The sequence below is a fragment of the Bacteroides sp. genome, assembly GCF_030151085.1.
GTDB lineage: Bacteria > Bacteroidota > Bacteroidia > Bacteroidales > Bacteroidaceae > Bacteroides.
On record NZ_JASLER010000086.1, the window covers coordinates 1 to 57,671 of the forward strand.

46 protein-coding genes and 2 pseudogenes (1 of these 48 running past the window's edge) are annotated in these 57,671 nt (G+C 43.2%); 20 read left to right on the forward strand and 28 right to left on the reverse strand.

Translation table 11 applies throughout. The features are described from left to right. From Q1W14_RS18225 to Q1W14_RS18235, 3 genes are all read left to right on the forward strand, one after another. On the forward strand, window positions 1–541 hold a 541-nt coding region (locus tag Q1W14_RS18225; protein ID WP_300704039.1), incomplete at its 5' end, for an inorganic phosphate transporter. 103 nt (window positions 542–644) lie between these two features. Beyond that, window positions 645–2,309, forward strand: a complete 1,665-nt coding sequence (locus tag Q1W14_RS18230; RefSeq protein ID WP_300704042.1) for a putative transporter — start codon at window positions 645–647, stop codon at window positions 2,307–2,309. Between the two features lie 59 nt (window positions 2,310–2,368). After that, window positions 2,369–4,357, forward strand: coding sequence for a fructose-1,6-bisphosphatase (locus Q1W14_RS18235; RefSeq protein WP_300704044.1), 1,989 nt, complete (start codon window positions 2,369–2,371; stop codon window positions 4,355–4,357). 177 nt (window positions 4,358–4,534) lie between these two features. On the opposite strand, the pseudogene Q1W14_RS18240 reads toward Q1W14_RS18235, so the two are convergent. The 7 genes and pseudogenes from Q1W14_RS18240 to Q1W14_RS18270 all read right to left on the reverse strand — a co-directional run. Beyond that, window positions 4,535–5,698: pseudogene (locus Q1W14_RS18240) on the reverse strand (hypothetical protein); the annotation flags it as partial. A 24-nt stretch (window positions 5,699–5,722) separates the two neighbouring features. Continuing rightward, window positions 5,723–7,267 (reverse strand): annotated as a pseudogene (locus tag Q1W14_RS18245) (sulfatase); the annotation flags it as partial. A 36-nt stretch (window positions 7,268–7,303) separates the two neighbouring features. Further along, window positions 7,304–8,962, reverse strand: a complete 1,659-nt coding sequence (locus Q1W14_RS18250; RefSeq protein WP_300704048.1) for a long-chain fatty acid--CoA ligase — start codon at window positions 8,960–8,962, stop codon at window positions 7,304–7,306. Between the two features lie 95 nt (window positions 8,963–9,057). After that, on the reverse strand, window positions 9,058–11,460 hold the full coding sequence (locus Q1W14_RS18255; protein WP_300704051.1) for a TonB-dependent receptor: 2,403 nt from the start codon (window positions 11,458–11,460) through the stop codon (window positions 9,058–9,060). Window positions 11,461–11,486: 26 nt separating this feature from the next. Continuing rightward, window positions 11,487–12,563, reverse strand: a complete 1,077-nt coding sequence (locus Q1W14_RS18260; protein ID WP_300704053.1) for a GDP-L-fucose synthase — start codon at window positions 12,561–12,563, stop codon at window positions 11,487–11,489. An 18-nt stretch (window positions 12,564–12,581) separates the two neighbouring features. After that, window positions 12,582–13,658 carry a GDP-mannose 4,6-dehydratase gene (gmd, locus tag Q1W14_RS18265; protein WP_300704055.1) on the reverse strand — a complete coding sequence of 359 codons (1,077 nt, stop codon included), beginning with the start codon at window positions 13,656–13,658 and terminating at the stop codon, window positions 12,582–12,584. A 79-nt stretch (window positions 13,659–13,737) separates the two neighbouring features. Then, window positions 13,738–14,919, reverse strand: a complete 1,182-nt coding sequence (locus Q1W14_RS18270) for a dicarboxylate/amino acid:cation symporter (RefSeq protein WP_300704058.1) — start codon at window positions 14,917–14,919, stop codon at window positions 13,738–13,740. Window positions 14,920–15,046: 127 nt separating this feature from the next. On the opposite strand from Q1W14_RS18270, the gene gnd reads away from it, so the two are divergent. The 3 genes from gnd to pgl are packed head-to-tail and all read left to right on the forward strand — an operon-like array spanning window position 15,047 to window position 18,752. Continuing rightward, window positions 15,047–16,522 carry a decarboxylating NADP(+)-dependent phosphogluconate dehydrogenase gene (gnd, locus tag Q1W14_RS18275; protein WP_300704060.1) on the forward strand — a complete coding sequence of 492 codons (1,476 nt, stop codon included), beginning with the start codon at window positions 15,047–15,049 and terminating at the stop codon, window positions 16,520–16,522. A 20-nt stretch (window positions 16,523–16,542) separates the two neighbouring features. Continuing rightward, the gene (gene zwf / locus Q1W14_RS18280; protein WP_300704063.1) at window positions 16,543–18,039 is read left to right on the forward strand and encodes a glucose-6-phosphate dehydrogenase; all 1,497 of its coding nucleotides are present in this window, start codon (window positions 16,543–16,545) and stop codon (window positions 18,037–18,039) included. After that, the gene (pgl, locus tag Q1W14_RS18285) at window positions 18,036–18,752 is read left to right on the forward strand and encodes a 6-phosphogluconolactonase (RefSeq protein WP_300704067.1); all 717 of its coding nucleotides are present in this window, start codon (window positions 18,036–18,038) and stop codon (window positions 18,750–18,752) included. Before zwf ends, pgl begins: the two co-directional genes overlap by 4 nt. Here pgl and Q1W14_RS18290 read toward each other — a convergent pair. The 6 genes from Q1W14_RS18290 to Q1W14_RS18315 form a co-directional block, all read right to left on the reverse strand. Next, complete coding sequence (locus Q1W14_RS18290) at window positions 18,745–19,788, reverse strand: DUF2776 family protein (protein WP_300704070.1); 1,044 nt, start codon at window positions 19,786–19,788, stop codon at window positions 18,745–18,747. The two genes, pgl and Q1W14_RS18290, sit on opposite strands and share 8 nt — an antisense overlap. A 95-nt stretch (window positions 19,789–19,883) precedes the next feature. Then, window positions 19,884–20,528, reverse strand: coding sequence for a pyridoxamine 5'-phosphate oxidase (gene pdxH / locus Q1W14_RS18295; protein WP_300704072.1), 645 nt, complete (start codon window positions 20,526–20,528; stop codon window positions 19,884–19,886). A gap of 12 nt (window positions 20,529–20,540) precedes the next feature. Then, window positions 20,541–21,239 (reverse strand): SOS response-associated peptidase, encoded by a 699-nt coding sequence (locus Q1W14_RS18300; RefSeq protein WP_300704074.1) that lies wholly within the window; start codon window positions 21,237–21,239, stop codon window positions 20,541–20,543. Window positions 21,240–21,241: 2 nt separating this feature from the next. Continuing rightward, complete coding sequence (locus tag Q1W14_RS18305) at window positions 21,242–22,483, reverse strand: Y-family DNA polymerase (protein ID WP_300704076.1); 1,242 nt, start codon at window positions 22,481–22,483, stop codon at window positions 21,242–21,244. An 11-nt stretch (window positions 22,484–22,494) separates the two neighbouring features. Continuing rightward, entirely contained in the window at window positions 22,495–22,935 is a 441-nt protein-coding gene (gene umuD, locus Q1W14_RS18310) for a translesion error-prone DNA polymerase V autoproteolytic subunit (protein ID WP_300704078.1), read from the reverse strand. 87 nt (window positions 22,936–23,022) lie between these two features. After that, a complete protein-coding gene (locus tag Q1W14_RS18315) occupies window positions 23,023–23,520 on the reverse strand; it encodes a hypothetical protein (protein WP_300704079.1) in 498 nt (165 codons plus the stop codon). Window positions 23,521–23,719: 199 nt separating this feature from the next. Between Q1W14_RS18315 and Q1W14_RS18320 the strand changes: the two genes are divergently transcribed. Then, entirely contained in the window at window positions 23,720–24,523 is an 804-nt protein-coding gene (locus Q1W14_RS18320; protein WP_300704081.1) for an RNA methyltransferase, read from the forward strand. A gap of 418 nt (window positions 24,524–24,941) precedes the next feature. Here Q1W14_RS18320 and Q1W14_RS18325 read toward each other — a convergent pair whose 3' ends face one another. From Q1W14_RS18325 to Q1W14_RS18350, 6 genes are all read right to left on the reverse strand, one after another. Continuing rightward, complete coding sequence (locus Q1W14_RS18325) at window positions 24,942–25,643, reverse strand: LytTR family DNA-binding domain-containing protein (protein WP_300704083.1); 702 nt, start codon at window positions 25,641–25,643, stop codon at window positions 24,942–24,944. An 11-nt stretch (window positions 25,644–25,654) separates the two neighbouring features. After that, complete coding sequence (locus tag Q1W14_RS18330) at window positions 25,655–26,719, reverse strand: histidine kinase (protein ID WP_300704085.1); 1,065 nt, start codon at window positions 26,717–26,719, stop codon at window positions 25,655–25,657. A gap of 92 nt (window positions 26,720–26,811) precedes the next feature. After that, window positions 26,812–28,032: an ABC transporter permease gene (locus tag Q1W14_RS18335; RefSeq protein ID WP_300704087.1), complete on the reverse strand. Its 1,221-nt coding sequence runs from the start codon at window positions 28,030–28,032 to the stop codon at window positions 26,812–26,814. Beyond that, window positions 28,032–28,778: an ABC transporter ATP-binding protein gene (locus tag Q1W14_RS18340; protein ID WP_300704089.1), complete on the reverse strand. Its 747-nt coding sequence runs from the start codon at window positions 28,776–28,778 to the stop codon at window positions 28,032–28,034. The genes Q1W14_RS18335 and Q1W14_RS18340 overlap by 1 nt, the downstream gene beginning before the upstream one ends. Before the next feature lie 4 nt (window positions 28,779–28,782). Further along, window positions 28,783–30,006 (reverse strand): efflux RND transporter periplasmic adaptor subunit, encoded by a 1,224-nt coding sequence (locus Q1W14_RS18345; protein ID WP_300704091.1) that lies wholly within the window; start codon window positions 30,004–30,006, stop codon window positions 28,783–28,785. Between the two features lie 11 nt (window positions 30,007–30,017). Beyond that, window positions 30,018–31,403: a TolC family protein gene (locus Q1W14_RS18350; protein WP_300704150.1), complete on the reverse strand. Its 1,386-nt coding sequence runs from the start codon at window positions 31,401–31,403 to the stop codon at window positions 30,018–30,020. Between the two features lie 242 nt (window positions 31,404–31,645). Here Q1W14_RS18350 and Q1W14_RS18355 point away from each other — a divergent pair, with 242 nt between their 5' ends. From Q1W14_RS18355 to cydB, 3 genes are read left to right on the forward strand one after another with little or no spacing between them, the layout of a single operon-like run. Next, window positions 31,646–31,864 carry a DUF4492 domain-containing protein gene (locus Q1W14_RS18355; protein ID WP_300704093.1) on the forward strand — a complete coding sequence of 73 codons (219 nt, stop codon included), beginning with the start codon at window positions 31,646–31,648 and terminating at the stop codon, window positions 31,862–31,864. Between the two features lie 45 nt (window positions 31,865–31,909). Next, window positions 31,910–33,475 (forward strand): cytochrome ubiquinol oxidase subunit I, encoded by a 1,566-nt coding sequence (locus Q1W14_RS18360; RefSeq protein WP_300704095.1) that lies wholly within the window; start codon window positions 31,910–31,912, stop codon window positions 33,473–33,475. Between the two features lie 40 nt (window positions 33,476–33,515). Further along, window positions 33,516–34,664 (forward strand): cytochrome d ubiquinol oxidase subunit II, encoded by a 1,149-nt coding sequence (gene cydB, locus Q1W14_RS18365; protein ID WP_300704097.1) that lies wholly within the window; start codon window positions 33,516–33,518, stop codon window positions 34,662–34,664. A gap of 42 nt (window positions 34,665–34,706) precedes the next feature. On the opposite strand, the gene mtgA is transcribed toward cydB, so the two are convergent. From mtgA to potA, 8 genes are all read right to left on the reverse strand, one after another. Beyond that, on the reverse strand, window positions 34,707–35,441 hold the full coding sequence (mtgA, locus tag Q1W14_RS18370; protein WP_300704099.1) for a monofunctional biosynthetic peptidoglycan transglycosylase: 735 nt from the start codon (window positions 35,439–35,441) through the stop codon (window positions 34,707–34,709). Window positions 35,442–35,579: 138 nt separating this feature from the next. After that, a complete protein-coding gene (locus tag Q1W14_RS18375; protein ID WP_300704101.1) occupies window positions 35,580–36,254 on the reverse strand; it encodes an OmpA family protein in 675 nt (224 codons plus the stop codon). 96 nt (window positions 36,255–36,350) lie between these two features. Beyond that, window positions 36,351–37,679 carry an MATE family efflux transporter gene (locus Q1W14_RS18380; RefSeq protein ID WP_300704103.1) on the reverse strand — a complete coding sequence of 443 codons (1,329 nt, stop codon included), beginning with the start codon at window positions 37,677–37,679 and terminating at the stop codon, window positions 36,351–36,353. A gap of 27 nt (window positions 37,680–37,706) precedes the next feature. Further along, entirely contained in the window at window positions 37,707–38,867 is a 1,161-nt protein-coding gene (nagA, locus tag Q1W14_RS18385; protein ID WP_300704105.1) for an N-acetylglucosamine-6-phosphate deacetylase, read from the reverse strand. A 29-nt stretch (window positions 38,868–38,896) separates the two neighbouring features. Further along, window positions 38,897–40,225, reverse strand: a complete 1,329-nt coding sequence (locus Q1W14_RS18390; protein WP_300704107.1) for an ABC transporter substrate-binding protein — start codon at window positions 40,223–40,225, stop codon at window positions 38,897–38,899. A gap of 141 nt (window positions 40,226–40,366) precedes the next feature. Further along, window positions 40,367–41,158, reverse strand: coding sequence for an ABC transporter permease (locus Q1W14_RS18395; protein WP_300704109.1), 792 nt, complete (start codon window positions 41,156–41,158; stop codon window positions 40,367–40,369). Next, window positions 41,155–41,955 (reverse strand): ABC transporter permease, encoded by an 801-nt coding sequence (locus tag Q1W14_RS18400; RefSeq protein ID WP_300704152.1) that lies wholly within the window; start codon window positions 41,953–41,955, stop codon window positions 41,155–41,157. Before Q1W14_RS18400 ends, Q1W14_RS18395 begins: the two co-directional genes overlap by 4 nt. Window positions 41,956–41,979: 24 nt before the next feature. Next, window positions 41,980–43,377: a polyamine ABC transporter ATP-binding protein gene (gene potA, locus Q1W14_RS18405; RefSeq protein WP_300704111.1), complete on the reverse strand. Its 1,398-nt coding sequence runs from the start codon at window positions 43,375–43,377 to the stop codon at window positions 41,980–41,982. A gap of 215 nt (window positions 43,378–43,592) precedes the next feature. Between potA and Q1W14_RS18410 the strand changes: the two genes are divergently transcribed. The 6 genes from Q1W14_RS18410 (at window position 43,593) to Q1W14_RS18435 (ending at window position 49,661) form a co-directional block, all read left to right on the forward strand. After that, window positions 43,593–44,594: a tyrosine-type recombinase/integrase gene (locus Q1W14_RS18410; RefSeq protein ID WP_300704112.1), complete on the forward strand. Its 1,002-nt coding sequence runs from the start codon at window positions 43,593–43,595 to the stop codon at window positions 44,592–44,594. A 411-nt stretch (window positions 44,595–45,005) separates the two neighbouring features. Beyond that, complete coding sequence (locus Q1W14_RS18415) at window positions 45,006–45,200, forward strand: hypothetical protein (protein WP_300704114.1); 195 nt, start codon at window positions 45,006–45,008, stop codon at window positions 45,198–45,200. 28 nt (window positions 45,201–45,228) lie between these two features. Further along, entirely contained in the window at window positions 45,229–46,695 is a 1,467-nt protein-coding gene (locus tag Q1W14_RS18420) for a leucine-rich repeat protein (protein ID WP_300704117.1), read from the forward strand. A 189-nt stretch (window positions 46,696–46,884) separates the two neighbouring features. Beyond that, on the forward strand, window positions 46,885–47,346 hold the full coding sequence (locus Q1W14_RS18425) for an HU family DNA-binding protein (RefSeq protein ID WP_300704119.1): 462 nt from the start codon (window positions 46,885–46,887) through the stop codon (window positions 47,344–47,346). Window positions 47,347–47,605: 259 nt separating this feature from the next. Then, on the forward strand, window positions 47,606–48,517 hold the full coding sequence (locus Q1W14_RS18430) for an Rpn family recombination-promoting nuclease/putative transposase (protein WP_300704154.1): 912 nt from the start codon (window positions 47,606–47,608) through the stop codon (window positions 48,515–48,517). A gap of 379 nt (window positions 48,518–48,896) precedes the next feature. Then, window positions 48,897–49,661 (forward strand): SDR family oxidoreductase, encoded by a 765-nt coding sequence (locus tag Q1W14_RS18435; protein WP_300704121.1) that lies wholly within the window; start codon window positions 48,897–48,899, stop codon window positions 49,659–49,661. Window positions 49,662–49,763: 102 nt separating this feature from the next. On the opposite strand, the gene Q1W14_RS18440 is transcribed toward Q1W14_RS18435, so the two are convergent. Beyond that, complete coding sequence (locus Q1W14_RS18440; protein ID WP_300704123.1) at window positions 49,764–50,765, reverse strand: winged helix-turn-helix domain-containing protein; 1,002 nt, start codon at window positions 50,763–50,765, stop codon at window positions 49,764–49,766. Between the two features lie 173 nt (window positions 50,766–50,938). Between Q1W14_RS18440 and Q1W14_RS18445 the strand changes: the two genes are divergently transcribed. From Q1W14_RS18445 to Q1W14_RS18460, 4 genes are all read left to right on the forward strand, one after another. Then, window positions 50,939–52,159 (forward strand): peroxiredoxin, encoded by a 1,221-nt coding sequence (locus tag Q1W14_RS18445; RefSeq protein WP_300704124.1) that lies wholly within the window; start codon window positions 50,939–50,941, stop codon window positions 52,157–52,159. A 113-nt stretch (window positions 52,160–52,272) separates the two neighbouring features. Continuing rightward, window positions 52,273–54,501: an alpha-galactosidase gene (locus tag Q1W14_RS18450; RefSeq protein ID WP_300704126.1), complete on the forward strand. Its 2,229-nt coding sequence runs from the start codon at window positions 52,273–52,275 to the stop codon at window positions 54,499–54,501. 154 nt (window positions 54,502–54,655) lie between these two features. Further along, on the forward strand, window positions 54,656–56,140 hold the full coding sequence (locus Q1W14_RS18455) for a DUF3943 domain-containing protein (protein ID WP_300704128.1): 1,485 nt from the start codon (window positions 54,656–54,658) through the stop codon (window positions 56,138–56,140). 419 nt (window positions 56,141–56,559) lie between these two features. Continuing rightward, window positions 56,560–57,671 carry the 5' portion of an MFS transporter gene (locus Q1W14_RS18460; protein WP_300704130.1) on the forward strand. 82 nt of this gene lie beyond the right edge of the window, so only the first 1,112 of its 1,194 coding nucleotides appear in the window; its start codon is at window positions 56,560–56,562; its stop codon lies beyond the right edge, outside the window.

The window sequence follows — 57,671 nt, forward strand, 5'->3', positions numbered from 1 at the left end:
CTCAAAGAAAGCACATCCTCATACTGCCGAAGTTTGGTTCAAGAAGTTACAGCTTGTTTCTTCAGCACTGTTCAGTGTAGGTCATGGTTTGAATGACTCGCAGAAGGTGATGGGTATTATTGCCGCTGCCATGATAGCAGGACACTCCGAAGGCTTGGGTATGGGAATTAATAGTATCAACGATTTGCCCGATTGGGTGGCTTTCTCTTGCTTTACGGCTATTTCATTGGGTACAATGTCCGGCGGATGGAAGATTGTGAAGACTATGGGAACCAAGATTACCAAGGTTACTCCTCTGGAAGGAGTGATTGCGGAAACTGCCGGTGCATTTACCTTGTTCCTGACAGAGTATCTGAAAATTCCGGTAAGTACTACGCACACCATTACGGGAGCTATCATCGGAGTAGGGGCAACGAAACGTCTTTCGGCAGTCCGTTGGGGAGTGACTAAAAGCTTGATGACTGCCTGGGTGCTGACCATTCCGGTAAGTGGATTGTTGGCGGCGGGAGTGTACATCATTGTTTCCTTTTTCTTGGGTTAAGCCTCTATTCTCACACTCATAAGAGGAAACAAGCTTCCTGTTAACTCGCTTAATCGGAATTTTGCATTATCTTTGCAGCCTGAAACTGTAAATTGAATACACTTTGGATTGGCTGTATAGTTTGTTTGTTGAACACTCCGCTTTGCAGGCGGTTGTAGTACTTTCGTTGATTTCCGCCATCGGCTTGGGTCTGGGTAAAATTCATATTTGTGGAATATCCTTAGGCGTGACGTTCGTGTTTTTTGCCGGTATCATTGCCGGACATTTCGGATTGTCCATTGATCCGCAGATGCTGAATTATGCCGAAAGCTTCGGACTGGTGATTTTTGTATATGCATTGGGCTTACAGGTAGGTCCGGGTTTTTTCAGCTCTTTCCGTAGTGGCGGTGTCCGGCTGAATATGCTTGCTGTGGGAGTGGTGCTGATAGGCACGCTGATGACAGTACTCGGCAGCTATGGGTTAGGGATTTCCCTGCCCGATATGGTAGGCATACTGTGTGGAGCTACCACCAATACCCCGGCCCTCGGTGCGGCACAGCAGACATTAAAGCAGATGGGAATGGAATCCAATACCCCTGCTTTGGGCTGTGCGGTGGCCTATCCGTTGGGAGTGGTCGGCGTAATTCTTGCGATACTTGCCATTCGCAAAGTACTGACTCGCAAAGAAGATCTGGAACTGAAGGAAAAAGATAATATAAACAAACCTTATATCGCTGCATTTCAGGTGCACAATCCTGCCATCTTTAATAAGAGTATCAAAGAAATAGGCGGATTGAACTATCCTAAATTTGTCATTTCCCGTTTGTGGCGGGATGGAAAAGTAACGATTCCTACTTCTGAAAAGATTATCAAAGAGGGAGACCGTCTTTTGGTTATCACTCCGGAGAAATACGCACCTGCATTGACAGTGCTTTTCGGCGAGCAGGAGCATACCGACTGGAATAAGGAAGATATAGACTGGAACGCCATAGACAGCCAGTTGATTTCACAACGTATTGTGGTGACCCGTCCCGAACTGAACGGTAAGAAACTGGGTGCCCTTCATCTTCGTAATCATTATGGTATCAATATCAGTCGGGTATATCGTAGCGGCGTGCAACTGCTGGCTACGGCGGAACTGAGATTACAGTTAGGAGACCGTCTTACGGTAATAGGTGAGGCGGCTGCCATACAGAATGTAGCAAAGGTATTGGGTAACGCCATCAAGAGCTTGAAAGAACCTAACTTGGTTGCCGTATTTATAGGCATCATCGTAGGACTAGCATTGGGTGCCATCCCTATAACGATACCGGGTATCAGCGCTCCCGTAAGATTAGGTTTGGCGGGAGGTCCCATCATCGTAGGAATCCTTATCGGCACTTTCGGACCCAGAATGCACATGGTGACCTATACTACCCGCAGTGCCAACTTGATGCTTCGCGCCTTAGGTTTGTCCCTCTACCTGGCTTGCCTGGGATTGGATGCCGGCGCACATTTCTTTGATACGGTATTCCGTCCCGAAGGATTGTTATGGATAGGCGCAGGCTTTGCCCTGACAGTGGTTCCGGTACTGATAATGGGAATCGTAGCCTTTAAATGGATGAAGGTAGATTTCGGAACAACGGCAGGCATGCTGTGTGGAAGCATGGCAAACCCGATGGCATTGAATTATGCCAACGATACCATTCCGGGCGATAATCCGTCAGTGGCATACGCTACGGTTTATCCGTTGTGCATGTTCTTGCGTGTAATTATAGCCCAAGTCCTGCTCATGTTCTTATTAGGCTAGGGTATCTGGAAAGAAGTAATTTCAATCGTAAATTGTAAATCGTTCAATCGTAAATAAATATGGGTAATATAACACCGGAAAGTATAACTAATGACTTGCGTTACTTGCAATTATTGTCACGCAGTTTTCCTACGATAGCCGATGCTAGTACGGAAATTATTAATCTGGAAGCGATTCTGAATCTGCCCAAGGGTACGGAGCACTTTCTGACGGATATTCATGGTGAATATGAAGCTTTCCAACATGTTTTAAAGAACGCATCGGGTGCTGTAAAACGTAAGGTGAACGAAATCTTCGGTCATACCTTGCGCGAGAGTGAGAAGAAGGAAATCTGTACGCTGATCTATTATCCCGAAGAAAAACTGCAATTGATTAAGGAGCAGGAAACCGATTTGGATGACTGGTACCTGATTACCTTGAATCAGTTGGTGAAGGTTTGCCAGAACGTATCTTCCAAATATACCCGTTCCAAAGTACGCAAAGCGCTTCCGGCAGAGTTCTCGTATATCATTCAAGAGTTGTTGCATGAATCCACGATAGAGCCTAACAAGCATGCTTATATCAATGTAATTATCAGTACCATCATTACTACCAAGCGGGCGGATGATTTCATTGTTGCTATGTGTAACCTTATCCAACGCTTGACCATCGACTCGCTGCATATTGTAGGAGATATTTACGACCGTGGTCCGGGTGCCCACATCATCATGGATACGCTTTGCGACTATCATAATTTTGATATCCAATGGGGAAACCATGACATCCTCTGGATGGGAGCTGCATCGGGCAATGATGCCTGCATTGCCAACGTAATTCGTATGTCCATGCGTTATGCCAATCTGGCAACACTGGAAGATGGCTATGGCATCAATCTCTTGCCACTGGCTACTTTTGCCATGGATACTTATACAGACGATCCTTGCACCATCTTTGCACCGAAAATGAACTTTGCCGATGCCGAATACAACGAAAAAACGTTGCGTTTGATTACACAAATGCATAAGGCGATCACGATTATTCAGCTTAAACTGGAGGCGGAGATTATCAGTCGTCGACCCGAATTCGGTCTGGAGAACCGGAAGTTGTTGCATAAGATTGATTTGGAGCGTGGTGTGTTTGTGTATGAAGGAAAAGAATATGAACTACGTGATACCAACTTTCCTACGATCGATCCGGCAGATCCGTATCGTTTGTCGGATGAAGAACGTGAACTGATGACCCGCATTCATACCTCTTTCATGAATAGCGAGAAGATGAAGAAACACATGCGTTGTCTGTTCACATACGGTGGCATGTATCTGGTTTGTAATAGTAACCTGCTTTATCATGCTTCGGTACCGTTGAATGAAGATGGAAGCTTTAAGCACGTACGTATCGGCAAGAAAGAATATTGGGGACATAAGCTCTTGCAGAAAACAGATCAATTGATCCGTACCGCTTATTTCGATGAAGACGGATCGGAAGAGAAACAGTTTGCTTTGGATTATGTTTGGTATATGTGGTGCGGACCGGATGCACCTTCATTCGATAAAGACAAAATGGCTACATTTGAGCGTTATTTTGTTGCTGATAAGTCACTGCATAAAGAAACTAAAGGATACTATTACTCCCTGCGCAACGAGGCGGAAGTTTGTGAACGTATCTTGGCTGAATTCGGTGTGGAACCGGGGCCTCATTCCCATATTATTAACGGTCATGTACCTGTGAAGATCATCAAGGGTGAGAAGCCCATCAAAGCCGATGGTAAATTGTTGGTGATTGATGGAGGATTCTCCAAAGCTTATCAACCCGAAACTGGAATTGCGGGCTACACACTGGTATATCATTCCCACGGCTTGCAATTGGTGCAACATGAACCTTTCCAAAGTAGCCAGAAGGCTATTGAAGAAGGACAGGATATTAAATCCACCACCTTTGTTATCGAGTTCAATTCCCAACGAATGATGGTGAAAGATACGGATAAAGGGGCGGTACTTGTTACCCAGATAGAAGACCTTAAGAAGTTGCTGGTGGCTTATAGAACAGGGTTTATCAAGGAAAAACAATAAACAAGGAAAACACCGCACGTTATGAAGTAAAACACCTGCGGTTTTGAAGTATAAGGCCTCCTATTATTAACCAAAACCCCTGGCATTTCAGTAGCAAATGCCAGGGGTTTTGATTGTAAATGCCAGCTGATTCAGTTATCAATGCCAGCCATTTTAAATAGCAAAATAATCTACGCTTTAGTATTTGAATAAAACCACTCCTCCTTCAATAATCACTCCTTTATCGTATGTGGCTCCTTTGGTATAATAGCGACTTCCGCCATAACCTCCTGTAACGAAAACGCCTAAGTTTTCATTCAATCTATATTCCAGATTCACACGAGCTTGGAGGGCATAAAGACGGGCAGGAATGCCATAGTCTTTGTTTTTGAAAGTTTCTATGTGCTGATAGCCCAAATCACCACTAATAAATAACTGTTTGTAGAGTGGTAGTTCAATACCTGCACGGTAGAAGAGTGCTGCAGAGAACTTATCGCCAAAATCAAGGTAATGAGTACCGCCTCCAAGAATTGTGTAGAACATATTATTCTTAAAACGGGCACCTACATTCAATTTAGTAGCGTTTCCACCGAAAACCATCATCTGCACTTTGGTATTGGGGTTGGCATTGACTAATCCTAATTGGAATCCATCCAGACTTTCTTTGTAATAATTGAATAAACCTATCTGAAGACCTTTGGCACGAATAGCTATATTGGCAGGGGATAGTTGCACGCCTCGGGCTGTACCACCTACCACATTGCCCAAACCGGAAATTTGAATACCGGTCATATCTTCGGCTGTGATACTGCCAAGACCCGCAAGTTGTACACCTCTTAAATCTTTTCCGACTACACTCAATAATCCGGAAGAAGTAAGACCTTTAAAGTTGCCACCGGAGATATTGCCAAGTCCTGCAAAATGTACACCGATGGAGTTGTCCCCGCTGATGTTCAGTAAGCCGCCTAAGATAAGTCCCTGCGTATTATTCCCACTGATATTAGCTAAGCCTGAGAATATTGCGCCTTGAGAATTATTTCCGGTAATACCTACCAATCCTGATACAGACAGACCTGTGAGATTATTTCCGTTGATATTGCTGATGCCTGCTACTTGCACGCCACGCATACTTCCACCTACTACATTGGAGATTCCGGCCATCTGTACACCATTTACATCTCTGCCTACGACGGAGCCAAGAATATTTATCCCCAAACCATCCAGACGGTTCATGGAAGAGAATACTCCCAGATTGAAAAGGGTACTTCCCACGGTATCAGTCTTCTGTGTGGAAATGTTTTTCCATAACGAAAGATTGACTCCTGCCGGACCGTGATCGGTTCGGGAGGTACGTTGCCGTTTAGAGGTAACGGTAGGTGTTAATTCTTCGTCCGGCCAAGGTGCAGGCTTGCTGGTAGCACGTAAGATGGGACGTTGGGCATCTACGGAGCGGAGGTAATCACCCAGTTTCTGTGAAAGTGCTTGGACGATTTCCGGCTTCTCTTGAGCCATATCATGTTTTTCGCTGATGTCGGCGGGAATATTGAAAAGCTCGCGTTTGCCGTTGCCGAAGTAATAAATCAGTTTCCAGTTGCCGGAGCGAATGGAGCAGGTAGCTCCGATTCCGGGACCGGAGGGACCCCAACTATTGGGATAATGCCAGTAGATATCACGGTTCTTCATTTCGCTCTTACCGGTAAGCAGAGGCATGAAGCTGATGCCGTCCCGTTGCTGTACGGTTTCATAGTTTTCTACACCTGCCATATCGAGAATGGTGGGGAAGAAATCTTCGATCATCAGATAATGGTCGCATGTTGTCTGAGGTTTTACAACTCCAGGCCAGCGGACAATCATGGGTTCACGCACTCCACCTTCGTAAGCGGAACCTTTCCCACTGTTGAGCGGATAGTTCTGTGTATGCAGTTGACCTACACGGGTGTGGGCTGCAAGACCACCATTGTCCGACATAAAAATGAGGATCGTATTGTCCGTCATATTATTCTCGTCCAGATAGTCCATAATGTCTCCCAAACTTTTGTCCATACCTTCGATAAGCGTGGCATAAGCAGCTTCTACCGGTGGCAGACCTTTGTCCAGATACTTCTGATAGAAACGCATATCAGGCTGTATGGGCGTATGGATGGCATAATGTGCCATATAGAGGAAAAAGGGTTTGTCTATCTTCTGTGCATCGTCCAGTGCTTTCTTGGCCTCAATGGTGAGGGCTTCGCTCAAGAAAGTATCTGTACCGTGATATTGTTCGAGCCCGGGGACAGCGGCCAACGGACTTTTACCATCGGGTTTATTGCCGAAGTTCTCTTTGCCATAGTAACTGGCAGGTGAGCCGGCAGCATGACCGGCAATATTCACTTCAAATCCCATTTTCAAAGGATCGGCTCCCGGAGTGTCTTCAGCACCGAAATGTGCTTTCCCGCAGTGGATGGTATGATAGTTATGGTCTTTGAGTAATTGTGCCAGGGAGGTTACTTGAGTAGTCCGTTCTATGCCGGGCTCCTGGCAGATACCGTTGACGTTCCATTCCGGATAAATAAGGATGGAGTCCGGTTCTTCGTGCGTGGTGTTTTTGCGGAGCGTCCAACTGGTTACACGATGCCGTGCCGCATTCATACCCGTAAAAAGGCTGACACGTGTAGGAGAACTGATACTACAGGCGTAAGCTTGTGTAAACATCTTGCCTTGTGTAGCCATACGCTCCATATTGGGGGTATGATAAGTATCATTGTACCGGGTACGTTGTGTCCAGAAAGGTAAAGAGGTATCTTGCCAGCCCATATCGTCCACCAAGAACAAAATAATATTGGGATGTTTTTCTGTTGTCGGCATGGCATTGCCTGACGGCACGCCACTAACTTCTCCTGCCACTCCACATATCGGGAACAAGGCAGCAGACAATAATAATCCGTTTTTCATTTAGATAATTCTTTAGAAAGGGTTAGTTCGTTATTTTTATCCTTTAGCTTCTTGATACAAGAAACGTTTGATGGACTTCTTAGGTGTCTTCTCAAATTCTTCGGGATAGATTTTCATCTTGTATATTTGGCTGTAAGCGGGAAGTTCGGTGTTCAAGGAAACACGATTCTCTTCCATCAGGCGCTCAATGTCGTCATTGTTCAATCCGTTGGCAAAAGCTTCGTCAAAATCGGGATAAACAAGACCGACCAGTTTCTCGTTTTGTTGCACAATGATGCTTTCGGCAACGTATGGCATGTTGTTCAACTTATCTTCTATTTCTTCGGGATAGATATTTTGTCCGCTTGGTCCGAGAAGCATGTTCTTGCTGCGTCCTTTGATGGTTACGTTACCTTCGGCATCCATCAAAGCAAGGTCGCCGGTATAAAGCCAACCGTCTTTGTCGAGTACCTGACTGGTTGCTTCTTCATTTTTATAATAGCCTAACATAACATTAGGTCCGCGACAAACAATTTCTCCCGGGATGTTTTCAGGATCAGAAGAGAGTATCTTCACTTCCATACGAGGTACAGCTTTTCCACAAGAACCTGGTTTGAAACGTGACCAGTCTTCGTAACAGATGATAGGACCGCATTCGGTCATGCCATAACCTACGGTATATGGGAACTCAATCATGCGTAGGAATTGCTCTACTTCCTGATTGAAAGCTGCACCGCCAACAACAACTTCGGCAAAGTTTCCACCAAAAGCATTCATGACTTGCTCGCGTACGGTAGCCCGTATCTTGTCATTAATGATAGGCACTTTAAGAAGGAGCTTCATGGTAGGCGTTTCCAGTTTGGGGAGTACATTTTTCTTGATGATCTTCTCGATGATAAGAGGTACGGAAATCACCAGTTTGGGTTTTACCTCGGCAAATGCCTGGAAGATAATCTTCGGGCTGGGCATACGTGTAAGGTAGTAGATGTGGCAACCTGCGGAGAATTCATACAGGAATTCGAAGGCTAATCCGTACATGTGTGCCATAGGAAGTATAGAGACCATTTTATCGCCAGCATTCAGCGTCAGTACTTCGAAGGCAAAGGCGGTGTTCGACCAAAGGCTGCGGTAGGGCAGCATCACTCCTTTAGAGTAACTGGTGGTACCGGAAGTATAATTGATAACAGCCAATTCGTCGGGCTGATCCTTATGATAAGAAATATGTTCTTTGCGGAAGTTCTTGGGATATTTCTTTCCGAACATCTCATTGAGGTGATCGCGCGCATAGTCCAATTTCTCGGTACGCGACACAATGATAGAGAAGTCAGTCATCAGCATGATACCTTCCAATAACGGCATGGCGTTTTCGTTGAGGTTTTCCCAAACCATGTCGCCTACAAACAGAAGCTTGGCCTCGGAATGGTTTACGATATTATGAATATTATCTGCCTTGAATTCGTGTAGAATAGGAACGATCACTGCACCATACGTTACTACTGAGAGGAACGTTACACCCCAGTGAGAACTATTACGGCCACAGACGGCAATCTTATCGCCTTTCTTTATACCGCTTGCTTCAAAAATGATATGTAGCTTTTCTATCTTGCGTGCTACATCTTTATATTGTAAAGTTGCTCCATTATAGTCGGTTAGAGCGTCTAAATCCCAATTTGTTTTAATACTATTTTCTATATAGGCGATAAAACTTTGTTCCATGATATTGCACATTTAGTTGAAATTTGTGCAAATATAAGAGTTTCTGCATAGAAAGCAAACTTTTAGACAGAAAATAGTTTTGCAATATACTTTTTCTAAAACTCTACTGTAACGCCTAGTGTAGGAAGGATTGTTCCGCTTTCTTGTTTCAGATATTTCATTTTATAGCGCTGTTCGTTGACGGGAGCCGAAGGATTCTCAATGATTCCTGTGCTCATAATGACATCCGCTTGCTTTAGTTTGTTGCCGGTAATGTTTTGTATATCCAGATAGATTCCTACCATGCAACGGCGGAAGTAGAAAGACTTGTCTACACGCAAATCGAATTGAGCAAAATTAGGAAGCCGCTCTGTGTTGTAGCGGGAGTAATCATAATAAGGTTGGCCTTTGGCATCCCAGGCTTCTACCAGTGAGGATTTCTCAATATCGTATGGGGTGTAAGGTGCCCCTCCGATATAACTTACTTTGCCACCTATACTCCAGCGTCGGGGCAGATTGTAAGTGCCGCTCATATTAAGAATAAAACGATTGTCCCATGCCGATGAAATATATTCGGCTTCCGAACGGTTGCGGTATTCGCTGCGGAACAGGGTGAAAGAAGAGACGAGGTTGAACCTGCCTGATGCTTGCCATCGAAACATGTTTTCCAAACCGTATGCTCTGCCGTTGGCGGTGGAGGCGAGTGCTTCGTTGCCTACCACACCGTAGTCATTGCCTTTGCATGCCAGTGGGATATTGTCTTGCAAGGAGAGGGGAATACGGTTGTAACGCTTAAAGAAACCTTCGGCCGATACCATGAAACGGTCTTCATAATGCCAATCCAAACCGATGCTGCTTTCCAGCACTTGCATGTATTTCAGGTTCTTATTCAGGTAAATGCCATCGTTATCTTTAAAACCTAAAGCGGTGTAGGGAGGCAACTGGTGGTATAACCCGGCATTTCCGCTTAATGTCCATTGTGGGGTAAGTTTGTAGGAGGCGGAGAGGCGGGGGGATAGTTGTTTCCAAGGTTGCTTCATTTCGCTGCTATACGTGTTGCCATCCATGCGTATGCCGGCAGAGAGTGCCAGACGTTTGTTGGCAGTGGTATAATCGGAGGAAAAGAAAGCTCCCCAACTGAAAATGTTGAGAGAGGTTTCGTAAATGGATAGTATACCTGAATTGCCGAATATCTTCTGACGGGAGTTGTTACTATATATGGAGTTGTTCAGTTCTCCTCCTTCACGCAAAGTCCATTGTCCAAGATTGGTCTGGTTTTCGAAGCGTAAAGTTGTCTTCTGCTCTACTGAACGAAGGCGCAGGGTAAGGTTATCTTCCGAAGAGTCGTCGTTGTTGCGATACTTGATGTTACGGTTATTCAGATAGTTGTGGCTCAGGGTGAGAGATTGTACATGCTTGCCGCTGTAATGTCGGTAAGATGCTCCCAAGGTAAAGGTTTCCTGATTGATGGTTGGCAGGTAGCTCAGCAGATATTCTGCATCCTCTCCTTTTTCATCTGTGTTCAGTTTCATTTTATCAATACCTACCAAGCCGAGAAGCGTCAGCTCGTCGTGTTCGGAAAACTTGGTTTTCACTTTGAATTGTCCGTCTATGAAATTGGGTAGGAAAGGGAGTCCCAAAGCCTTGAACAAGAGTTGCAGATACGACTGGCGGGCAGAAAAAAGATAAGTGGTGCGATCACTTAAATGTCCCGTTCCGCTTAATGAAACTTCGGATGCACCGATGGTAGCCTTGAACGCTTGTTTGTCGGGATTACCGTCTTTTAGCCGGAAATCAAGAACAGAACTCAGCGCACCGGAACGGTTAGCGGGGAAAGCACCTGTATAAAAGGTGATTTCACGTATTAAGTCAGCATTGACAATACTAACCGGACCTCCTGAAGCGCCTTGTGTAGCAAAGTGGTTGATGTTGGGTATCTCAATACCATCCATGTAGAAACGATTCTCCGAAGGTGAGCCACCGCGTACAATCAAGTCATTTCGATAACCGATGGGGGAGAAAGAAACACCGGGATAGGAGCGGACTATACGTGAAACATCCCGGTTGGCTCCCGGACTTTTCTCTATTTCCTGCAAGCCAATGATGCGCATGCTTACCGGACTTTCCAAGCTTCGCCTGAAAGGTGAAGGCATGACAACTACGGTTGATAGCATATTGGCATCTTCCTCCATCTCTATTTCAATGAACGGGGTGGAGGCAGACACTATATATTCGGAAGTAGAAACTGTGTGATACCCTATGCACGAGGCTTCAAAACGATAAATACCCGGAGGTACTTGTTCTATACGAAATACACCAAGCGAATCGGTAGATGCGCCTTTTCCGGGTATGCCGGTTACAAATACATTGGCATAGCCAACGGGACGACGGGATTGCTTGTCGATAACCTTTCCACGGACGGGATAGGTTACGGGAGCAATCCTGGCATTCGCTATCTGACTGATGCTTAATACAAGCAACAGGAATAGCATAAACACAAATTCAACCTTGTTCCGCATAGTAATCACTAATCACTAAACACTAATCACTCCCCAAGATACCAATCATACATCCGTTGTACCCCTTCTTCAATTTCCACTTTATGGTGCCAGCCCAAGGAATGAAGTTTGGAGGGATCGGTCAACTTACGCATGGTACCGTCGGGTTTAGTGCTGTCGAAGGAAAGTTTTCCTTGATAGCCTACGGTAGAAACAATTAACTCAGCCAGTTGTTTGATGGATATCTCTTTGCCTGTACCGATGTTGATATGGCAGTTGCGAATGTCTTTATCACCTTGTTTATAGGTATCTTTGAAGTCTACTTGTTCCATGACGAAGACGCTGGCATCTGCCATCTCCTCGCTCCAAAGGAACTCATGCAGAGGAGTACCGGTACCCCAAAGTTTCACTTCTTCTTCGCTGATTCCATATTTGTTCAGGATGCGTAGAATTTCTTCTTTGTTGTTTTCACCGCTGGTGCCTTCTACCGGGCGGAGGTTCATATCCCGGCGTACAGCATCCCAGTCATTCTGTTTCAGGCAATGGGCAAGGTGTATTTTGCGAATCATGGCGGGAAGCACATGGCTACGTTCCAGGTCGAAATTATCATTAGGACCGTAAAGATTAGTGGGCATTACGGCAATGTAGTTTGTGCCATATTGCAGGTTGAAACTTTCGCACATTTTCAGTCCGGCAATTTTGGCGATGGCGTATGGCTCGTTAGTATATTCCAGCGGAGAGGTGAGCAGGGCATCTTCCTTCATGGGTTGCTCGGCATCACGAGGGTAGATGCAAGTACTTCCCAGGAAAAGAAGCTTTTTCACATTGTGGCGGAAGCTTTCACCGATAATGTTTTGCTGTATTTGCAGGTTCTTGTAGATAAAGTCGGCACGGTAGATGCTGTTTGCCATGATACCACCTACAAAGGCGGCGGCAAGGAAGACGTATTCCGGCTGTTCTTCATCGAAGAACTTGCGAACGGCTACTCCATCGAGCAGGTCAAGTTCTTTGTGGCTTTTGCCTACAAGATTGGTATATCCTTTCTCTTGCAGGTTTTTCCAAATAGCAGAACCTACCAATCCACGATGACCTGCGATGTATATTTTTGCGTTTTTGTCTAACATAATAATCTCAATTTATTTCTAATCTTCTTTGCTTCTTAAGTGCAACTTCTTCACGAATTTCATGTCGTGTGCCGCCATGATACGTACCAGTTCTTCGAAACTGGTTTGTCTGGGGTTCCAGCCCAGCAATGTTCTGGCTTTGGTGGGGTCTCCTAAGAGTTGCTCTACTTCTGCCGGACGGAAGTACTTAGGGTCAACTTCTACAAGCACTTTGCCGGTTTTCACATCGATACCTTTTTCATTAACTCCTTTACCTTCCCAAAGCAGTTCGATACCTACTTCTTTGAATGCCAAAGTAGCGAACTCACGAACGGTATGCATTTCACCGGTAGCGATGACGAAATCTTCCGGGGTATCGTGTTGCAGGATGAGCCACATACATTCTACGTAATCTTTGGCATATCCCCAGTCACGCAATGAATCGAGGTTACCCAGGTATAGCTTATCTTGAAAACCTTGTGCGATACGAGCGGCAGCAAGTGTTATTTTGCGGGTTACGAAAGTCTCGCCACGGCGTTCGCTTTCATGATTGAACAGAATGCCGTTAACGGCAAACATTCCATAGCTTTCGCGATAGTTCTTGGTGATCCAGAAACCGTATTGCTTGGCTACGCCATATGGACTGCGGGGATAGAACGGTGTCGTCTCTTTTTGAGGAACTTCCTGCACTTTGCCGAACAGCTCGGAGGTGGATGCCTGATATATTTTTGTTTTCTTCTCCATACCCAGAATGCGAACAGCTTCGAGCATGCGCAGAGTACCTACGGCATCGGTCTCAGCAGTGTATTCGGGCACATCGAAGGAGACTTTTACATGGCTCTGTGCGGCCAGATTGTATATTTCATCGGGTTGAACTTGTTGAATAATGCGGATGAGCGAACTACTGTCCGTCAAGTCACCGTAGTGCAAGTTGACGGTACGTTTCTGCTTCATGTCACGTACCCACTCGTCAAAGTAGAGGTGTTCGATGCGTCCTGTATTGAAGGAGGAGGAACGGCGCAAGATACCATGTACCTCATATCCTTTTTGTAAAAGGAATTCGGCAAGGAACGAACCGTCCTGCCCGGTAATTCCGGAAATAAGAGCTTTCTTCATTCTGAATTATTTTTGTTTACTGTTTTTGTAGGGGGCAAAATTCGTCATTTTTTGTGAGATGACAAAACTTATATAGTGATTAGTGATCAGCCGGACAAATCTGTTTTTTCCCTAGTACCTTGTCAATCACCAATGCAATTGCTCCATCGCCTGTAACATTACAAGCTGTTCCGAAACTATCCATCGCAATGTAGAGTGCAATCATCAACGCTTGTGCCGATTCATCAAATCCCAGCATGGATTGCAGAATGCCCAATGCTGCCATGATAGCACCACCCGGAACGCCCGGAGCAGCCACCATTGTAATACCCAACATAAAGATGAAGCCTGCAAATAATGAGAAATCGTGTGGCATGCCCTGCATAATCATCAAAGCCAATGCGCATGCCACAATCTTCAACGTGCTGCCCGATAAGTGGATAGTAGCGCAGAGCGGAATGACGAAACCGGCAATGTCCGCAGACACCCCGTTCTTCTTCGTCTGTTCCAGTGTTACCGGAATGGTGGCGGCAGAAGATTGGGTTCCTAACGCCGTAAAATATGCGGGCAACATTCTACCTAAAAGTTTAAAAGGATTTCTGTGTACAAATAATGCCGCAATGCAATACTGGAATACCAACAGGAAAATATGCAGCAGGAAGATGACTCCGATTATCTTGATAAATACCATCAGTATGCCGAACACTTGTCCGGAATGAGTCATGTTGAGGAAAATACCGAATATATAAATGGGTAATAAAGGAAGGATTACTGCACTTATCATCTTGACGATAATCTCCTGAAAATCGCGTGCTACATTCTTTAGTGCATCGCTCCGTAATTGTGCCAATCCAAGTCCTAAAGTGAAGGCCAGTACCAGTGCCGTCATCACATTCATTAAAGAGGGGATAGCTACCGAAAAATAAGGTAAAATACCTTGCGCTTCACTCACTTGTTCAAGAGGGGCTCCGGGTGTGATGAGTGAAGGAAAAAACGCCATACCTGTAAAATAAGATAGAAATCCGGAAAAGAGAGTTGCACCGTATGCAATGAACGCTGTAACCAAAAGCATCTTTCCTGCCCCTTTACCAATATCAGCAATGGCAATCGTTACTAATCCCAAAATAATGAGCGGAATAGAAAAGTTCAAGAATTCACTGAAGATGCCGTTAAAGGTTACAAACAGACGCACTAGCGGTGCGGGAAGAAAATTTCCGAATAGAATACCCAGGATAATAGCGATAATAATACGCGGCAATAAACCGATATGGATCTTTTTCATAAGCTTTAAGATTACACTTTAATGTGATTGACCTATCGATTGCAAAAGTAATATTTTATTTTCGAAATTCATACGAACAAATGGCATGAGCATTTTGTTTCATAACAAAGACAAAATTTACAAGTATATGGAGAATATAAATAAAACAGACATTGGACTTATCGGGCTGGCTGTGATGGGAGAAAACCTTGCACTTAATATGGCGGATAAAGGATGGAATGTTTCAGTCTACAATCGAACTGTGCCCGGAGTAGAGGAAGGAGTAGTGGAACGTTTCATTAACGGTCGTGCCAAAGGTAAAAGTATTGAAGGCTTTACAGACATCGCCGATTTTGTAGCATCTATTGCTACTCCCCGTAAAATAATGATGATGGTTCGTGCCGGTAGTGCGGTGGACGAATTGATGGAACAGCTATTTCCCCTTTTATCAGAAGGTGATATTTTAATAGACGGTGGTAACTCCAATTACGAAGATACCAATCGTCGGGTTGTACTTGCCGAGAAAAAAGGTTTCCGTTTCGTAGGTGCCGGTGTTTCCGGTGGAGAAGAAGGGGCGTTGAACGGCGCTTCCATTATGCCGGGCGGTTCGGAGAGTGCTTGGGAAGAAGTAAAACCTATCTTACAAAGTATAGCAGCAAAAGCATCGGACGGTACTCCGTGTTGCGGGTGGGTAGGGCCGGCTGGCTCAGGACACTTTGTTAAGATGATTCATAACGGCATTGAATATGGTGATATGCAGTTGATTGCCGAGGCTTACTGGGTGATGAAGAAACTGCTCGATTTGAATAATGAACAAATGGCTCAGGTGTTCTCCTATTGGAATGAAGGCAAATTGCGTAGTTATCTGATTGAGATAACTGCCAATATCTTACGTCATAAAGACAAAACCGGAGATTATCTGATAGATAAAATACTTGATACGGCTGGGCAGAAAGGTACTGGCAAATGGTCGGTTATCAATGCAATGGAACTGGGTATGCCGTTGGGACTGATTGCTACAGCGGTATTCGAACGTAGTCTATCAGCTCAAAAGAGTTTGCGTGAAACTGCTTCCAAGCAATTTGTAACCCACCACTCACAGGTCGTATACAACAAACCGGATATGGTGAAAGATATCTATTCCGCTTTATACGCCTCCAAACTAGTGTCATACGCACAAGGATTTGCTGTATTGCAGCGCGCTTCCGACGCTTTTGGCTGGAATCTTGATTTAGCTTCCATCGCCCGTATGTGGCGGGGAGGTTGTATTATCCGCAGTATCTTCCTGAATGATATTGCAGCAGCATTTGAGGCCAAAGAGAAACCCAAACATCTTTTATTGGCACCTTACTTCAAAGAAGAGATGCAACAATTACTTGTCGGTTGGAAGCAACTAGTGGCACAAACCATGAAAGAAGAACTTCCGGTGCCGGCTTTCTCTTCTGCATTGAACTATTTCTATTCACTTATATCAGCGAAGTTGCCAGCTAATATGATTCAGGCGCAACGTGATTATTTCGGTGCGCACACTTTTGAAAGAGTGGATGAACTTCGCGGACAATTCTTCCATGAAAACTGGACAGGACATGGAGGCGATACAAAGTCGGGAAGTTACAATGTATAATCTCCATTATAAACAGGGCTATGAGTAAATTTGTAATGATAATATTTGGTGCATCAGGCGATTTGACAAAACGCAAACTGATGCCCGCACTCTATACTTTATATAATGATGGACGCTTACCGGATGGATTTTCCATATTGGGAATTGGGCGTACCGAATATTCGGACAGTCATTATCAAGAGTATATTTATAACGAGTTAGTTAAGTATGTAGCATCTAAGGAACAGGTAGAGGAGAAGATGAAAGACTTTTGTAGTCATTTGTCTTATCTTACTTTAGATCCGGCTGAGGCTGAAGGATATCATATGCTTGATAAACGTTTGCAAGAATTGACCGGTGAAAACAAACCGGATAACTTGTTGTATTATCTCGCCACTCCTCCTTCTTTGTATGGAGTTATTCCACTTCATCTGAAAGCTGCCCATCTGAATCGTCCACAATCACGTATTGTTGTGGAGAAACCGTTTGGATATGATCTGGAATCTGCAAAGAAACTAAACAAGATTTATGCTTCCGTGTTCAAGGAACATCAGATCTACCGTATCGATCATTTCCTGGGCAAGGAAACTGCACAAAATATTCTGGCTTTTCGTTTTGCTAATGGCATTTTTGAACCCTTGTGGAATCGTAACTATATAGATTATGTAGAAATTACTGCGGTTGAGAATTTAGGTATTGAGCAACGTGGAGGTTTCTACGATGGTACCGGTGCACTCCGTGATATGGTACAGAATCACTTGATACAGCTTGTTGCTCTTACCGCAATGGAACCTCCTGCTATTTTCAATGCCGATAATTTCCGTAATGAAGTGGTGAAAGTCTATGAGTCGCTTGCTCCGCTGACCGAAGAAGATTTGGAGGAGCATATTGTTCGTGGACAATATACTGCATCGGGCAAGAAACCGGGCTACCGGGAAGAGAAAAATATACCACCCGACTCTCGTACGGAAACATATATCGCTATGAAAATCGGTATCAATAACTGGCGGTGGAATGGCGTTCCTTTCTACATTCGAACAGGAAAACAGATGCCTACAAAAGTTACGGAGATCGTTGTTCATTTCCGTGAAACCCCACATCAGATGTTCCGTTGCGAAGGTGGGCATTGCCCGCGTGCCAATAAACTGATACTTCGGTTGCAGCCCAATGAAGGTATTGTGCTGAAGTTCGGGATGAAGGTGCCCGGACCGGGGTTTGATGTCAAGCAAGTAATGATGGACTTCAGTTATGATAAGTTGGGAGGTTTGCCAACCGGTGACGCATACGCCCGCTTGATTGAAGATTGCATTCAAGGAGATCCCACCCTATTTACCCGTAGTGATGCTGTAGAAGCTTCCTGGCGTTTCTTCGATCCGGTATTGAAATACTGGAAAGAGCATCCGGATGCTCCGTTATACGGTTATCCCGTAGGTACATGGGGACCCTTAGAAAGTGAGGCTATGATGCATGAACATGGCGCTGATTGGACTAATCCATGCAAGAATTTAACAAACACAGATGAATATTGTGAGTTATGAAAAGTTATGTTTACAGTACGGCTACAGAAACGGCACATGCACTAATTAAGCATCTTATTGCAATGATGGGGCGTGAGCCGGGAAAGATTTTTTATTTTGCGTTTAGTGGTGGAACTACTCCTTCACTGATGTTTGATATTTGGGCACATGAATATAAAAAGATAACACCTTGGCAACGAATGCGTATTTATTGGGTAGATGAACGATGTGTACCTCCCGATGATTCGGATAGTAATTATGGTACTATGCGGCGTCTGTTGCTGGATGAAGTAGGAATGCCTGATGAATTTATTTATCCTATCTTTGGAAATTATCCGCCGGAAAGTGAAGCAAAGCGTTACTCTGCGTTAGTAAACCGTACAGTACCTCTTTGGCGTGGATTTCCAACCTTTGATGCTATTTTACTAGGTGCGGGAGATGATGGACATACCTCTTCCATCTTCCCGGGACAAGAGTATCTATTGTCTTCTTTTCAACCTTACGAAGTGAGTACTAACCCTTATAATGGGCAGTTGCGTATTGCCATGACGGGTTGTCTTCTATTTGCTGCTAAAAGACTGATATTTTTTATTACAGGAAAGAGTAAAGCGGAAGTTGTTCACGACATTCTCGATTCGGGTGATACAGGGCCAGCGGCTTATGTAGCACACCATGCCGAGAATGTCGAGCTATATATGGATGTTCTGGCTGAGCAGAAAGAGGGGACTATTTAGAAGTCCCGCTTTCCAAAATGCTCACGATGGAGAACAAGGTAAAACAAATGCCTCCCAAGCCTGCAAGTACACGTGCCGGTACGAAGTAAGCATCCTGCAAACTTGCCATCTCGAACAAGAAGGCAGAGAGGAATAAGCAGATCAGCGCTGTGAAGATCGGAATCAGCGGTATACGGTTGGCTAGATCAAAGGTATTTCGCCAAATAGCTGCCAGCAAGATTACTTTACTGGAAATACTATAACATACTAATCCCAGACCTATCATGATATATCCTGTTGATGATAGGGCGGGATTACTGTTTGTTAATATCAAAAGTCCCCACACGATGCTGATACTGCCCATTATCAAAACAAGGGACGGCCACCACTTCTTTTCAGATTTCATGTAGTTGTTACGTATCTGCCGACCGATGGTTGCAACCAATGCCACCAAACTGCTGCATATACAAGCAAGTCCTGCCATTACATGTCCTGCTACATAATAAGCATTGTGCTTGTCGCTTTGAGACAATAGCCAGAAAGTCCATATCCATGCAACTAAAGCGATAATGGTTGCAACTGCTATCATGACTTTTCCTTGTATTGCATTGAAAGCTTTGTCAGGAAGGTCATGGTCATTCCTTTTGGAGTTAGCAGGGATAAGGGTGAAGCGCGTAGATGCAGTGGCTGTAGTAGCTACACATGCTGTGATAAGACCTACGCCGCAAATAACATGGCCAGCTACGAAATGGCTTGCATTTGTAGCACTATCCATGTATTCCCAACCGCAAATGAAGGTCAGAACTGCAGCCAGATAGCCTATAATCGGCAAGGTATATTTGGCAACTCGATTGTATGTATGGATAATTTGCCTGATGATTGTTGCTGCTGTAGCATATAGGGCAATACAGATCATCCCTAAAGAAAAAACTACCGGACCGGCAACGAATTTAGCAGAGTCTGCTCCCTCATGGAGTATAAAGGCTCCGTAACCAAAGCAAAAGAGGGCCATCAACAAGGGTATGGCCCTGAAAAGAACACTGATACCGTAATTCATAACTGTTGTTTTTAGAGTTTCCTCTTTAACAGCATTTTTTGTGGTTTGTTTTTCCTTTTAATATTTATTTATGGCTGATAACAATCAGGTTTTTATTAGGGGGCCAGTCTTTCTTTTTTCCAGTTGTCATCTTTCTCAAGAGTATATAAAAAACGGTCGTGTAGCCTGCTCTCCCGGCCTTGCCAGAATTCAAAACGGGTAGGGGTGACTGTAAATCCTCCCCAGTTATCAGGACGTTTGATGGTTTGTCCCGCCCATTTAGCTGCCTCAAAAGCAAAGGCGCGCATAATCTCCATGCGGCTACCGATAACATGGCTTTGGGGTGAAATTCTAGCTCCGATCTTACTTTTGTAAGGTCTGGTTGCAAAGTAGGCATCGGACTCTTCCGGAGAACATTTTACAGCCTTTCCTTCAATATGTATCTGTCTTTCCAACTTATGCCATACAAAAGATAAAGAGATATACGGATTGTCTGCTAGTTGTTGACCTTTTCGGCTTTCATAATTCGTAAAGAAGATAATTTTTCCATTTTCAACCCCTTTCAGCAGTACCGTTCGTGTAGAGGGGTGACCGTCTGCCGAAACGGTGGCTACAATCATAGCGGTAGGTTCTTCTTCACCACTATGCAGTGCATCGTCCAACCAATGTTGAAATTGCTCAAAAGGATTATTGCTTAGGTTTTCTTTAGTCAGTTTGTTTTTCTTGTATTCTCTTCTTATATCAGATAGTTGACTTTCCATATTATGTAGGTTTTAAGCATGTTCAAGTATCGTTTTATCCGTGGATGCTTTCTTTATAAAGTCATTCTCAATAACATACGCATCCATTAACTCTGCATTGTAGGGCTTTAATAATACAGATATTTCGTTTTTTGAAAGAGTGGGTTCCAACCATTTCTCTTCATTTTCTTTTGAAAGTATAGCTGGCATCCGATGCTTGGTATTGTGTATATAATCGGTGAGAGGATTGGTATCGGTGGTTATGATAGAAAACGTAGAATGCTCCGTACCGGTTTCTTTATCTAGCCAAGTGTCGTATATCCCGGCCATTGAAAAGATTTCCTCATCTTTTAAATAAATGTAGTAGGGGATTTTCTTACCTCCTTCGTGGTGCCATTCAAAATATCCTGTACTAGGTACGATGCAACGTTTCTTCATGATAGGTTCGCGGAAAGAAGGTTTCTCAAAAATGGTGTCAGCTCGTGCGTTGAGAGTCATTCCCCGTATTTCATCGGCATCTTCTTCGGTTTTTATCCAAAAAGGAATAAGTCCCCAATTAAAAACTTGCACTTCGTCCGAAGTGGTGATGATAGGGTATTTAGGGAAATTGAAAGCATTTACGTGATATTGTTCATTGATGATGTCTTGGGCAATTTCTATAATATCTGATTTGCGACCATAGCGGGCAGCTAGTTTTATTGCTTTTGCCGACATAGAATTATGGAAACACATACTTATTTGCAATTAATAGTTATTACTTCATTGATATCAGTAGTATAACGTTGGGAGAGCTGTTCTTGTTTAAGTTTCCACTCTCTTCCATTCCCTTGTACGGCTAATTTTACATTACTGAGATATTTGCCGTTTATCCGGTCGATAGACTGCATCAGTCTTTCCCGTTTATTCCGGTCGATGGTATCGAAAAGGTTTTGTTGCACACCTTCAGTGGCTATTTCGGTAATGATAACGCCTGCTTTCTTATATTGGTATCCTTGCATGAATATATTATTGAGCCCCGCTAGTGCATGGTGTACAATTTCTAAAGTATCATTCGTGGGTACCGGCAACTTGATAACTGTATTTTTCCAGTATTGCGGTAGATCTTCCCTGAAGTTATTGGTATGAATGAACACCAAGAGTGACGTTGCGTAGGATTTTTGAAGTCGAAGTTTTTTAGCACATGTAGACGCATGCGTGGCAACTGCTTCGGACATTGTAGTAATATCTTCAACCATCTTGCCGAAGCTGCGTGAGGTACAAATTTGTTTCTTGGTTGGTGGTATGGCTTCCATATCGATGCATGATAATCCTCGTAATTCTTTCCAGGTGCGTTCACCTACTACTGTCATGTACTTTCGTACCCATGAGCCGGGTAGTTGTGTGAAATCGTATGCAGTCTTCACCCCTTGCTTTTCCAGTTTGGCTGCTTGTTTACGACCAATTCCCCAAACGTCACCAATTTCCGTGAGCAGTAATGCTTTGGTCTGCTTTTCTTCTGTATCAATGATGCAGACGCGATGATAGGCAGGATATTTCTTTGCAAATTTATTGGCAATTTTGGCTAAGGTCTTGGTTGGAGCTATTCCTAAACTCACAGGAATTCCAGTGCTGCGGATAATGCGGTTTACAAGATCGTTTCCGAATGCTTGTAAGCTTCTGATACCATCCAAATTGAGAAATGCTTCATCTATAGAATAGATTTCAAGTTCAGGAGTCTGTTCTGCGAGTATTGTCATGACTCGTGAAGACATATCTCCATATAAGGTGTAGTTTGAGGAGAAGACGGTAATATTATGTTCCTTTATATCTTGCTTGATTTGATAGGCAGGCACCCCCATCTTTATACCTAATGTTTTTGCCTCGTTACTTCGTGCAATCACACAACCATCGTTATTGGATAATACAATGATGGGCTTTCCATTCAATGACGGATTGAACACCCGTTCACATGAAGCGTAGAAGTTATTGCAGTCCATTAATCCGAACATTATCTTTTCCTCCGGTTCTTTTTAATTGTATAAGTGACAATCCCCCATACTATGAATTCATTGTCCTTGGTTACTTTTATCAGGGGATAGTCCGGATTAGATGGAACAAGCCATGCTGCATCCGTTTCCAATCGTACGCGTTTTACTGTGAATTCCCCGTCAATGAAACACACAGCTAAATCATCATCCTGCAATTCGAGAGACTTGTCTATGACAAGAATATCGCCTTCTTCAATGCCTTCGTCCCTCATCGAGTCACCAACAACACGTCCATAAAATGTACTTGCCGGATGCCTGATGAGTTCCTTGTTCAAGTCAATAGCCTGCTCCATGTAATCCTGCGCTGGGCTTGGAAACCCTGCGCGAATCCCTTCGTCTGCATACTGCAACGGGAGACTGGTTGACACATCTATACTATGTATTTCAATGTTCTTTTTCATGGTAAAGGAACAAAGAAAAACATATTCTGCTTAGCTAATTTGGATTTTTTATGGAAGAAAAGGGTTCATTTCCTTTAAGTTACTTATTCAGAATCCATAAGCACAATGAATTCCTATCATGAAATGTGTGTCATGTTTGCTCCATGAATAATCTATAGCAGGCCCTAAATGGAAATGTTCCAAATGGATTAAGTCGTAGCCTAGTTCAAAATGAGTGGAAAATTGGGCTTTACTTTTATGCTCGTGTTCGGCTTCATGATCAGCTTCATGGTTATGCTTGAAGAAGGTGATGCCAGGCATAACTGCTATATTTAGTCGGTCTAGAATTTCATATTTCCCTCCTGCACTTATAGTCCAATGGGAACCGTGGGCGTTTACTTGTTCCAAACTACCACCGAGAGCCCAGGGACTATGATCTCCAAGAGTACGAAAATAATGTGCATGTATTCCAAATCCCCAGTTATGGTGTGAAGGGGAGTAGGTTGCTCCGGGACTGATGCCTATTTCGTTTCGGGCATGGTGGTGCTCTTGAGCAACTATGTAGATAGGTAATATTAAGAATATTAGAAAGAGGTTGATTCTCATGGACGAGAAAAGATATCTATAGCTGAAATACATATTTAATATGATTAGTGGTTAATACTATGATTATTGATAATATAACATTGAGAAAGCTATTCTTGTTTAACTCGGCTTTCGATTGCTTTTTATTACCTTTGTGGACGAATAAGGCTTATAACTATGCAGTTGAAGTTATGTAGAATCCGAAAATAGAAAGAATAATATGCCAATAATCGAAATATCATCCCTGGATCATCCCGGAGTAGAGGTATTCAGTACCCTTACCGAAGCTCAGTTACGCAATCGCCTTGAGCCCGAAAAGGGACTTTTTATTGCAGAAAGTCCTAAAGTTATCAAAGTTGCTTTGGATGCTGGCTATGAGCCTTTAGCTCTTTTGTGTGAGCAGAGGCACATCACCGGTGATGCTGCCGAGATTATTGAACGCTGTGGTGATATGCCGGTTTATACGGGCAGTAGAGAGTTGCTTGCTAGTTTGACCGGATATGTTTTGACACGTGGCGTTCTTTGTGCTATGCGTCTCCCTGCTCCGCGAAGCATAGAGGAAGTATGCCAAAAAGCCCGGCGTATCGTGCTTATCGATGGAGTGGCAGACACTACCAATATCGGTGCTATTTTCCGTTCAGCTGCTGCCCTTGGTATAGATGGCGTGCTGCTGACGCGTAACTCTTGTAGTCCGTTGAATCGGCGTGCAATCAGGGTATCTATGGGTTCGGTCTTTCTTGTCCCATGGACGTGGTTGGACGGATCCCTCAGTGATTTGGGTAAGTATGGTTTCCGTACGGTTGCCATGGCACTTACGGACAATTCCATCTCCATTGACGATCCTATTTTAGCAGCCGAACCTAAGTTAGCTATTGTGATGGGTACTGAAGGTGATGGCCTTTCAGATAAAACGATTGCTGATGCAGATTATGTCGTTCGTATTCCGATGTCCCACGGTGTCGATTCACTCAATGTTGCAGCCGCATCTGCTATCGCTTTTTGGCAACTTCGTGCTAAGGATTAGTATATTCTGGGGATGCTTTTGAAATGCCGCATGTTTGCTCTCCCAATGCCACACTTTAACATCCCCAATGCCACACTTTAGCTCCCTAAATGCCACATCTCAGCAGATGAAATGACTGGCATTTGTCTTGAAAACCCCTGTGTCTTTGGCGAAAAGCCCCGGCATTAATCGTAATGAATCTTGAGAGTTGAGACTCTGATAAATAAGTTCTAAAGAAAAAAGCACTTCCGATGTTCGCTTACAAAGGAAGTGCTTCACACAAAAACTAAACTAGACTTAACTAAACTATTCTATTGGGGGAGTTTCACAACTCCTATCTGTTCGATGCAAAGGTAAAAAAACATCTTTTAATATGCAATAGGATTCTGTAATAAAATCGATAGATTTATTAATTTTATCGACAGATTCCAAAATCTTATTAACTCCTTTTGTCTAAAAACTCCTGAAATGCCTGTTTGTAGCTGTCACTTATCGGAATATAATTCTTGCCAAAAACAATACGTCCACGGTCAATTATGCGTATTTTATCTTTCTGAACGATATAAGAACGATGTACCCGCATAAAACGTGAAGAGGGCAGAAGGTCTTCCATCGACTTCATGCTCATCAGCGATAGGATGGGCTTTGCAACATCTTCTTCGTAGATTTTGATGTAGTCTTTTAGCCCTTCTATGTATAGGATTTTCTTTAATTCAATTTGTACAAGTTTGTAGTCACTCTTTACGAAAATACTTTGAATTTCTTCCTTGGGTTGCTGTGCTAGTTCAAACCATTGAACAGCTTTGTTGGCAGCTTGCAGAAAATCAACGTAAGAGATGGGTTTTAACAGATAATCTAATGCATTGACTTTGTAGCCGTCTATGGCATATTGTCCAAAGGCGGTGGTGAAGATTATGCGGGTAGTAGGTGCTACCATTTTTGAAAATTCCAATCCATTCAGTTCCGGCATCTGAATATCAAGAAAGAGCAGGTCAATTTGTTTGTCCGGTAATTCTTTCATCGCTTGTACTGCACTGGAGTATTTTCCCTCCAACGTAAGGAACGGAGTTTTATTGACATAGCTTTCCATCAGGCTCAAAGCTAGAGGTTCATCATCTACGATTGCACATTTCAGATTCATGATAATAGTGATTAGAAATTAATCATTAAAATTGATTTGTATTCTTTTCCATCCTCGCTTTCTCCCTGCTGCCAGGTATATTGACCGGGATAGGTCAACTCCAAGCGTTTCCGCACCTGTTCCAGTCCAATACCGCTTCCGCTTTTATCAGTTTGGTTTTTTGGGTGGAAGCTGTTGGTTATTTCACAGCGTACCTCTCCGGGACTTTCACTGAAGCGGATGCGGATGAAACTGGGTTCGGTGGGCGAGATGCCATGCTTAAAAGCATTCTCTATGAGCGAGATGAAAATGAGCGGAGCTATTTCGGTACGGCTATTCGGATTAACATCAAACTGTGTTTCTACAGCAACATTAGATGCCAGACGTATACGCATTAGTTCTATATAATTGCGGATAAAATCCATCTCTTTATCGAGCGAGACAAAATTCTGCTGATTATCATACAGTACATGACGAAGCAGACGACTCAATTCCTGTACGGCAGCCTGTGCTTTGTCTGCATCAAAAGCAATCAATGCATAAATATTGTTCAGTGTATTGAGCAAGAAATGTGGATTGAGCTGATTACGAAGATTTTTCAGTTCAGCTTCCGTACGACTTTTTTCGGCTTCACGACGGGCTGCGTCCATCTGTACCCAACGTCCGCTCATCTTAATAGCAGCACTTAATCCTACCGTCAGTATCATGGAAAATATATCACGCATGATAAATATCCATTTGGGAGGTCCGGGTCTTCCTCCTTTTCCTCCCGTACCTTTTACGAAATTGTGGAATGCATATTCTTGCCACAAATGCGCACCGGCAGCAATGCAGATTATCAGTACCACATTCCATAACAAATATTGCTTGATGCGTCCTTCGAACAAATAACGAGGAATCAGGAAGAAATAGTTGACATAGAATACTATAAGAAATGAGAGAGGAATTATACTGCCATGACGCAGATAATCCATCCATGTGATGTTGAAACCACTACGACTCATCATCAGGAAAGGGAATCCGAATACGATTCCCCACCCAATGATATGCGTCAGAATTTCAACAAGGCGTGATTGAGAGTTAGGCACTTGTTTCATATATTACAAAGATAATTATTTTAGTGATTAGTGATAAGTGATTGGTGATTTGTTTATCAATGAATCACTAATCACTTATCACTAGTCACTATTTATTCGTATCTTATCGCTTCAATCGGGTCTAAATCCGCTGCCTTTTTCGCCGGATACCAACCGAAGAACACACCGGTAACGGTACATACGGCAAAGGAAAGGAATACACTCCAAGGTTGGATGAAGATGGGCCAATGAGCCACACTCTTTACTACCCAACTGGCACCACATCCAATAATGACTCCGATGATACCTCCGGTAATACTGATGAGGATGGCTTCTATCAGGAATTGGCTCAGAATATCAACCCCACGGGCACCGACTGACATGCGTAAACCGATTTCACGGGTACGCTCCGTAACGCTGACATACATGATATTCATGATACCGATGCCACCTACTACCAAAGAAATGCCGGCGATACAAGCCAGGAGGGTGGTCATCAGGTCGGTGGTGGAGTTTAGCATAGAGCTGAGTTCCTGCTGGCTACGGATGGTGAAGTCATCGTCGGCATTGTCTTTCAGCTTGTGATTACGACGTAGCAGTGAGGTTATTTCTTCAGTGGCATTATCAGTCATATCTTCTGTAAGAGCAGAAGCAAATATACCTTGCAGATAGGTTTGTGCCAATAACCTCTTCATCACTGTGGTATAGGGAGCAAGAACGACGTCGTCCTGGTCCATACCCATGGAATTGTAACCTTTAGCTTTTAAGACTCCCACCACACGGAAGGGAACCTGATTGAAACGGATGATGCGTCCTACAGGATCTTGACCACCCGGGAAAAGATTGTCTTGAATGGTTTTTCCGATGACGCAAACTTTAGCTGAGGTTTGTATATCAGCATCGGTAAACATTTCACCATTATCCACACTGAGCTGACGTATCTTTAAATATTCCGTACCCACTCCGTTGACGGAGGAAGGGTAGTTATTGTTACCCGCAATTAATTGTCCGCTGGAAGATACGTTGGGACTGACGGCCGACAAGAAGCTGGTTTCATTGCATAAAGCTTCATAATCGGTCAGCTTCAGGGTTTGCATGGCGCTTGGGTCTTGACGAACACCGCCACGCATGTCACCGCCCGGATGAACCATTATCATGTTCGACCCCATTTCAGCTATTTGTGCCTGAATGCTTTTCTTTGAACCTTGTCCGATGGCGAGCATCGTGATAACGGATGCCACACCGATGATAATGCCGAGCATGGTAAGGAAAGCACGGAGCTTGTTATTATTCAAAGCTCGCAGAGCTATTTTGAAAAGATTGGTTCCGTTCATTATTCTTCCTCCTGTTTAGGTAATGCTGCCAGTGCATCGGCTGCATTAAGGATGTTTTTGTTGAGGTTGTCTTCTTTTACCTGCCCGTCACGTAACACAATATTTCGGCTGCTGTACTGTGCTATTTCCGGATTATGGGTTACGAAGATGATGGTACGTCCTTCGGCATGCAGTTTCTGAAAGAGAACCAGAATGTCGAAAGAAGTGCGTGTATCAAGATTACCGGTTGCTTCGTCCGCCAGGATCACAGCCGGATTGTTGACTAAAGCACGGGCAATAGCCACACGCTGCATCTGCCCGCCGGACATCTGGTTGGATTTATGTTCCAGACGATCACCCAAACCAACAGCTTGCAGAGATTCGATGGAGCGCTTCCGTCTTTCGGCTGCCGAGACGGAGGAGTTGTACATTAGCGGGAGTTCCACATTTTCCACAGCGGTGGTCTTTGCCAGCAGATTGTAGCTTTGAAATACAAAGCCGATTTTGCGGTTGCGCAGTACGGCACGCTGTGATTTACTCATGGTACGCACGGATATGCCGTCCAGATAGTATTCGCCACTGGTAGGAGTATCGAGGCAACCGAGGGTGTTCAACAAGGTTGATTTTCCTGAGCCTGATGTTCCCATGATAGTAACGAACTCACCTTCGGAGATGGTGAATGAGATGCCACGTAATGCATGTACGGTTTCATCACCTACCTGGAAGTTCCGCTTGATATTCTGAAGTTCAATAACTACTTTGCTCATAATTCTAGTTTTTCTTCTTATTGCCTCCCGGACGACTTGGCATGAAAGGGCTTTGCTCGCCGCTTGCCGTATCCGGTGTTACCGATGTTCCGCCTTCGCCGGGCATACTTCCAATGGTAGCTTCGGTTATTACGTTGGTACCGGCTGAAATACCACTGACAATTTCTGTGTTGACACCATTGGAGATACCTATTTCTACCGGATGTGCAGTGAATGTATTACCTTCACGAGTCCATAGTTTATGTTCGGCTTCGCAATCTTTCACTATATCGTTCTCGCCGATAAGCGGCTTTTCGGGAGTGAAGCGCAATGCACGTGATGGTACGCTGAGTATATCTTTACGGTCGAGGGTATAGATGGTGACATTGGCCGTTAAGCGAGGTTTCAGTTTTAAGTCCGGGTTATGGGCCGAAATAACGACTTCGTAGGTTACTACCGTGGTCGATGAAGAAGTACTGCTCGTAGAGCTGGCATCTCCTAGACGGATTTGCGTTACTACCCCTTCGAAAACATCGTTCGGATAGGCATCTACAGTAAACGAGGCACGTTGTCCTTCTACGATACCGCCTATGTCGGCTTCATCCACGTCGGCAACAACTTGCATTTGCGTCAGGTCGGCAGCGATGGTGAACAGAGTGGGGGTTTCGAAGCCGGAAGCTACGGTTTGACCTTCTTCAACGTCGCGGCTGATGACAACGCCGTCAATAGGCGAGGTGATGGTAGCATACGAGAGGTTACGCTCCGCTTTTGCCAGAGATGCCTGACTGCTTTCGAAGGTGCTCCTCGCTTTATCGTAGTTGTACTGCGACTGTTCGTAGTCCGTATCACTGATAAGCTGCTTGGCGTGTAAGCCTTTATTGCGCTCAAAGTTTTTCTGCTGATATTCATATTCGGCTTTCGCTCCGTTGTAGGTGGCGCGTTGCGAGGCAAGTTCGCTTTGTAGCGTCACGCGGTCCATTTCGGCGATAAGCTGGCCTTTGGTAACTACCGAGTTGTAATCGACGTATATCTTGTCGATGATACCACTGACTTGCGTACCGACTTCTACTTCCGTCACCGGTTCGATGGTGCCTGTAGCAGTTACAGACTCGGATATCTCACCCTTATTGACAGTTGCAGTGGTGTATGTCACTTTATGTTTGGCAGACGAACCACCGAAGAACCATATTCCTCCACCGGCTACTACTACGATAGCCACAGCAATGAGGATAATTTTCTTTTTGTTCATGATTGTATTACTTATAATTGTATTTTATCTCCTTGATAGAACTTCAGTAATTGCATGTTCAATATTGCCATATATTTGGCTTGCAATGTTTCTTGTTGTGCGCTGAGCAGGTTGCTTTTCTCAGTTAGTAACTCTACTGTATTCTTCATGCCCAGATTAAATTGCTCTTGTATAAGATCGTAGCTGGTCTGCGTACTTTTCAACTTTTCTACGGCTGCTGCATAACGTTGTTGTGCACTGTTGGCATCGAGCCATAAACCTTCAATGGTCTTGTACAGAGTCTTTTGTTCATCCAGCAAGGACAATTCGCTGGTTTGCTTTTGCAGTTTGGCTTTTTGTATGGCGCTTTTGGTTTGTCTGTTATTAAATATAGGTACACTGACGCTTACTCCTAATGAATTGTTCCAGTTCTGCTTGATCTGCTCGCTGAAGGTGAAGTCATTGCCGTTGGCATTGTTTGTGCCGATGCCAGCGGTCAAACTGAAAGTGGGAATGTAGCCTGCACGGGCTATTTTAATATCTAAATCCGATGTTTGTACATTCAGTTTGCCTGCCTCAATTTCGGGACGCAAAGTTAAAGCGGTACGGTAAACATCTGCCTTACTGGGTAGTGGTACTAATACATTTTCATTTCCTAGTGCGGGCAGATAAAGATTCATTTCGTTTTCACCATCCAGTTCAAGCAATTGTTTGAGTTGGAGTTTATAATCTTGTAGATTTGCCTGTGCGGTGACTAATTGATATTTGTCTGTGCTGACTTGTGCTTCCAGCTGTGCCAGATCGCTCTTGGCGATGCTACCGGCTTCGAACAATGCTTTGGCTCGGTCACATTCTGCTTTACTTACTTCTAAAGTAGATTCGTTGACTTTGACGGCTTCGGCTGCATAGAGTATTTGTACGTAGGTCTGTGCGATGCTTTCTTCAATGCTGTTTTCGCTTTGAGTTACATTCAAGCCGGCAATGCGGTTGTTGAGCTGTTGTTGCTTTATGGTGTTGAGCCGTTTGCTGCCATTATAAAGCGTCCAGTTAGCATCAATACCATAACTGCCGTTATAGCTGGTTTTGCTTTGGCTGCTGGTGATGTTATCACCGTTGATAATCGTATTTGTCTCACTATTGGGACGGTTCACGATACGTTGGCTTACACTAGCCGAGAGGCTGGGGAAGAGGGCTGCTTTTGCAGTTTTCACATCCACCTCGGCACTTTCTGCGTTGAGGCGGTTTTTGCGAATGGTAATGTTTTGCTGCAAAGCATAGTCGATACAGGTTTGCAAATCCCATTGGGAAGGAATAGGCAGATTGCCGGCTTGCTGCACTATTGTATCATTTTGAGCGGACAATCCTATGCAGCTTGCCAAGCAGAGCGTTATCACTGTCAATCTTCTTACGTTCGTCATATCGTTGATAATCTTTTGTTTTACATGACAAATGTAGGGTGATTCGATTTTAGCTGCAAAACTGATAGATGTATGGGGAGTTTTCATCGTCAATTCTTCTTTTTTTATGGATAAGTGAATACGTATCAATTTCTTATTGAACTCTTGAAAAAGAAATTGCATCCCCATCCAACTTTTCCGGCTTTTATTTGTTATTTATATAGAAAAATTTTATATTTGTAATGATTATAATTTCAGCCTGTATGAGACAAACTGTGATTAACATTTGGAGATTTTATCTGGAAGGTTTTCGAAGTATGACGTTAGGACGTACTTTGTGGCTTATAATACTAATAAAACTATTTATTATGTTTTTCATTCTCCGCCTCTTCTTTTTCCCCAACTTCCTGAATACACCTGCTGTAGGCGCCGATAAAGATGACTATGTAAGTAGAGAGCTTATTCTCCGGGCAGCAGACTAAGAGAAATAGTACGATAACAAGTAATTTACAATAAACTTTATTCTCATGCTAGAAAACATTGACACTTCTTTGATTGACTGGTCGAGAGCGCAATTCGCTTTGACAGCCATTTATCACTGGATTTTTGTACCGCTTACTCTAGGTCTGGCGGTTGTTATGGGCATTATGGAGACGGCCTACTACCGTACGGGTGACGAATTCTGGAAACGTACAGCCAAATTCTGGATGAAGATTTTCGGTATTAACTTTGCCGTGGGTGTAGCTACGGGGTTGATTCTGGAGTTCGAATTTGGAACGAACTGGAGTAACTATTCCTGGTTTGTAGGTGATATCTTCGGAGCTCCCCTTGCTATCGAGGGCATTCTCGCTTTCTTTATGGAGGCAACTTTTATAGCTGTAATGTTCTTCGGCTGGGAGAAAGTAAGTAAACGTTTTCACTTGACGGCAACCTGGCTTACGGGCTTGGGCGCTACGATTTCGGCCTGGTGGATTCTGGTGGCTAATGCCTGGATGCAATATCCGGTAGGCATGGAATTCAATCCTGATACTGTACGTAATGAGATGGTCGATTTTTGGGCAGTAGCATTATCACCTGTAGCCGTTAATAAGTTTTTCCATACAGTGTTGTCCAGTTGGATATTGGGTGCAGTGTTTGTAGTGGGTGTCAGTTGCTGGTACTTGCTGAAGAAGCGTGATAAGAAGTTTGCTATAGCCAGTGTGAAGGTTGCCGCCAGTGTAGGTTTGGTAGCCACTTTGCTTACAGCATGGACGGGCGACGGTTCGGGCTATCAGGTTGCACAAACTCAGCCTATGAAACTGGCTGCTTTTGAAGGTTTTTACGAGGGACGAGAAGGTGCCGGACTGGTAGCAGTTGGTGCGTTGAATCCTGATAAAAAGACCCATGATGACGGTGTGGAACCTTTCTTGTTCAGAGTAGAGATTCCTAAGTTCCTGTCATTGCTTGCCGAGCGTGATGCAAATGCATTTGTTCCTGGCATAAATGATATACTAAAAGGTGGATACCCTTTGAAGGATGGTTCCATCGCTTTATCTGCCGAAGAAAAGATAGAACGTGGCAAAACTGCCATATCAGCACTCGCTGCTTATCGTGCTGCAAAATCGGCAGGAAATGAAGAAGATGCAAAACTGGCAGCTGCTGTTCTGAAAGAGAATGTTCCTTATTTCGGTTATGGATATATTAAGGATGTAAACGACCTGGTACCGAATGTACCTTTAACATTCTATGCTTTCCGTATTATGGTTATATTGGGAGGATATTTCATTTTGTTCTTTGCATTGATTCTATTCTTTGCTTATAAGAAAGATTTGTCAAAGTTGAAGTGGATGCATTGGGTGGCATTGCTCACTATACCATTGGGTTATCTGGCAAGTCAGGCAGGCTGGGTAGTTGCCGAATGTGGTCGTCAGCCGTGGGCAATACAGGATATGCTGCCAGTTAATGCGGCAATCTCCAAGCTGGATGTAAGTTCTGTACAAACTACGTTCTTCATCTTCCTTGTGCTCTTCACCATTATGCTGATAGCTGAGGTTGGGATTATGCTGAAGGCTATACGAAAGGGACCGGATAGTAATATTAGTGATACGTATTAATCATTTATTACTCAGTTAATCACTTCTAATTTATAATTCAATGAATACATATTTATTTCTTCAACAATATTGGTGGTTTGTAGTTTCCTTGCTGGGGGCTCTACTGGTATTCCTGCTGTTTGTGCAGGGAGGTAATTCGCTTTTATTCTGTCTAGGCAAGACGGAAGAACAGCGCAAAATGATGATTAACTCTACAGGACGCAAGTGGGAGTTTACGTTTACTACACTTGTTACCTTCGGAGGTGCTTTCTTTGCTTCATTTCCATTGTTCTATAGCACTAGCTTTGGTGGGGCATACTGGTTGTGGATGATTATTCTGTTCAGCTTTGTATTGCAGGCTGTCAGCTACGAATTCCAGTCTAAGGCAGGTAATCTGTTGGGAAAGAAGACTTATCGTGTGTTTCTGGTGATAAATGGAGTTGTTGGACCTGTGCTATTGGGCGGTGCGGTGGCAACGTTCTTTACCGGTTCCGAATTCTATGTGAATAAAGGGAATATGACCGATACAATAATGCCGGTCATCAGCCATTGGGCGAATGGATGGCATGGACTGGATGCATTGCTTAATCCGTGGAATGTGATTTTGGGCTTGGCTGTATTCTTCTTGGCGCGTATTCTAGGTTCGCTCTATTTTATTAATAATATTAATGAAAAAGATCTGATTGCTCGTTGCCGTCGTTCTTTATGGGGCAATACAGGATTGTTCCTGGTATTCTTCCTGGCATTTGTAATTCGTACATTGGTTGCTGATGGTTATGCGGTGAATCCTGAGAATGGTGAAATCTATATGGAGCCTTATAAGTATCTGACCAACTTCCTGGAGATGCCGATTGTATTGATAGTGTTTCTGATTGGTGTTGTATCTGTACTTTGGGGTATTATTCGTACGATTTGGAAGCCGACATTTGATAAAGGCATCTGGTTTGCCGGGATAGGCACCGTGCTTACGGTTCTTGCTCTACTGCTGGTTTCTGGTTATAACAATACAGCTTACTATCCTTCTACGAACGATATCCAAAGCTCATTGACACTTGCCAATAGTTGTTCGAGCTTGTTTACACTGAAAGTTATGGCTTACGTTTCTATTCTTGTTCCTTTCGTGCTGGCTTATATCTTCTACGCATGGCGTAGCATTGATAACCGCAAGATCGATGCAAAGGAAATGCAAGAAGGCGGACATGCGTACTAAATAAAAGTTATGGGTTATTAGTTACAACTAATAACCCATAATTTATTTTTTCTTCTTCTTTTTCGGTTTATCCACTTCTTTTTTCTTCTCTTCTACCGGAGGAAACTTCGGAACTAACTTCATTAAACGCAGTATTTGTCCTTGCCTACGTAGAATATAAGGCGATGGCTTTGCCGAATTGAAACGTATGGGATTGGGCAAAGTAGCGGCAATCAGTGCACATTGTCCGGCGGAGAGCTTGGCAGCAGTGGTATTGAATTTAATTTTTGCAGTGGCTTGTGCTCCATAAATAGACTTCCCCATTTCGATGGAGTTCAGATATACTTCCATAATACGCTCTTTAGACCAACATAATTCTATGAGCCAAGTGAAATAAACCTCGAACCCTTTTCGTACCCAAGATGATTGCGGCCAAAGAAAAACATTCTTTGCTGTCTGTTGGCTGATGGTGCTGGCACCACGTTTTCGCTTTCTTGTTTCATTTTCCTTGATCGCTTTTTCTATTTCAACAAAATCGAAACCATTGTGCTCGGCAAAGCGATTGTCTTCTGAAGCAATAACTGCCATCGGCAAATTGGGGGATATTTCATCGAAGGGCACCCAGGTATGATGCCAAACAGGACTTTCTCCCTTAAACGTTTGCTGGACGCTACGAATAACCATTAGCGGGGTAATATATACCGGCAGAAAACGATAAACCACTACCGCCATGATAGTGGAAATAAAAAAGAAAAGTATCAGGTTACGGATGATCCGTAGAGGTTTGGGAAGTTTCATTATTGTCGTTCTTTTGTACGTGCATGTATATACTAAAAACAGATGGTCTGTTTGATGCAAACGCATAGTCTGTTCAGGTCAAACAGACCATGCGTTTACCCGAAACAGACCATCTGTTTCGCTAACTTTAAAATAGGGTTATTTCCCAGTTTCCGCATTCTTAATCATTTGCTCGCTGGCATACATGAAGATGTCTACACGGCGGTTTTGCTCAGCGGACATACTTTCATCATATTCGTTGTATCCTACACCTTCTACTTTCTTGAATTGTGAAGGAGAAACGCCACAGTCTTGTAGATAGTTCTCTACGGAATAAGCGCGGTTTTTGGAAACTTTCATATTGGCTTCGTACGAACCTACTTTGTCTGTATGACCGATGATAGCGATATCTGTTGTAGGATCTTCTTTCAAAATCTGTGCAAGTTCACGCAAAGAAGATTTGGCTTCGTTGCTCAATGCTGCAGAGTTGAAACCGAATAAGATACCTGCTGCAAAAGACACCTTTACTGCGGGAAGACCATTATTATCAGTTACTTGTTCCACTTGTGCACCTTGAATCTTAGCGGCTTCAGCTGCTTTCTTATCCATCTTACGGCCGATAGCTACACCTGTACCCGTACCAACTGCCGCACCGATTGCTGCGCCAATGGCTGCACCTTTTCCTTTACCGATTAATCCACCGATAATGGCTCCGGCTGCTGCACCCGAACCTCCGCCGATTACTCCGCCTTTAGCGGTATTATTCATCGTACTACAACTTCCCAACATTAAAACACCACATAACAGCAGTGCTATAAATTTCATCTTCTTCATAAGTCTACCTATTAAATTTGTTTATACTTAATATGTTACAAAATTATGGATATAATAACATCCTTATCCTCTATAAAGTTTTTCATTGTACTTTTTTTAGAGAATTTTCCTTTTAATAATGACAAACCAAGTGGTAAGGACAATTCCTTTCGCAATTGTTGTACCGCAAACAGCCCACCAGATAGCGTCTACACCCATGCCCATTTGTACCAATATCAATGCTACCGGAATACGCATATAATTGCATACAATACTGACAATGGCAGGTGGAATAGTTCGTCCTAAACCATAGAAAACACCTTGCATGGTAATTTCGAGCATCATGAACATTTGCGAATACCCGTCAATACGCAGAAAATCGCCACCTACACGATAAGCTTCCGCTTCGGGTACAAAGATAGAGAATACTTCGCTTCCAAAGAAGATAAAGACAAGGGAACAGATGGTTCCGAAAAATCCAGTCATCCACAACGTTGTATACCATGCTTTCTTTACCCGTGATTTTTGCCCCGCTGCATAGTTCTGCGCAATGAATGTGCTCAGGGCGGTAGAGAAACCTTGCGAAGTATTCCAGGTTATTGCTTCTATCTGTCCGCCGGTGGTGAAAGCCATCAGTCCGATATGTCCCCCTTGTTCGGATGCTGTACGCGAGAGGAACATGTTGACGAAAGCAAAAAGCGTGTTTAAGGTGGCTACCGGCAATCCCAGCTTGAAGATACGTTTAGAGTATTTCTTTTTCAGCCGGGTGAAGAAAGGAAACCCACCGAACAAATCGTCCCTGCAACGTAGCTGGTAAACGAAGATACCGAATACGGTTGCTTCGGACAACCAGGTTGCTATGGCGGCACCTTCCGTCCCCATGCCAAAACCAAAGATGAACAGCGGGTCAAGAATAATATTCATTATCAATCCTGTTCCGCTAATATAAAAAGGTATCTTGCTACGTCCTGCCGCATTATAGATTCCTGTAAAAGCGGCGGAAAGGAAGACAAATGGTAATCCCGTCGATACGATGCGGAGATAAGTTATGGCATCGTTCGTAATATTCTCTTTCAACTGGAAGATTCGCAGGATGGGATCGGCAAAGAGAAACAACAAACCACCCCAGCAAGCTGCAATAATCAGAGCAAGGGTGATGTTGTGCGAAGCAAAGTTACGAGCATCTTCCTGGCTGCGTGCTCCAATGGATTGCCCTACACTTACTTCGGCACCTACCTTATTTAATAATGCAATGGAGCCCGACATCCACGTCAATATACCTACTGCACCTACAGCTGCAACAGACTCACTACCTAATCGTCCTACCCACGCCATATCTGTCAGGCTATATGCCATTTGGATAAACGAGGTGGCCATAATAGGTATAGCCAGATTAAATAACTGCCGGTTAATAGGTCCTTGAGTGAGAATTTTTGTTCCTTGCATTCTTTTTAGCTTGCTATTAATTTGATGTTAAGAATGTATTTTATCTAAGGTAAGATTGCCTTCCTGCCATACAGCACGGATATTGAGGTTCTTATCCATGATGAGGATATCGGCATCTTTATCTTTCTGGAGAGACCCTTTACGGTCGAATACTCCCATGATGCGTGCCGGAGTTTCGGAAGCCATACTCAATGCGTATCCTAAAGGGATGCCGGCTTTCACCATGGTGCGGACAAGTACATCAGTGGTGGCGATACTACCTGCAAGTGCCGAACGATCTGCCAGTTTGCATACGCCATCTTCGATAATGACACGGGGATCGTTTATTGCTTTGCCTTCATTGGCGGTGTATGAAAGGGCGTCAGTGACGAGACAAGTATGTTCTACACCTTTCAGTTTATAAGCCAACCTTAGAATAGTGGAAGGCAGGTGGATGCCGTCGGCAATAAGTTCTATGGTCATGCCGTCGGTCAGATACACACTTTCCACTGTACCTTCGTACTTGTATTCACGGCGTTTGTGGAAGCCGGGCATAGCGTTATAAAAGTGGGCCGCATGGGTAAAACCGGCAGCGTATGCTTCCTTGATGCCTTCGTATTCCGATTCGGTGTGCGAGGCGGCAACAAGGATTCCTTTTTCATGTAGGTATCTGGCAAAGTCGAGTGCTCCGGGTAATTCGGGAGAAGCATCCCAACGACGGATGCAGTGGGTGCTTTCTATGAGTTCTTTATATTCCTTCTCGTCAATCTCTTTCACTTGGTCGGCAAATTGTTCGCCTGCCATTTTAGGGTTGAGGTACGGACCTTCAATGTGAAGACCAAGCACGGGACTATCAGGTTCTGCCATTAACTTTTCACAGATAGCTGCGGCCTGATGCAGTTTGCTGAAGGGAGAAGAAGAGAGGGTAGGGAAGATGCTTGTCGCTCCATGACGTAAATGAGCCTGGATAGCGGCTTGGAAAGCTTCTTCGGTACATTCGGTAAAGTCGTGTCCACCACCACCGTGGGCGTGCATGCAGACAAAACCGGGCACGATGTACATGCCTTTGGCATCAATCAACCGGGCACCAATCAGTGCGAGGTCACAGTTGGTTACTTCGAGAATCTTTCCGTCCCGTATCAGAACCGAACCTTCGTTCAGCCAACCTTGAGGGGTGAATATTCGCCCGTTAATGATTTGAGTTAACATTTTTAGATTTATGATTTAAGTTTTGAATATTATCTTCTTTTGGGTCGGCGGCGGTGATGGCGTTGTTTCTGCTTGTACTTACGTATTTTGCCGTATACCAGCCACACAAATAATACGCCGAATACGGCAAATATCAGCAATACGATTCCTGTATTGAGATTATCGCCTTTCACACGACTCCACATTTCGAGTACAAGTTCTGTTCGGTCGCCAAAATCACGGATCATGGCACAACGTTCCACCACCTTCTTATCGGGGTATTGAACGGTGTTGATAGGAATACTATCTGCTTCCGGCCCGAAGAAGTAGCTAAGATCGGAAAATTCTTCAATCGTTGTATCAATTTTTGCTTCCATTATTTCGGGTGTGGCTATGGCACTAACATAGCCGATGGCATCCATATTCCGTAAAGCAACTTCGGGTTGGCAAAGGTAGTTTATGAAATAGCTAGCCGCCTTTACATTGCGTGCATATTTGGGGATCACCCAACCGTCATACCAAATATTACTACCTTCACGGGGCACTATGTAATCCAAATCTACTCCTACTGCGGCAGCCTCTTCCATTGCCCAGACGGCGTCGCCGCTCCAAGTCAGGTTGAGGGACGTTTTCCCTTTGGTCATCATCTCCTTGCCGAAGTCTGCTTCCCAACCGGAAATGTTAGGCTTCATGGCTTTCAGGTATTTCTCGGCGAGGGCTATGGCTTCGGCGGAATTATCATTCATCAGTTGCTCTACCGTAACGGTTCCATCTGCCAGTTGCTTGGCATGGGCGTAGATAATGGCTGTGCCGTAAGCATCGCGGTAACTATCTTTCATCAAGACTTTGTTCTTGTTTTTTGGGTTCCAAAGACAATACCAACTGCTGACTTCTTCTGCGCCGATAAGATTCTTATTATACAAGATACCGGCAGTTCCCCACATATAAGGTACGGCATAATCAGTGGTAGTACGTCCAGGCTGACTGGTCTTATTCAGTTCTTTTTGGATAAAAGGGGAGACATTGGGAAGATAATCCGGAGTTTTGCCGAAATTACGGTCAATAGGAAGCAGAAGATCCTTCTTCAACATTCGTTCAATGATATACTCCGAGGGACATACCACGTCGAAATCTTCGTGTCCACGTTCTATTTTGGTAAGCATTATTTCGTTGATGTCGAAGACCTGATAGATGATGCGGATGTCTTCTCCGGTTTGCTGCTTGTACCAAGCGGGAAATTCGGCAAGGACGTCTTCGTCGATGTAATCCCCCCAATTGTATATCTTCAGTACACGGCTGCGCTCTTCACTGGAAGGTCCGCAGGAGGCGAATAATCCGATGTAACACAGTAGTAGTAGTATGTTAGCTAATTTTTTCATTATATATTCTTTTTCCCTGAGGTTTGCTCTTGAATTTCCTGTGTTTTCTACTGAAAACCTCAGGCATTTTATCTTAAAATCCCAGTCATTCTGGATGCAAACTCCTGAGGTTTCGTGAGCAAACTCCGGGCATTTTTCTTCTTATTCTTTCTTCGCTTTTTCTGCCCGCTTATTGATAACAATCAGCAATACAAGCACCGTTACGAAGATGATTACTGACAATGGTCGCAGTTCCGGTGTCAATCCACCCTTGCGTGCATCGGCATATATATAGGTAGAGAGAGTTTCCAGTCCTTCGTTTCCGATGGTGAATATCGTTACTGCAAAATCATCAATGGAGAGCGTGAAAGCAAGGATAAAACCGCTTATCATACCCGGAAATATCTCCGGAAGAATCACCTTGCGCAATGCTTGAAAAGGAGTCGCTCCTAAATCGAGGGCGGCTTCATATACATTCTGATTCATCTTTTTGAGTCTTGGCATTACGCTCAACACTACGTAGGGTGTACAGAATGAGATATGTGCCAGTACTACCGTCGTGAACCCTTGCGATATGCCGAAGCTGACAAACAACAAGAACAATGAGATACCTGTAATAATATCCGCATTCATCATAGGAATAGCATTCGCAAAATTCATCACCTGACGTGTGCGGGAGCGTAAATTGAAAATGCCGATAGCTGCAAAACTGCCTAACAGGGTAGATACAGTTGCCGCAATCATAGCGATGGCGAATGTATTCCAAATCGCACTCATTAGTGAATGGTGCATGCCGCCTGTGAAGAGAGAGCTATATAGCTTGGTGGAAAATCCCGTCCAATTACCCAATACTTTCGCCTCGGTGAACGAGAAGATCATGATAATCAGGATAGGCGAGTAGAGTAGGGCCAGCAATAACCACAAGTAGCCTTTAGCAAGAATACGTGTCATCATATCACACCTCCACTCTCATTAGATGCGCTATCTTCCTCGTTGGTAAAGAGGATGGTTACGCCAATTAGTATCAACATGATAAGCGAGAGGGCCGCACCGTAGTTCCACATTCCGTTGTAGATACTTTCTTGTACCGTGGTACCGAAGAGCTTGATATTGTTCATTGTCAACAACTCGGCAATGGCGAATGTAGATACCGTAGGCATAAAGACCATAACGATGCCACTCATAATGCCCGGCATAGACAACGGAAGAATGACTTTGCTGAATACCTTCACCGGATTGGCTCCCAGATCCTGCGCCGCTTCTATAAGGTTATGATCCATCTTCTGCAATGTATTATAAATAGGATAGATCATGAACGGCAGGAAGTTATAGACCATGCCGAATACCAGCGCTCCTTCGCCTAACGGCAGGCTCAGAAAGTCGAACAATGCCACGGTAGCCAATGTGCGTATCAGGATATTCACCCACATGGGCAGAATAAACAGCACCACCATCGTGCGGGAACTATTAAACCGTTTCTGGCTAAGGATATAGGCAGCCGGATACCCCAATAACAGGCATATCAGCGTCGTAATTACTGCAATACCGATAGAATAGACAAACGTGTTCAGCGCCTCGGGATGCATCATGAACTTGCGGAAGTTGGCGAACGTAAACGTTCCTTCGGCATCTGTAAAAGCATATAGCACGATAAGCAGCAACGGTACTATAACGAATACTAGCAGAAACAACGCGTATGGTACCGTCCAGTTGCGCCGGCGCATGAAGAAATGGGATAGTTTATCTAACATCATTTTATCATTAATCACCTTATATTACCCTATTATTTTGTCACCTTTTATCACCCTGATATTTTCGGGAGCGATGGTAATACCTACCCGGTCGCCGTCATCCCAAACATCGTTGGTATCTACGAAAATATCTTCGTCCCAATCGGAGAACACAGTCAGATGATAATGGTTCCCTTTGTAGAGGATAAATTTCACTTCACCTGTCAGTCGTCCATCTTCTTCGTTGTCTTCGAGAATGATATGCTGGAAGTCAACTTCTACACGTACAGGTGTTTCAGGTTCTATGCCTTGTACTTCTTTGCATTCAAAACTGCATCCGAGGAATTCCACATGAGTGGAGTCTATCAGTTTGCCTTCGAATGTATTGCAGGTGCGTTCTTTCTTCATAACGTGGATGTCGAACGGCTTCACTAGCAGACCGACTTCGCGCCCGGCTTCAAAGCAGTGGTAATCTTGTACCATCAACTCATAACCTTCCCGGGTTTGTATCAGCATTTCGTAGTGTACACCTTTAAAGATACAGCTGGTCACGGTACCCGTCAGTTGTGCCGCATCGGAAATGTCGAAGATGTAGATATCTTCCGGCCTTATAACGACATCGATTTGCGTCTGCTCACCGAAACCTTCGTCCACACATTCAAATTCATGCCCTGCAAAGGTGACGAACTTATCGCGTATCATTACACCGTTCAGGATATTGCTTTCACCGATAAAGTCGGCTACAAAAGAGTTGATGGGTTCGTTATAGATGTCGGTCGGCACGCCGATTTGCTGTATCTTTCCTTCGCTCATCACTACGATGGTGTCGCTTAGCGTAAGGGCTTCTTCCTGGTCATGGGTTACGTAGACAAAGGTGATGCCGAGTGATTTGTGCATCTCCTTCAATTCCATTTGCATGTCCTTACGCATTTTCAGGTCGAGGGCGGCAAGCGGTTCGTCAAGTAACAACACTTCCGGTTCGTTGACGATGGCACGTGCAATGGCAACGCGTTGTTGTTGTCCGCCGGAGAGTGAATCTACGTCACGGTCTTCATAATCGGTCATGCCTACCATGCGCAATGCTTGCTTCACTTTTTTCTCGATGGTGGCAGCAGGCATTTTCTTTAGTTTCAGTCCGAAGGCGATGTTGTTGAATACGTTGAGATGGGGAAAGAGAGCATATTTTTGGAATACAGTGTTCACAGGACGTTTGTGCGGCGGTGTTTGTGTGATGTCCTTTCCTGCAATGGTAATAACTCCTTCCGAAGCAGTCTGGAAACCTGCGATAAGGCGCAGCAGCGTTGTCTTTCCGCAACCGGATGGTCCCAATATGGTTACAAACTCGCCCTTACGGACAGACAAATTTACATCATTCAGTACGGCTTTATCTCCAAAGAATTTCGATACGTGCTCTACACCGATAATGCAGTCGGACTTTTGCATAAGCGTTTCTTGTGATTCTTAAACTAATTAAACGAATGTATGGCTTCTTTCGGATGGGATTAATCACTTCTCTGAAAAAAGTGGGGCAAAGGTACGTATTTTTTAGAAAGTAGTGAAGTGTCTTTTCTCTAAAAGACATTTTAAACATTCTTTTCTTTGTATTCGTTCTGACAAATCCACATATCTACGTGTGGAGTTTAATAACCATATTACTTATGAATACAAGAAAAGTGAAAGCAAACAAAGACGATGACCTCTTCATCTTCATGCCGGGAGTCATCGAAAGTCTAAAAAGAAATCTGCAATTCCCTGCTGTACAAACTTACACTAGTACACTGCATTCCGTCGGCGCCTTTCTGGAGAGTGATGCTATAGCTATGCATTGTATATTCACTCCGGAGCAGATAACGAGGTACGAAAACTGGCTGGAAAGGCAAGGATTGGAGCCGAATACTATCTCTACTTACCTGCGCACCTTGCAGGCAGTCTACAACCGTTGGGCACCTCCGGGCACACCGGAACACAACCCGAAGTTATTCAAAGAGGCCTATACTCGGATAGAGTCGTCCACCAAGCGGGCGCTGACCAGAGAGCAGGTGCAGAAGTTATTTGCAACCAATGTCGATACGCTTGCCCCCAACCAACAACGGACGTTGGCTTATTTCCTATTGATGTTCCTATTGCGCGGCATGCCTTTCATAGACCTGGCACATTTGCGCAAAACAGACGTGCGGCACGGTACCATCACTTATTTGCGCCACAAGACGGGCAAGCCCATTGTGGTGGATATTCCCCGTGAGGCATGGGCACTTCTGAATAAATACAGAGATAAGACTGATTCGGTCTATCTGTTGCCCATACTCAAAGACAAGGATACACAAGATGCAATGGAGCAATTCCTTGATTACAAAAGTGCCTTGCGCAAGTACAACCGTGCCTTGGCAGGAGTGATTCGGATACTACTTCCGGGAGTTCGGGTAAGTTCGTACACGGCAAGGCATACGTGGGCAACCTTAGCCTATTATATGGGTACTCCCGTAGGTATCATCAGCCAGTCAATGGGGCATTCTTCCCTATTAGTGACAATGACTTATCTGAAACCTTTTGGCAATACAGAGTTAGATAAAGTAAACAGACAAGTTATATCATCCGTCAGAAAGGGAAAATGGAAGAAGTGGAAGGCATATAGTATCGTAGACAACAGAATATTAAGATGAAACTACTTATATAGTAAGGGCAAAACGATTCACAAAGATGCGGCATTATTTACAAACATGCAAACAAAGTCTTATAAAATATAAAAGAAATCTTATATCTCACTAAAAACACTCTTAGAGATTAGCTGAATCTACATATTACACCTGTTTCTGTGCCACATAGGCATACGAGCCTTCTTTCCCGTTTTATGTGTTAAAAGCGGGATGTAGCTTTATGCACTATATGCTTCCGAAATAGCATATCATCTTCTTATAAGCCTACTTTCTATTTCAGAAAACTTCAGTTTTGCATAGTCAGAAAACGCCTTCTCTGCTATGTCTTGCAACATATATCCTTTACTATATAAGTAATGCCCAAGCAAGATAAATCATTTTATCAACCATATTATAAATTATAAAAAAACAAACAACATGAAGAAGAAAGACATGTATGTATCCCCCCAAGTAGAGGTGATAGAGATGGAGAACGAAGGTGTGATAGCCAGTAGCCAACTGCCCGGCGTGGGTGACGGAGGCTCAACCCGTGCAATACAGAGTAAAGGATACAACAGTGCCGCATCAAGCGACTTGGAAGACATGATTAACGATATCCTCACCATCGAATAGTAGTAACCTTTCAAATGTAAAGCAAACAATGAAAAAACAGATTAGAAACCTCGCCATGCTGTTGCTGGTGGCAATTGCATGGACTGGATGTACAGACGAAATCGCAGTAGAGAATAAAACTACCGATACAACGAAAGGCACTACCCTCATTGCCTCAATGGGCGATAATGCTCCCCAAACAAGAATAGACTATACTGATAATGGCACCAGTGGCATGGACTTGAAGTGGAGTGCAGGAGATGAGTTTACAGTTTTTTATAAAAGCGGTGGAGCTGTAGGCAACTTTGTGCTGAAATCGGGAGAAGGTACCACAACAGGAGTGTTTGAAGCCGTAGGTAGCGTGACATTGCATAATGGCTATGAATATATAGCCGTATATCCAGCAATATCCAGTGCTTATGTTGCGTCTTACAGTGCTATAAAACGTCCTACTGCCAGTTATATTGCAAACGGAAACAATGACATGACTCAATTGAATGATATGCTACATATAGAAGCCCCATTTACATATACAAATGGAGCAGAAATAAGTACAAAAATCGCTTTTAAGCATCAATATGCCATGCTCACCATTAAGTTATCGGCTGGTACAATAACCGATGTTGTCGGAAAGATATCGATGCATAGCAGCACGAATGATTTCTCAGATGTGCAATTCATCACTACTGTCCCCACTTCGGATATCACAGCCTACACCATGATGAAACCTGCCTCCGGAGATCGGGACATCACTTTTGCAGTGACTACCGCCACTGGTAAAGTGTACACACAAACCATCAGTACCAGTAAAGAGTATGTAGCTGGAAAGCGCTATACTGCAACACTCGATAATCTTACTGAATTGACGGGAGTTGATTTGGCATCCTTTGCAGCCAGTGCCCCAAATGGCGATATCTGGGTGATTACGGATGCGGATACTCCAACCGCAGACAAGTTTACAAATATAAACAATCAGTTGAAAGCAATCGAAAGTAGCGGTCGTAAAATAGAACTTATATTTTCCAATATTAAGGCAATACCTGCAAATGCAATGACGATATTGCAAGCATTAGCCTCTGTTAGTTGTCCCCAAGTAACTAGTTTAGGAGCTTATGCCTTCCATAACAATACCAATCTTACCTCCGTGTACTTTCCTAACTTAACGAATATATCCTCAAACTCATTGGGAAAAGCATTAACATCTATCTACTTACCCAAGTTACCAGTAGTTCCAACACAGGCATTCTCTGGTTGCTCAAATTTAACAACTGTATATTTGCCTAAAGTTACTTCCATAGCTAATACTGCATTCCCTAACTGTAGTTCTTTAAAATCATTCACCGTAGCTACCGAAGCAACTCTTTCCAGTTTGGGAACAAGTATCTTCGCTGGCTTAACTACTCTTACTAATATTACCGTTACAACCAGTGGTGGCACGACAGCAGACAACAGTTGGACTGTAGGTAATCAATCGTATGGTCCATTCAGAAAAGTAAATATTATTAGTGCTCCTTAATGTACTTCTCAGCCAAGGGCGGATGCAAATAATCCATCGGCTATGAGTGTACAAATTAGTATTCCCGAACCCAGTTTCTCTTGTCGCCGACAAGACGACCTCGAGTCAGCGACAAGACCTTCCCGAGTCAGCGACAAGAGAAACTGCCTTCGACACATCAAAATAGCAACCTTTTAAAAACTTAGAATTATGCCCTTTTGGAAAAAGATGCTTAATCAGAAACAAGCGGTTTATTACCCTCGCGCCATCGTGCAGGGCAAACCGGTAGAAACGGAGACCATCGCCAAAGACCTGGCGAAAATCTCCACAGTAAGTAACTCGGACGTTCAAGCCGTATTGGGCGACATCTCGGGCGTGATGCACACCCGTATGGCGCAAGGCAAGAGCGTACACATTAAAGGATTGGGATACTTCCGCTATGTGCTCGACACCAAAGGCGTGAAGAATCTCAAAGACTTCAACTTCGAGAAACAGGTGCAAGCCGTGCGCGTAGAGTTTGTGCCCGAGCGCACCAAACTGAGCAACGGTACCTATACCCGTGCCCTGGTAGATAGCGACACACTGGAATGGATTGAACTCTCTCCCGAAACCGAAGACCAAGATCCCTCAACAGGTGGTGGCAGTAACCCTGACGATAATCCGTTAGGATAGCGCATGACGCAAAGGATACTTTCATCTGAATAGTCAAGTAAACCATAACAATCATCTGTCCGCCTTTCCCAATAGGGAGAGGCGGATTACTGTTTTTATATAGTGGCTATTATTCTTAATTTAACCAGAGTTCAATATAAGAAATGATGTATAAGCGGTAAAAAAAGGATCAAACTTAGTAAGAAAAAAGCTATATCAGTTTCAAGTTATCCGAATATATCCTACCTTTGTTGGACTTAAATTAATGAGAGTAAGAGATATGGAAGAATTGGAAGACAAATATGTACGTTTCGACTGGGCCATCAAGCGCCTGTTGCGTCAAAAAGCCAATTTTGGTGTACTCGAAGGTTTCCTCAACGTATTCCTTGACGAGAAAGTAACCATCTTGGAGATACTGGAAAGCGAAGGCAACCAGCTCTCCTCCGATGATAAATTCAACCGCGTGGACATCAAAGCACGCAATGACAAGGATGAAATCATCATCATTGAGATACAAAATACTCGTGAACTCTACTATCTGGAGCGGATACTTTACGGTGTAGCCAAAGCCATCACCGAGCATATCTCGCTGGGCGAGCCTTACTATAAGGTAAAGAAAGTCTATTCTATCAGCGTCCTCTACTTCGACATTGGTCAAGGCACCGACTACCTCTATCACGGTCAGAACCACTTCATAGGTGTCCATACAGGAGACCGCTTGCGAGTGAATGTCAAGGAACGCGACGCCATCGTTTCGCGCATGCCTGCCGAGATATTCCCCGAGTACGTCCTCATCCGTGTAAACCAGTTCGATGAGGTAGCAGTTACACCGCTCGAAGAGTGGATGAAGTACCTCAAATATGGTACTATTCGCCCCGACACTACCGCTCCCGGACTGAGCGAAGCACTTGAGAAACTGAAATACTACTCCATGTCCTCCAAAGAAAGACTGGCTTATGACGCTCATGTAGATGCCATGAAGATTCAGAATGATGTGTTGGATACAGCAAAAATAGAAGGACGAATAGAAGGACGAATGGAAGGACGAATGGAAGGCCTAGCGGAAGGAAAAGCAGAAGGCAAAGCAGAAGGCAAAGCAGAAATAGCCCGCGTTATGAAATCACGCGGCATATCCCCCGCCGACATTGCCGACATCACAGGACTATCGCCTGAACAGATAGCCACTCTGTAAACTACTTCCGAAACTTAAGTAAACTGTGTTATTCCCCTTTATCAGCTAAGCTCTCAATATCGAAAAGATGTTGAGGGCTTTCTGCTTATAATTCTCATTTGGTTCAAAACGGTACAGACATGAACTAAGTACCCCCCGGCCCCCTAAAGGGGGAGGGGAATAGTTTCAGACCTAATATACTTATCTTTAGAATAATGCAACTTGTAGTATCCCCCTTCCCCTTTAGGGGACCGAGGGGTATAACCGTAAAATAATGAGTTATTTATTATATCGAACTCAACTTATTTAATTATACTTCCGACAATAAATTAAAACCTTCCGGCTTTAATTTTAAAGAATTTCCCTTACTTTTGTTCTCTATAAACAACTTATTATAACAATGGAAAAGAAAATAGTTCTTATCACAGGTGCCTCCTCCGGCATAGGTGAAGGCTGTGCCCGCAAGTTCGCTATGAACGGCTACCGCCTCATCCTGAATGGTCGTAATGTAGAGAAGCTGAACTCCGTAAAAAAAGAATTGGAAGAAAATTATCATGCGGATATTTATCTGCTTCCTTTTGATGTTCGTGATCGCGCGGCTGCTAAAACAGCTTTAGATTCTTTGCCATCCGAATGGAAAAGCATTGATATCCTGATAAACAACGCCGGCCTCGTTATCGGCATGGATAAAGAGCATGAAGGAAATCTTGACGAATGGGACGTGGTGATTGATACCGATGTGAAAGCACTTCTATCCATGACTCGCCTGGTAGTGCCCGGTATGGTAGAACGTGGACGTGGTCATGTCATCAATATGGGCTCTATTGCCGGAGAGTATGCTTATCCGGGTGGCAGTGTGTACTGTGCCGCTAAAGCTGCCGTTAAAGTGCTTTCTGACGGACTTCGTATCGACTTGGTTGATACTCCTGTAAGAGTAACGAATATCAAACCCGGACTGGTAGAAACCAACTTCTCTGTAGTACGTTTCCGTGGTGATAAAGATGCTGCCGATAATGTATATAATGGAATACGTCCGCTCGATGGCGACGATATAGCTGAAGTGGTTTACTTTGCTGCCGCTGTACCGGAACATATCCAAATAGCCGAAGTATTGGTGATGCCTACCAATCAGGCTACAGGAACGATTACTTATAAAAAGAAATAAACCACCCCTATCTGCTCCGCTATTCCTCCGCTTATGGGTACCTGTAAGCGGAGCAGTAGCGGAGGAATAGCGGAGTTGTGTGTATTATCCGTCCGAAAGAAATTAGTTTAACTGCTGATTCGCATTACTCATTAAATAATATCCTTTACCTCTCACAGTAACCAACTGGTATTCGGAATATTCTTTTAATATTTTTCTGATGGCTTTTATATGAGCGTCAATCTTCTCGTTGGCATTATCATCTGTTGGCCAAAAGTTCTGCTTGATTACTTCACGATCAACGCAGTTACCTGCATTTTTGTAAAAGATATCCAGCAACATTAAATCGAGCTTCTGAATGTTGCATGCCGTTCCGTTAATGTGGAGCTCTTGTTTTTCGAGGTCTATCTCTATCCCTTCGGGGGAGGCGAGCAGGCCTTCTTTATTTATAGACTTCTTCTTTTTGCCATAATAATAAAAGAATAGCCCGGATATTAAAAGAATAAATCCTGCAAACCACCATGTGGAATTGTTTATATGCTTGATAACTGTGATGAATTTATAATCTACCCATGCCTGCACCTTGATATTTCCGGTAATGTCTAAGGTATATCGGGGAGAACAGTAGGCAGATGCAGGCACAATAGAGTCGTGGTGACTGAAGAGTGGGGGATTTGCCGAATAATAGACAACACCTGTTTTACCGATTATTTCATGTTTTGCTAAAAAGCCTTGAAAAAGAGAATCCAGTTCATCTACCTTTATAGGATATATCTGCGAGAAGATATATTCGTTTATCAAGCGTTTTCCAGTTTCTCCATCCAGACTATCTTTGAGGGTGATAATGGTATTTCCTTTCCTACTTTTGAATATCACTTTTTTTACTTGACCTTCTGTAGCAGGAGTTATAATGTATCTCATAACGTCGTAGTTCAAAGATTCAGGCTTTGCATACGACATATAGAGCAATCTGTTATTGTAGTTCTTGTTGATAGCTTCCTTGAAAGCATTGTCTATGTCCTGCTTTATCTGTTTTGTCCCATTGTGAAAGGAGATGAATAGGGTAAACAGAATAAAGATAATACTGCTGGTTATAATGATGATATGTGTTTTCTTTTCACTCATGTCGTTGTATATTTCCCTGCAAAAGTAAGGATTTTGTAGAGAAACTACTTTTCGTTATCTGAATTATTCCTGAAAAGCGAGAATTCAGAAAGAGTTCAGGTGAATAATTTGCCTGTATAGGGACTTTTCTACTTGTTTGCAAGCAGATTTACAAATGTATAAAACTATTTAATATGAAAACCAAACAACTTGTACTTGTTCCCTTTCTTGTTTTCTTTTTAGCATCCACTGTATTTGCGGGTGAGGAGAATAAGGAAACTATTATGAAAAATGTATTGAGTAATCTTGAAAAGATTGAAAATGCGAGCTATTGTACTTTTATTCAAGCATGGCAACCGGGTGATACTCTCTCTACTGACTATCGTCGGTTGATGCGTGAATACAACAATCCTCAGGACACAACCATCGGAGCCAGCTTTGTGTGGTCTAATGCGGAAGATAGCACAAAAGTGCAAGGCGCTTATGATGGCACTTATTATGTATCCATGTTTCATGAGCACCGTGGAGCTGTAGTTGATGACTTTAAAAGCCGTAATCTTCCCTTCAGACCGTTAACCCCTCCCTTCTTTAATTATGCGAAGAATATTCTCCAGTATGCGTTGACTACTTCAGACAGCATTTCCACCGAATGGGAAGATATTGCCGATGCTTATCATTTTAAGATGATCATTAATGAAGATAACCAGGTGGAGTTCTTCGGGAAAGCCTATCACATGCCTGATAATCCTTATATCTATGGAGATCCCACTTCTATTTATGAATTGTGGATAGACAAAAAGACATTTCTTCCTTATAAAGTACGTCGGGAGATGTCCACTAATACTTCTCAAGAAACGTGTTTGAATGTGGAATTGAACAAACTTCCAACCAACTCTATTCAAGCCACAGATTATATTCCTGATGGTTATGAGGTTCGTAAATATGGTGAAAAGCGAAAGGATAAGTCAACTTCCGCTTTGTTAGGCAAGAAAGCGCCGGATTGGCTGTTGAATGATATGAACGGGAATTCTGTATCACTTGCCGACTTCAAAAGCAAAGTACTGCTGATGAACTTTACCGGTATCGGTTGCGGCCCTTGTAAAATTGCGATTCCTTTTTTGAATGGTTTGAAAGACCTTTTTTCTATCGAAGATTGTAGCGTGATATCTATAGAAAGTTGGGGGAATAAGTTGCATTCCTTGCGTGTCTACGCTGATAAAAATCAGATAGAGTATCCATTCCTGGAAGGTAATGATACTATTATCAAAGACTATTTGGAAGGTAATCGCGGTGTTCCTGTTTTCTTTATTCTCGATGAATCCCGTACTATTAAGAAGATAATTCATGGATACAGCCCTGAAACGACCGGACAAGAGATCATAAAAGCCATCAAAGAAGCATCTCAACCTGATTGAGTCTATTTTATTCGCTTGTATCGGAATATGATAAAATGATACTGTTTTATTTTTAAAGATTCTCTTATTTTTGTAGCAGATTAATGAATAGTAGAATCTAAACAAAGAAAAACATGAATGTAAAGAAACGAATGAATCTATTTCTAGGAGTATTGATACTGGCTGGTGGTAGCTTGTGCGCACAGAACGTGTATGTCTCTACTCCTAAAACTTCTTTAGTGTTGTCTGCTCCTCAGGGTGGAAAACTGAAGTACATGTACTATGGAAGCAAACTCACTGAAGCAGATTTGCAAAACTTTAATGCGGTTGACGGGCAGACCCAAGCGTTGGGAGCTATAGATCTTGCTTACCCAGAGTACGGTTTAAGTTGTCCTACCGAAACTGCTCTTGCCGTGAAACATGCCGATGGCAATATGACGTTGCAACTGGAAGTCATAAAATCGACTACTAAAGAAGAAGGCAATGCGACACTTACCGTAATAGAACTGAAAGACAAGATTTATCCTTTCTTAGTCAACGTCTGCTACAAGGCTTATCAGGATGCCGATGTTATAGAGAGTTGGACTGAAATCTCGCATCAGGAAAAGAAGCCTGTAATACTTAATCAGTTTGCTTCTGCTTATCTGCCTATTCGTAGGGGAGATGTATGGTTATCTCATTTGTATGGTTCATGGGCAAATGAAGGGCAACTTTCGCAGGAACCGCTTACTCCGGGAATGAAAGTGATTAAGAATAAGGATGGCGTACGCAATTCGCATACTTCCCATGCTGAGGTTATGTTTTCTCTCGATGGTAAACCTCAGGAGAATACGGGCAACGTGATAGGTGCCGCCCTCTGCTACAGCGGTAATTATAAGTTGCGTATCGACACTCACGACGATGAATACCATCATTTTTTTGCCGGTATCAATGAAGAGAACTCCACTTATTCTTTAAAGAAAGATGAACTTTTCCGTACCCCTGCGCTTGCTCTGACTTATAGCAATGAAGGTTTGAGTGGAAGTAGCCGTAACTTTCACCGTTGGGCACGACTGCATAAACTGGCGCATGGAACTACTCCCCGTAAGATCTTGCTGAATAGCTGGGAAGGTGTTTATTTTGACATCAACCAAAAAGGTATGGATCAAATGATGGCTGACATTGCTTCTATGGGAGGCGAACTCTTTGTGATGGATGACGGATGGTTTGGCGATAAATATCCCCGCAAGAATGACAGTTCTTCTTTAGGCGATTGGGTAGTAGATAAGAACAAGCTTCCTGACGGAATCGAAGGTTTATTGAACGATGCCAAGAAGCATAACATCAAATTCGGTATCTGGATTGAACCCGAAATGGCGAATACCGTCAGCGAACTATATGAAAAGCATCCCGACTGGATTATCAAAGCTCTCGAAAGAGAACCGGTTCTTGGCAGAGGAGGAACGCAAGTGGTACTCGATCTTGCCAATCCTGCCGTGCAAGACTTCGTTTTTGGTGTGGTAGATAACCTGATGACTTCTTATCCTGAAATAGACTACATCAAGTGGGATGCCAATATGTCTATTGTAAACCATGGCTCCAACTATCTGACAAAGGATAACCAAAGTCACATGTACATCGAATTTCATCGTGGTTTCGAAAAAGTATGCCAACGTATTCGCACTAAATACCCTGACCTTACCATTCAAGCCTGTGCCAGTGGTGGGGGTCGTGCTAACTATGGTGTATTGCCTTATTTTGATGAATTCTGGGTAAGCGACAATACCGATGCCTTGCAACGTGTTTATATGCAGTGGGGGACTTCTTATTTTTTCCCTGCCATTGCTATGGCATCACATATCAGTGCTGCTCCTAATCATCAAACTTTCCGCACTATTCCTTTGAAATATCGTATCGATGTAGCCATGAGCGGACGTTTGGGCATGGAAATTCAGCCCAAAAATATGACGGATGAAGAAATAGCACTCTGTAAGACTGCCATTTCTGAATACAAAACAATTCGTCCAATTGTGCAATTGGGTGATATTTATCGTTTGAAGTCTCCGTATGACAAACAAGGTGTTGCCTCTTTGATGTATGTTACTCCCGAGAAAGACAAAGCCGTATTCTATTGGTGGAAGATGGAACAATTTGTTAACCAGCATCTACCCCTTGTGAAAATGTCCGGTCTTTGTCCCGACAAACTATACAAAGTGCACGAACTCAATCGTATTGACAATGTTCCTTTATCTTTTGAAGGAAAAACTTTCAGTGGTGCCTACCTGATGGCGAATGGTCTTGAAATACCTTATAATCATCGGGTAGATTACCATAAGCAAAACGATTATTCAAGTCGCGTTCTCTATCTGGAAGAAGTAAAGTGAAGGGAGTAATTTAAGAACTCTCTTGATGCACTAACTATACGGAATTTCATGGTTTAAAACAAAATATCTTTTTTATACGTTTATATGGGTAAAAATTAGCTTAACGATAGCTTTTAGAGGACGACACATAAAACCTAATTTTGCCTGAACGTATATGAAAAAGTATCTTTTGTTTCTGCTTATTTGTCTGTTAACTACACATCTGGCTTTCCCTCAGCATCTCGCTATTAGATACCGGGTAGCTGAGCCCAGAATCGCTGATTCTCTTGATATAGCTCATTATACAGAAAAGAGAGGATTAAGGGCAGGGACAATGGTCTTCGGACTTAATATGGGAGTTTGGACTTTTGACCGATTTATCCTGAAGGCTGATTATGCCCACATAAACATGCACACTATAAATGAAAATTTCAAGCATGGTTTGGTCTGGGATAATGATGCGTTTGAGACAAATATGTTTATGCATCCATATCATGGAAGTTTATATTATAATTCAGCCCGGTCTAACGGATATAACTACTGGCAGTCCGGGCTGTTTGCTTTTGGAGGAAGTTTTATGTGGGAGATGTTTATGGAGAATGAACATCCTTCCACAAATGATATTATAGCGACTCCCATCGGAGGTATGGCATTAGGAGAAGTTACCTATAGAGTTTCTGACCTTATACTAGATGATCGGAAAAGTGGATGGTCGCGTTTTGGATTAGAGTTTGCCGCATTTTTGGTATCTCCAATGCGAGGACTTACCCGAATCATTAATGGTGATGCCTGGAAAAAACGGCCAACTTCCGGTAAGCAATTTGGAGTACCGGATGTTAGTGTAGATATCTCGATGGGAATCCGGACTCTTGAGCTGAAAGATCAAATTCTGGACCAAGGTATGGGAATTGCTACAGAAATCAAGGTTGCCTATGGAGATCGTTTTGAGACGGAAGATACAAGACCTTATGATTATTTCTCTATCAATGCAAATCTGAATTTTCAAGCATCCCAACCGATTCTGGGGCAATTGAATATTATCGGTCGTTTAGCAGTCAGAGATTTATTAGATAAACAAAAACATTATCTGAGCTTAGGACTCTATCAGCATTTTGATTATTATGATTCTGATACCATATCGGTGAGTTCAGCTAAAACGCCTTATAAATTCTGTACTCCGGCTTCCTTTGGAGGTGGCTTGATTTACAAATATAAAGGCTTGAAACGTTGGGATATAGATGCTTTTGCTCATCTGAATGCCATACTTTTGGGAGGCTCCCTTAGCGACTATTATAAAGTAGATAAACGAATCTATAATCTGGCGAGTGGATATAGTACTAAATTAGGAGCGGATTTTATTTATAGGAAAGATGTATTTGCAATAACAGCCACTTATGATGTATATCACATGTTTACCTGGAAAGGATATTTGACAGAAAAAGATTGGGGAGAAATAGAAGCCAAAACACTGAATGCACAAGGAGATCGTTCAAGAGCAATTCTTCATGCAGTGGGGTTACGTGCAGATATTAAATTGAAAGATCGGTTGTACTTAACAGGTACTTTTATGAATTATACCCGAAATACCAAGTATCGGTATTTTCCTAATGTTTTCTCAAATTCATCGGAAGGACGCCTCATGCTTACTTATAAGTTTTGAAGATGATATTACGAACATACGGGCAAATAGAGTGAAAGATTAAAGTTCCCAAACAAAAAGGTGATATTATTATATTTTTTGTATTTTCGCACCAATTATGTTTTGTCAAAGATACATTTATCAAAGACAAAATGGGAGATAAAGAATAATTTTATGAAGCGAACGGTTGTAGATAAAATGAGAAGGCGAATCAGCTCTGTACAAATGATGCCGATGAAACATTGTGCAGAGCCTAATTTGAAAGTATAAACACTTTTACTTCGTCGGGAAATGCAGTACGAAAGAATCATGCAGAATGTGTATGATTGGTTATGCGTACCCATTTCTCCGATTGGATGTTAAGATATATAGTTAAAAGGCTGGGTGCATTGTTTTGCATTCAGCCTTTTTATTTGTTATTATTTTAAAGAAGTTTTTATATGGAAAAGTTAAATTGGAAAAGTTCTATAACTCGTTTTTTATTTGCACAAACAGTTTCACTGTTAGGATCAGCCATTGTTCAATATGCTATTATTTGGTATATCACTCTTTCTACATCATCCGGGGTGATGTTGGCAATATCAACTTTATGCGGTTTTTTACCACAGATTTTCATCTCTCTCTTTGCAGGTGTATGGATTGATAGATATGACCGTAAGAAGTTGATTATGCTTTCCGATTCTGTAATTGCGGTATCGACCCTGCTTTTGGCTATTGCATTTTTAGTGGGGCATAAATATACTTGGCTTTTATTTGTTGTGTTAGTAATCCGTTCAGCCGGAACAGGAATTCAAACTCCGGCAGTCAATGCGATTATTCCACAAATTGTTCCTAAAGAACAATTGATGAAGATAAATGGTATATACAGTACATTGACTTCCATTATGTTGTTTTTATCTCCGGTTATTAGTGGGGCGATTCTATCGTTATCAACTTTAGAGACTACTTTGTTTATAGATGTGATCACTGCTATCATAGGGGTAGGCGTGACGTCCACAGTTTGCGTGCAACCCTACGAGAAGAAAGGACTTAAGATGTCTTCGAGTCTTGAAGAGATTAAAAAGGGATATTTCTATTTGAGGAAGAATGAATTTATCAAACGACTTCTATTTTATCAGATTATCATTCTGTTTTTGTTAAGTCCTTCTGCCTTTTTGACTCCACTCTTAGTTAATCGAACCTTTGGAACAGAAGTTTGGAGGTTAACTGCAAGTGAAATGACCTATAGTCTGGGGATGGTCTTGGGTGGTTTATTGATTACTTCATGTGGAGGATTTAAAAATAAGATGTATACTTGGATGTTGGCAGGAGCTGCTTATGGATTACTGATGATAGGATTAGGCATGATTCCGGAATTTGTTCTTTATCTTATATGTAATATGATTATAGGTATTACTGCTCCTTGCTATAATACTCCGATTACCGTAACAATTCAAGAAAGAGTTTCTCCTGAAATGTATGGACGCATTTTTAGTTATATGCAAATTGCTACGTCTTGCGTTTTACCTTTGGGAATGGTTGTCTTTGGACCTTTAGCAGATATTATTCGGAT

What these genes read in the sequence shown, in the direction of transcription:
- Q1W14_RS18380 (WP_300704103.1), bottom strand. Translation starts at nt 37,679, where the DNA reads ATGCAAGGAACAAAAATTCTCACTCAAGGACCTATTAACCGGCAGTTA.
- Q1W14_RS18330 (WP_300704085.1), bottom strand. Translation starts at nt 26,719, where the DNA reads ATGAAACAAGTGCCTAACTCTCAATCACGCCTTGTTGAAATTCTGACG.
- mtgA (WP_300704099.1), bottom strand. Translation starts at nt 35,441, where the DNA reads ATGAAACTTCCCAAACCTCTACGGATCATCCGTAACCTGATACTTTTC.
- Q1W14_RS18420 (WP_300704117.1), top strand. Translation starts at nt 45,229, where the DNA reads ATGAAAAAACAGATTAGAAACCTCGCCATGCTGTTGCTGGTGGCAATT.
- Q1W14_RS18415 (WP_300704114.1), top strand. Translation starts at nt 45,006, where the DNA reads ATGAAGAAGAAAGACATGTATGTATCCCCCCAAGTAGAGGTGATAGAG.
- Q1W14_RS18375 (WP_300704101.1), bottom strand. Translation starts at nt 36,254, where the DNA reads ATGAAGAAGATGAAATTTATAGCACTGCTGTTATGTGGTGTTTTAATG.
- Q1W14_RS18440 (WP_300704123.1), bottom strand. Translation starts at nt 50,765, where the DNA reads ATGAGTGAAAAGAAAACACATATCATCATTATAACCAGCAGTATTATC.
- Q1W14_RS18345 (WP_300704091.1), bottom strand. Translation starts at nt 30,006, where the DNA reads ATGAACAAAAAGAAAATTATCCTCATTGCTGTGGCTATCGTAGTAGTA.
- Q1W14_RS18455 (WP_300704128.1), top strand. Translation starts at nt 54,656, where the DNA reads ATGAAAAAGTATCTTTTGTTTCTGCTTATTTGTCTGTTAACTACACAT.
- gnd (WP_300704060.1), top strand. Translation starts at nt 15,047, where the DNA reads ATGGAGAATATAAATAAAACAGACATTGGACTTATCGGGCTGGCTGTG.
- Q1W14_RS18410 (WP_300704112.1), top strand. Translation starts at nt 43,593, where the DNA reads ATGAATACAAGAAAAGTGAAAGCAAACAAAGACGATGACCTCTTCATC.
- nagA (WP_300704105.1), bottom strand. Translation starts at nt 38,867, where the DNA reads ATGTTAACTCAAATCATTAACGGGCGAATATTCACCCCTCAAGGTTGG.
- umuD (WP_300704078.1), bottom strand. Translation starts at nt 22,935, where the DNA reads ATGAAAAAGAACATTGAAATACATAGTATAGATGTGTCAACCAGTCTC.
- Q1W14_RS18430 (WP_300704154.1), top strand. Translation starts at nt 47,606, where the DNA reads ATGGAAGAATTGGAAGACAAATATGTACGTTTCGACTGGGCCATCAAG.
- Q1W14_RS18320 (WP_300704081.1), top strand. Translation starts at nt 23,720, where the DNA reads ATGCCAATAATCGAAATATCATCCCTGGATCATCCCGGAGTAGAGGTA.
- Q1W14_RS18305 (WP_300704076.1), bottom strand. Translation starts at nt 22,483, where the DNA reads ATGGACTGCAATAACTTCTACGCTTCATGTGAACGGGTGTTCAATCCG.
- Q1W14_RS18300 (WP_300704074.1), bottom strand. Translation starts at nt 21,239, where the DNA reads ATGTGTTTCCATAATTCTATGTCGGCAAAAGCAATAAAACTAGCTGCC.
- Q1W14_RS18260 (WP_300704053.1), bottom strand. Translation starts at nt 12,563, where the DNA reads ATGTTAGACAAAAACGCAAAAATATACATCGCAGGTCATCGTGGATTG.
- Q1W14_RS18355 (WP_300704093.1), top strand. Translation starts at nt 31,646, where the DNA reads ATGAGACAAACTGTGATTAACATTTGGAGATTTTATCTGGAAGGTTTT.
- Q1W14_RS18250 (WP_300704048.1), bottom strand. Translation starts at nt 8,962, where the DNA reads ATGGAACAAAGTTTTATCGCCTATATAGAAAATAGTATTAAAACAAAT.
- Q1W14_RS18335 (WP_300704087.1), bottom strand. Translation starts at nt 28,032, where the DNA reads ATGAACGGAACCAATCTTTTCAAAATAGCTCTGCGAGCTTTGAATAAT.
- pgl (WP_300704067.1), top strand. Translation starts at nt 18,036, where the DNA reads ATGAAAAGTTATGTTTACAGTACGGCTACAGAAACGGCACATGCACTA.
- Q1W14_RS18315 (WP_300704079.1), bottom strand. Translation starts at nt 23,520, where the DNA reads ATGAGAATCAACCTCTTTCTAATATTCTTAATATTACCTATCTACATA.
- Q1W14_RS18235 (WP_300704044.1), top strand. Translation starts at nt 2,369, where the DNA reads ATGGGTAATATAACACCGGAAAGTATAACTAATGACTTGCGTTACTTG.
- Q1W14_RS18340 (WP_300704089.1), bottom strand. Translation starts at nt 28,778, where the DNA reads ATGAGCAAAGTAGTTATTGAACTTCAGAATATCAAGCGGAACTTCCAG.
- cydB (WP_300704097.1), top strand. Translation starts at nt 33,516, where the DNA reads ATGAATACATATTTATTTCTTCAACAATATTGGTGGTTTGTAGTTTCC.
- Q1W14_RS18270 (WP_300704058.1), bottom strand. Translation starts at nt 14,919, where the DNA reads ATGAAAAAGATCCATATCGGTTTATTGCCGCGTATTATTATCGCTATT.
- Q1W14_RS18325 (WP_300704083.1), bottom strand. Translation starts at nt 25,643, where the DNA reads ATGAATCTGAAATGTGCAATCGTAGATGATGAACCTCTAGCTTTGAGC.
- zwf (WP_300704063.1), top strand. Translation starts at nt 16,543, where the DNA reads ATGAGTAAATTTGTAATGATAATATTTGGTGCATCAGGCGATTTGACA.
- gmd (WP_300704055.1), bottom strand. Translation starts at nt 13,658, where the DNA reads ATGAAGAAAGCTCTTATTTCCGGAATTACCGGGCAGGACGGTTCGTTC.
- Q1W14_RS18400 (WP_300704152.1), bottom strand. Translation starts at nt 41,955, where the DNA reads ATGTTAGATAAACTATCCCATTTCTTCATGCGCCGGCGCAACTGGACG.
- Q1W14_RS18395 (WP_300704109.1), bottom strand. Translation starts at nt 41,158, where the DNA reads ATGATGACACGTATTCTTGCTAAAGGCTACTTGTGGTTATTGCTGGCC.
- pdxH (WP_300704072.1), bottom strand. Translation starts at nt 20,528, where the DNA reads ATGGAAAGTCAACTATCTGATATAAGAAGAGAATACAAGAAAAACAAA.
- Q1W14_RS18290 (WP_300704070.1), bottom strand. Translation starts at nt 19,788, where the DNA reads ATGAATTACGGTATCAGTGTTCTTTTCAGGGCCATACCCTTGTTGATG.
- Q1W14_RS18435 (WP_300704121.1), top strand. Translation starts at nt 48,897, where the DNA reads ATGGAAAAGAAAATAGTTCTTATCACAGGTGCCTCCTCCGGCATAGGT.
- Q1W14_RS18350 (WP_300704150.1), bottom strand. Translation starts at nt 31,403, where the DNA reads ATGACGAACGTAAGAAGATTGACAGTGATAACGCTCTGCTTGGCAAGC.
- Q1W14_RS18360 (WP_300704095.1), top strand. Translation starts at nt 31,910, where the DNA reads ATGCTAGAAAACATTGACACTTCTTTGATTGACTGGTCGAGAGCGCAA.
- Q1W14_RS18450 (WP_300704126.1), top strand. Translation starts at nt 52,273, where the DNA reads ATGAATGTAAAGAAACGAATGAATCTATTTCTAGGAGTATTGATACTG.
- Q1W14_RS18445 (WP_300704124.1), top strand. Translation starts at nt 50,939, where the DNA reads ATGAAAACCAAACAACTTGTACTTGTTCCCTTTCTTGTTTTCTTTTTA.
- Q1W14_RS18425 (WP_300704119.1), top strand. Translation starts at nt 46,885, where the DNA reads ATGCCCTTTTGGAAAAAGATGCTTAATCAGAAACAAGCGGTTTATTAC.
- potA (WP_300704111.1), bottom strand. Translation starts at nt 43,377, where the DNA reads ATGCAAAAGTCCGACTGCATTATCGGTGTAGAGCACGTATCGAAATTC.
- Q1W14_RS18255 (WP_300704051.1), bottom strand. Translation starts at nt 11,460, where the DNA reads ATGCGGAACAAGGTTGAATTTGTGTTTATGCTATTCCTGTTGCTTGTA.
- Q1W14_RS18390 (WP_300704107.1), bottom strand. Translation starts at nt 40,225, where the DNA reads ATGAAAAAATTAGCTAACATACTACTACTACTGTGTTACATCGGATTA.